This is a genomic window from Flavobacterium zhairuonense, assembly GCF_004352915.1.
Classification (GTDB): Bacteria; Bacteroidota; Bacteroidia; order Flavobacteriales; family Flavobacteriaceae; genus Flavobacterium; species Flavobacterium zhairuonense.
Genome location: NZ_SJSY01000061.1, coordinates 1 through 57,671 on the forward strand (window position 1 = coordinate 1; position 57,671 = coordinate 57,671).

General features: G+C 34.2%; 55 protein-coding genes (1 of these 55 running past the window's edge). 29 read left to right on the top strand and 26 right to left on the bottom strand.

The features are described from left to right. The first annotated feature begins 19 nt into the window (after positions 1-19). From EYY60_RS01875 to EYY60_RS01930, 12 genes are all read left to right on the top strand, one after another. The gene (locus tag EYY60_RS01875) at positions 20-6,367 is read left to right on the top strand and encodes a T9SS type B sorting domain-containing protein (RefSeq protein WP_208749443.1); all 6,348 of its coding nucleotides are present in this window, start codon (positions 20-22) and stop codon (positions 6,365-6,367) included. A 43-nt stretch (positions 6,368-6,410) separates the two neighbouring features. Further along, a complete protein-coding gene (locus tag EYY60_RS01880) occupies positions 6,411-7,385 on the top strand; it encodes a PorP/SprF family type IX secretion system membrane protein (protein WP_235832270.1) in 975 nt (324 codons plus the stop codon). A gap of 158 nt (positions 7,386-7,543) precedes the next feature. Then, positions 7,544-8,635, top strand: a complete 1,092-nt coding sequence (locus EYY60_RS01885) for a sensor histidine kinase (RefSeq protein ID WP_132987712.1) — start codon at positions 7,544-7,546, stop codon at positions 8,633-8,635. Then, entirely contained in the window at positions 8,632-9,321 is a 690-nt protein-coding gene (locus EYY60_RS01890) for a LytR/AlgR family response regulator transcription factor (protein WP_132987713.1), read from the top strand. Before EYY60_RS01885 ends, EYY60_RS01890 begins: the two co-directional genes overlap by 4 nt. A gap of 168 nt (positions 9,322-9,489) precedes the next feature. Then, positions 9,490-10,236: a dioxygenase family protein gene (locus EYY60_RS01895; RefSeq protein WP_132987714.1), complete on the top strand. Its 747-nt coding sequence runs from the start codon at positions 9,490-9,492 to the stop codon at positions 10,234-10,236. Between the two features lie 18 nt (positions 10,237-10,254). After that, positions 10,255-10,950 (top strand): pirin family protein, encoded by a 696-nt coding sequence (locus EYY60_RS01900; RefSeq protein WP_132987715.1) that lies wholly within the window; start codon positions 10,255-10,257, stop codon positions 10,948-10,950. A gap of 10 nt (positions 10,951-10,960) precedes the next feature. Then, positions 10,961-11,464, top strand: coding sequence for a hypothetical protein (locus EYY60_RS01905; RefSeq protein ID WP_132987716.1), 504 nt, complete (start codon positions 10,961-10,963; stop codon positions 11,462-11,464). 270 nt (positions 11,465-11,734) lie between these two features. Then, on the top strand, positions 11,735-12,922 hold the full coding sequence (locus EYY60_RS01910) for a phosphoglycerate kinase (RefSeq protein ID WP_026727362.1): 1,188 nt from the start codon (positions 11,735-11,737) through the stop codon (positions 12,920-12,922). Positions 12,923-13,032: 110 nt separating this feature from the next. Beyond that, positions 13,033-14,859 (top strand): LysM peptidoglycan-binding domain-containing protein, encoded by a 1,827-nt coding sequence (locus tag EYY60_RS01915; protein ID WP_132987717.1) that lies wholly within the window; start codon positions 13,033-13,035, stop codon positions 14,857-14,859. A gap of 45 nt (positions 14,860-14,904) precedes the next feature. After that, positions 14,905-15,870, top strand: coding sequence for a DUF4837 family protein (locus EYY60_RS01920; protein WP_132987718.1), 966 nt, complete (start codon positions 14,905-14,907; stop codon positions 15,868-15,870). 206 nt (positions 15,871-16,076) lie between these two features. Continuing rightward, positions 16,077-16,724 carry a DUF1579 domain-containing protein gene (locus EYY60_RS01925; protein ID WP_132987719.1) on the top strand — a complete coding sequence of 216 codons (648 nt, stop codon included), beginning with the start codon at positions 16,077-16,079 and terminating at the stop codon, positions 16,722-16,724. 193 nt (positions 16,725-16,917) lie between these two features. Further along, positions 16,918-17,364: a GNAT family N-acetyltransferase gene (locus tag EYY60_RS01930; RefSeq protein ID WP_132987720.1), complete on the top strand. Its 447-nt coding sequence runs from the start codon at positions 16,918-16,920 to the stop codon at positions 17,362-17,364. 146 nt (positions 17,365-17,510) lie between these two features. Here EYY60_RS01930 and EYY60_RS01935 read toward each other — a convergent pair whose 3' ends face one another. From EYY60_RS01935 to rnpA, 3 genes are all read right to left on the bottom strand, one after another. Next, positions 17,511-18,314, bottom strand: coding sequence for an OmpA family protein (locus EYY60_RS01935; protein WP_132987721.1), 804 nt, complete (start codon positions 18,312-18,314; stop codon positions 17,511-17,513). Positions 18,315-18,321: 7 nt separating this feature from the next. Further along, a complete protein-coding gene (locus EYY60_RS01940) occupies positions 18,322-19,959 on the bottom strand; it encodes a S41 family peptidase (protein ID WP_132987722.1) in 1,638 nt (545 codons plus the stop codon). A gap of 102 nt (positions 19,960-20,061) precedes the next feature. Beyond that, positions 20,062-20,478, bottom strand: coding sequence for a ribonuclease P protein component (gene rnpA, locus EYY60_RS01945; protein ID WP_132987723.1), 417 nt, complete (start codon positions 20,476-20,478; stop codon positions 20,062-20,064). Positions 20,479-20,603: 125 nt separating this feature from the next. On the opposite strand from rnpA, the gene EYY60_RS01950 reads away from it, so the two are divergent. The 3 genes from EYY60_RS01950 to EYY60_RS01960 all read left to right on the top strand — a co-directional run bounded on the left by EYY60_RS01950 (position 20,604) and on the right by EYY60_RS01960 (position 23,252). Next, a complete protein-coding gene (locus EYY60_RS01950) occupies positions 20,604-21,344 on the top strand; it encodes a lysophospholipid acyltransferase family protein (protein ID WP_132987724.1) in 741 nt (246 codons plus the stop codon). A gap of 54 nt (positions 21,345-21,398) precedes the next feature. Continuing rightward, a complete protein-coding gene (locus EYY60_RS01955; RefSeq protein WP_132987725.1) occupies positions 21,399-22,391 on the top strand; it encodes an acyl-ACP desaturase in 993 nt (330 codons plus the stop codon). Between the two features lie 207 nt (positions 22,392-22,598). Further along, positions 22,599-23,252: an HD domain-containing protein gene (locus tag EYY60_RS01960; RefSeq protein WP_132987726.1), complete on the top strand. Its 654-nt coding sequence runs from the start codon at positions 22,599-22,601 to the stop codon at positions 23,250-23,252. Between the two features lie 86 nt (positions 23,253-23,338). Here the strand turns inward: EYY60_RS01960 and EYY60_RS01965 are convergent, their stop codons facing one another. The 5 genes from EYY60_RS01965 to EYY60_RS01985 all read right to left on the bottom strand — a co-directional run bounded on the left by EYY60_RS01965 (position 23,339) and on the right by EYY60_RS01985 (position 27,835). Beyond that, entirely contained in the window at positions 23,339-24,265 is a 927-nt protein-coding gene (locus tag EYY60_RS01965; protein WP_132987727.1) for an alpha/beta fold hydrolase, read from the bottom strand. A gap of 333 nt (positions 24,266-24,598) precedes the next feature. Continuing rightward, positions 24,599-24,721, bottom strand: coding sequence for a FeoB-associated Cys-rich membrane protein (locus EYY60_RS01970; protein WP_208749444.1), 123 nt, complete (start codon positions 24,719-24,721; stop codon positions 24,599-24,601). A gap of 6 nt (positions 24,722-24,727) precedes the next feature. Next, positions 24,728-26,827, bottom strand: a complete 2,100-nt coding sequence (gene feoB, locus EYY60_RS01975) for a ferrous iron transport protein B (RefSeq protein ID WP_132987729.1) — start codon at positions 26,825-26,827, stop codon at positions 24,728-24,730. Beyond that, positions 26,827-27,066 (bottom strand): FeoA family protein, encoded by a 240-nt coding sequence (locus tag EYY60_RS01980; RefSeq protein ID WP_132987730.1) that lies wholly within the window; start codon positions 27,064-27,066, stop codon positions 26,827-26,829. Before EYY60_RS01980 ends, feoB begins: the two co-directional genes overlap by 1 nt. A gap of 103 nt (positions 27,067-27,169) precedes the next feature. Beyond that, positions 27,170-27,835: an SCO family protein gene (locus EYY60_RS01985; protein ID WP_132987731.1), complete on the bottom strand. Its 666-nt coding sequence runs from the start codon at positions 27,833-27,835 to the stop codon at positions 27,170-27,172. Positions 27,836-28,112: 277 nt separating this feature from the next. On the opposite strand from EYY60_RS01985, the gene EYY60_RS01990 reads away from it, so the two are divergent. Further along, the gene (locus EYY60_RS01990; RefSeq protein ID WP_132987732.1) at positions 28,113-30,173 is read left to right on the top strand and encodes a M13 family metallopeptidase; all 2,061 of its coding nucleotides are present in this window, start codon (positions 28,113-28,115) and stop codon (positions 30,171-30,173) included. A 57-nt stretch (positions 30,174-30,230) separates the two neighbouring features. Here EYY60_RS01990 and EYY60_RS01995 read toward each other — a convergent pair whose 3' ends face one another. From EYY60_RS01995 to hemA, 14 genes are all read right to left on the bottom strand, one after another. Then, on the bottom strand, positions 30,231-30,680 hold the full coding sequence (locus EYY60_RS01995; protein ID WP_132987733.1) for a GyrI-like domain-containing protein: 450 nt from the start codon (positions 30,678-30,680) through the stop codon (positions 30,231-30,233). Positions 30,681-30,827: 147 nt separating this feature from the next. After that, positions 30,828-31,238: a c-type cytochrome gene (locus tag EYY60_RS02000; RefSeq protein ID WP_132987734.1), complete on the bottom strand. Its 411-nt coding sequence runs from the start codon at positions 31,236-31,238 to the stop codon at positions 30,828-30,830. Between the two features lie 2 nt (positions 31,239-31,240). Further along, complete coding sequence (hemB, locus tag EYY60_RS02005) at positions 31,241-32,233, bottom strand: porphobilinogen synthase (RefSeq protein ID WP_132987735.1); 993 nt, start codon at positions 32,231-32,233, stop codon at positions 31,241-31,243. A 116-nt stretch (positions 32,234-32,349) separates the two neighbouring features. Beyond that, positions 32,350-33,237 (bottom strand): fructose bisphosphate aldolase, encoded by an 888-nt coding sequence (locus EYY60_RS02010; protein WP_132987776.1) that lies wholly within the window; start codon positions 33,235-33,237, stop codon positions 32,350-32,352. Positions 33,238-33,497: 260 nt separating this feature from the next. Beyond that, entirely contained in the window at positions 33,498-34,442 is a 945-nt protein-coding gene (locus EYY60_RS02015) for a DUF4421 family protein (RefSeq protein ID WP_132987736.1), read from the bottom strand. 46 nt (positions 34,443-34,488) lie between these two features. Beyond that, positions 34,489-34,947: an IS200/IS605 family transposase gene (tnpA, locus tag EYY60_RS02020; RefSeq protein WP_132987737.1), complete on the bottom strand. Its 459-nt coding sequence runs from the start codon at positions 34,945-34,947 to the stop codon at positions 34,489-34,491. 287 nt (positions 34,948-35,234) lie between these two features. Further along, a complete protein-coding gene (gene hemF, locus EYY60_RS02025; RefSeq protein WP_132987738.1) occupies positions 35,235-36,137 on the bottom strand; it encodes an oxygen-dependent coproporphyrinogen oxidase in 903 nt (300 codons plus the stop codon). Beyond that, positions 36,134-36,679 carry a GNAT family N-acetyltransferase gene (locus EYY60_RS02030; protein ID WP_132987739.1) on the bottom strand — a complete coding sequence of 182 codons (546 nt, stop codon included), beginning with the start codon at positions 36,677-36,679 and terminating at the stop codon, positions 36,134-36,136. Before EYY60_RS02030 ends, hemF begins: the two co-directional genes overlap by 4 nt. A 2-nt stretch (positions 36,680-36,681) precedes the next feature. After that, complete coding sequence (locus tag EYY60_RS02035; RefSeq protein ID WP_132987740.1) at positions 36,682-37,059, bottom strand: hypothetical protein; 378 nt, start codon at positions 37,057-37,059, stop codon at positions 36,682-36,684. A gap of 76 nt (positions 37,060-37,135) precedes the next feature. Beyond that, complete coding sequence (gene hemE / locus EYY60_RS02040) at positions 37,136-38,161, bottom strand: uroporphyrinogen decarboxylase (RefSeq protein ID WP_132987741.1); 1,026 nt, start codon at positions 38,159-38,161, stop codon at positions 37,136-37,138. Between the two features lie 89 nt (positions 38,162-38,250). Beyond that, positions 38,251-38,916 (bottom strand): uroporphyrinogen-III synthase, encoded by a 666-nt coding sequence (locus EYY60_RS02045; protein ID WP_132987742.1) that lies wholly within the window; start codon positions 38,914-38,916, stop codon positions 38,251-38,253. After that, positions 38,916-39,839 (bottom strand): hydroxymethylbilane synthase, encoded by a 924-nt coding sequence (gene hemC, locus EYY60_RS02050; RefSeq protein WP_132987743.1) that lies wholly within the window; start codon positions 39,837-39,839, stop codon positions 38,916-38,918. The genes EYY60_RS02045 and hemC overlap by 1 nt, the downstream gene beginning before the upstream one ends. A gap of 95 nt (positions 39,840-39,934) precedes the next feature. Beyond that, positions 39,935-40,339 carry a GxxExxY protein gene (locus EYY60_RS02055; protein ID WP_132987744.1) on the bottom strand — a complete coding sequence of 135 codons (405 nt, stop codon included), beginning with the start codon at positions 40,337-40,339 and terminating at the stop codon, positions 39,935-39,937. Between the two features lie 128 nt (positions 40,340-40,467). After that, positions 40,468-41,718, bottom strand: coding sequence for a glutamyl-tRNA reductase (gene hemA / locus EYY60_RS02060; RefSeq protein ID WP_132987745.1), 1,251 nt, complete (start codon positions 41,716-41,718; stop codon positions 40,468-40,470). A gap of 228 nt (positions 41,719-41,946) precedes the next feature. Here hemA and EYY60_RS02065 point away from each other — a divergent pair, with 228 nt between their 5' ends. From EYY60_RS02065 to EYY60_RS02100, 8 genes are all read left to right on the top strand, one after another. Next, the gene (locus tag EYY60_RS02065) at positions 41,947-42,822 is read left to right on the top strand and encodes an AraC family transcriptional regulator (RefSeq protein WP_111368228.1); all 876 of its coding nucleotides are present in this window, start codon (positions 41,947-41,949) and stop codon (positions 42,820-42,822) included. Between the two features lie 4 nt (positions 42,823-42,826). Then, positions 42,827-43,207, top strand: a complete 381-nt coding sequence (locus tag EYY60_RS02070) for an FEKKY domain-containing protein (RefSeq protein WP_132987746.1) — start codon at positions 42,827-42,829, stop codon at positions 43,205-43,207. Between the two features lie 159 nt (positions 43,208-43,366). After that, entirely contained in the window at positions 43,367-44,386 is a 1,020-nt protein-coding gene (gene hemH, locus EYY60_RS02075; protein WP_132987747.1) for a ferrochelatase, read from the top strand. A gap of 54 nt (positions 44,387-44,440) precedes the next feature. Beyond that, complete coding sequence (locus EYY60_RS02080) at positions 44,441-44,989, top strand: CopD family protein (protein WP_132987748.1); 549 nt, start codon at positions 44,441-44,443, stop codon at positions 44,987-44,989. A 139-nt stretch (positions 44,990-45,128) separates the two neighbouring features. After that, on the top strand, positions 45,129-46,544 hold the full coding sequence (locus EYY60_RS02085; protein ID WP_132987777.1) for an ATP-binding protein: 1,416 nt from the start codon (positions 45,129-45,131) through the stop codon (positions 46,542-46,544). A gap of 10 nt (positions 46,545-46,554) precedes the next feature. Beyond that, positions 46,555-47,337, top strand: a complete 783-nt coding sequence (locus EYY60_RS02090) for an enoyl-CoA hydratase/isomerase family protein (protein WP_132987749.1) — start codon at positions 46,555-46,557, stop codon at positions 47,335-47,337. 171 nt (positions 47,338-47,508) lie between these two features. Continuing rightward, positions 47,509-47,907 carry a hypothetical protein gene (locus EYY60_RS02095; protein ID WP_132987750.1) on the top strand — a complete coding sequence of 133 codons (399 nt, stop codon included), beginning with the start codon at positions 47,509-47,511 and terminating at the stop codon, positions 47,905-47,907. 24 nt (positions 47,908-47,931) lie between these two features. Then, positions 47,932-48,420 (top strand): DinB family protein, encoded by a 489-nt coding sequence (locus tag EYY60_RS02100; protein WP_132987751.1) that lies wholly within the window; start codon positions 47,932-47,934, stop codon positions 48,418-48,420. Positions 48,421-48,439: 19 nt separating this feature from the next. Here the strand turns inward: EYY60_RS02100 and EYY60_RS02105 are convergent, their stop codons facing one another. The 3 genes from EYY60_RS02105 to EYY60_RS02115 all read right to left on the bottom strand — a co-directional run bounded on the left by EYY60_RS02105 (position 48,440) and on the right by EYY60_RS02115 (position 51,531). Continuing rightward, the gene (locus tag EYY60_RS02105; RefSeq protein WP_132987752.1) at positions 48,440-49,093 is read right to left on the bottom strand and encodes a metal-dependent transcriptional regulator; all 654 of its coding nucleotides are present in this window, start codon (positions 49,091-49,093) and stop codon (positions 48,440-48,442) included. A 102-nt stretch (positions 49,094-49,195) separates the two neighbouring features. Further along, on the bottom strand, positions 49,196-51,064 hold the full coding sequence (locus EYY60_RS02110) for an Nramp family divalent metal transporter (RefSeq protein ID WP_132987753.1): 1,869 nt from the start codon (positions 51,062-51,064) through the stop codon (positions 49,196-49,198). Positions 51,065-51,138: 74 nt separating this feature from the next. Further along, positions 51,139-51,531: a Fur family transcriptional regulator gene (locus EYY60_RS02115; protein WP_132987754.1), complete on the bottom strand. Its 393-nt coding sequence runs from the start codon at positions 51,529-51,531 to the stop codon at positions 51,139-51,141. Positions 51,532-51,624: 93 nt separating this feature from the next. Here EYY60_RS02115 and EYY60_RS02120 point away from each other — a divergent pair, with 93 nt between their 5' ends. From EYY60_RS02120 to EYY60_RS02140, 5 genes are all read left to right on the top strand, one after another. Then, a complete protein-coding gene (locus EYY60_RS02120; protein ID WP_132987755.1) occupies positions 51,625-51,978 on the top strand; it encodes a MerC domain-containing protein in 354 nt (117 codons plus the stop codon). An 11-nt stretch (positions 51,979-51,989) separates the two neighbouring features. Next, positions 51,990-52,895, top strand: a complete 906-nt coding sequence (locus EYY60_RS02125) for an NAD(P)/FAD-dependent oxidoreductase (protein ID WP_132987756.1) — start codon at positions 51,990-51,992, stop codon at positions 52,893-52,895. Between the two features lie 298 nt (positions 52,896-53,193). Beyond that, positions 53,194-55,446: a TonB-dependent receptor gene (locus tag EYY60_RS02130; protein WP_132987757.1), complete on the top strand. Its 2,253-nt coding sequence runs from the start codon at positions 53,194-53,196 to the stop codon at positions 55,444-55,446. 161 nt (positions 55,447-55,607) lie between these two features. Next, positions 55,608-56,072 (top strand): thioredoxin family protein, encoded by a 465-nt coding sequence (locus EYY60_RS02135; RefSeq protein ID WP_132987758.1) that lies wholly within the window; start codon positions 55,608-55,610, stop codon positions 56,070-56,072. A 330-nt stretch (positions 56,073-56,402) separates the two neighbouring features. After that, positions 56,403-57,599 (top strand): glycosyltransferase, encoded by a 1,197-nt coding sequence (locus EYY60_RS02140; RefSeq protein ID WP_132987759.1) that lies wholly within the window; start codon positions 56,403-56,405, stop codon positions 57,597-57,599. Here the strand turns inward: EYY60_RS02140 and EYY60_RS02145 are convergent. Next, positions 57,580-57,671: the final stretch of a glycosyltransferase gene (locus EYY60_RS02145; RefSeq protein ID WP_132987760.1), read on the bottom strand. 1,060 nt of this gene lie beyond the right edge of the window; the window shows 92 of its 1,152 coding nt (coding positions 1,061-1,152); the start codon falls outside the window, past its right edge; it ends in the stop codon at positions 57,580-57,582. The two genes, EYY60_RS02140 and EYY60_RS02145, sit on opposite strands and share 20 nt — an antisense overlap.

Here is a 57,671-nt window from a genome sequence, read left to right on the forward strand (position 1 = left end):
GGACGCAAATGGCTGTTCAGTGACGATCACAAACGGAGTTAATGTTCCGGCATTGAATCCTCCAACGGATTTAACATTCGCAACAACAGTTGCGGTGATCTGCGGTGGTCAAGGAACAGTTGATATTACGAACCATGTTGGTGGTGTATTGCCTCTAGAATATGAGATTTTATCTCCTATAACAAGAGCGAAACAGCCAGGAACTACATTCGGTAATCTTGATCCGGGAACTTATGTATTCCAGGTTACAGATAATAATGGATGTACATATACAGAATCATATACAGTTGATCCAGTAATCAATATTACGGTTGCAGGTGAACTTGTTAAAAATGTTTCTTGTAATAGTGGCTCAGATGGTGTTATCAAGTTTACAGTAGGAAATAAAGCTGGCGGTTATACGGCTTCTTTAAATTCTCCTTTAGGAACTCTTACTCAAGTGGGTGATGTAGTTACTGTTACTAATTTACCAGCTGGTTCTTATACACTTACAGTTACTGACGCTATAACAACTTGTACTAATACAGCAACTGTTGTTGTTGATGCGCCTGCAGTTTTAGGATTAAATATAGTTTCTCAGACAGTAGCAAATTGTTACTTAGGCGCAGTGGTTACTGTTCAAGGAACTGGTGGGACTCCAGCTTATAAATATGCATTTGTTAAAGACGGAGTTACTCCGTTAGCTTCAGATTATTCAAGCAATAACTATGCAGTTTTAGCTTATGATGATTTAGGTTCAAATGATTGGGATGTATATGTTCAAGATGCGAATTTGATTTGTTCTTTTAAACGTGATATAACAATTACAAAAGACGATGCACCAACAATTAATCCTAATGCAACTGTGTATTGTTACACTGGCGGTCCAGTGGCAATTACAATTGATGGACATCAAGATTCAGATATCGTAGCTCCGCCAATGTTCAGTATTGGAAATGGTTATCAAGCTAGTCCTAACTTTACATTAAATGCGCCAGGAACTTACGACTTTTATATAAAAGATGGTAATGGTTGTGTGGCACATGAACAATATGTATTAAGACAAGAACTATTATTACAGGCAACTTTAGTACAAGATTTAAATTGTACTACTAATGATGCTACAATCACATTATTAGCAACTCAAGGAACAGGTGTTTATCCGACTTTCAAAGTTTCTAAAGATGGAGGCGCGTATACAACGGTTACTTCACCGTATCACCCAACTGTAGAAGGAACGTACACTTTCACAGTAAATGATGGTATATGTGAGGCGGTTTCTGTTCCAGTAGTGGTTACGAAGCTTACAGTGCCAATGTTCACGACGACAGCTGTAGATGTTTTATGTAATGGTGATTTAAACGGAAGTATTACGGTTACTGGATTAAATGGTGTTGCTCCTTATAAATATAGTATTGATGGAGGATTGACTTTTGGTAATTCTAATATTTTTGCAGGATTAGGCAAAGGAACTTATTCAATTGCTGTTATAGATGCAAAAGGTTGTCCATCATTGCCAGTAAATGTTGATATCGATGAGCCAGGCGTTTTAACTGCAACTAATGTTGTTACTCAGTTTGGTTGTGATGCTTCAAATAATGCTAAAGATGCAATTGTTACAATCAATGCAACTAACGGTACTTCACCATATAGCTATAGTTTTGATAATGGTGTAACTTTTGGAACTTCACCATCGCATGTAATAAATGCTGCTAGTACGGTTAACTATGTGGTAGTAGATATGAATGGCTGTAGAGTTTCTGGTTCAGCTACTGTTCCAGCTTACAACCCGCCAACGAATTTCAATATGACGGCTTCACCAATTTATTGTAATATTGCAGGTGGAGTTGCGACTTTGACTGTAAATTCAGTAACAGGAGGTGTTGCACCATACAATTATGCTATTATTCAGCCGGCGGCATCGGCAACTTCTAATACAAGTGGAAGTTTTGCTAACCTATTGCCAGGAACTTATGTAGTTAGAGTTACAGACAACAATGGTTGTAGCACTTTAAATACAATTGAAATTAAGAAAGCTAGCGAAATTAATGTTGAAGCTCAATTATTAAGTGATGTTTTATGTAATGGAGGAACAACAGGTTCAATCGCATTTACAGTAAGTAATTACATTACAGCTGGAAATTACGATTTTGCATTGTCTCCAAATAACGGAACATTTACTCAAACAGGAGATGTGATTACTTATACAGGATTAACAGCTGCAAATTATACGTTCACGGTTACAGATAGAACTTCTGGATGTACAGATAATGTGACTAACTTCTTAGTTAATCAGCCAACTACTCCATTAAGTTTTACAATGAGCGCGACAAACATTTCTTGTAATAATAAAAATGCAACTATTACAGTAACAGCTGCAGGCGGAACACCTGCTTACAGTTATGCTGCTGTAGTTAGCGGAAGTGGTACTCCAACAACGTTTACTACTGATAACAAATTAGTAGTTGATACGAATTTTGGAACTGCATGGGATGTTTATGTAAGAGATCTTAACGGATGTAATACTTTGGCACAAACTATAAACATTTTGACTGATGCGCTTCCAAGTGCAATCACTGCAAATGTTACGAGTCAATGTCCAAGCGCAACAGGAACTTATGAGATTGTTGTTTCTGCTACAGGAAAAGCGCCTCTAGAATATAGTATTGGTGGTGGATTCCAGTCAAGCCCATCATTCCAAGTAAATTCTTCAGGATCTTATGATGTAACGGTTAGAGATGGAAATGGATGTACGGTTACCGTTACTGGTGCAGTAAACATTCAAGGCGCTCTTGATTTACAATTAGATGTTCAGCAATTGCCAAGCTGTGATTTCCCTAATAGTGGCCGAATCGTAGCTAAAGCTACTGGAGGCTCTGGAAATTATAGATATACTTCAGGTGCTTATATTCCTGTAGTTGCTGGAACAACTGCATCATTCAACACCATGCCAGCAGGTTCTCATACAATAACTGTTGAGGATTTGACAACTGGATGTAAAGATGTTGTTACTGTTGAATTATCAGCACCAACAATTATTACAGGTCTGAGCTTAGAGAAAACAGATGTGAAATGTGCAGGTGGTTCTGATGGTTTAATCATTGTTAACTTGGCACCAAGTGCTCCAGGCGTAAATGATAACCCAATCTATAAATACACTTTAACAGGAACTACCACTGGTGGAGTTCCGGTGAGTATAGTTGGCCAAGAATCAAATGTTTTTGATAATCTTCAAGCAGGAGATTATACAGTGAGAGTAACTTCAGGAAGAGGTTGTAATGCTCAGGTAGATACAAGAATTAGCCAGCCGAGTGCGCTTGTAGTAAATGCTCCGACGGTTACACCTTTTGGATGTACTGCAGGAACAAACACAACAAATTTTGCAAGAATTACGGTTAATTCAGTTTCTGGTGGAACGGTTCCTTATATTCTTTATGAATTCAGTAAAAACGGAAAAGTGGTTCAAAGCAGCAGTTCAAATGTTTACGATGAAACAGATCTTGCTGGTGGATCTTACTCTGTAAGAGTGGTAGACAGCAATGGTTGTGATGCTACAACAACTGCTCCGATAACAATTGGATCTTTCATTACAATGACTGATTTAAATGTTAATGTGGTTGCTCCAATTACTTGTGTTACAAACGAAACTATTCAGGTTTCTGTAACAACGGCTGGCGGAACTCCTACAGGATTAGTTTATACAATTGCAGGTATAGATGGAACAGTTTTCAATCAGACAAATCCAACGGGATTATTCTCTGGATTGCCAATTGGAGGCTATGCAATTACTGTCTTCAACCCAACAACTGGATGTATAATTAAGGACTACCATTATGTGAATGATGCGAATACTTTTGAAATCAAAGTAACGCCAGTAAATGTTGAGTTATGTTATGGAGCTGCTGACGGAAGCGTTGATTTAACTTTTGTTGACAATATATTGAATCCTGGAAATGAAGCGGGTGCATTTACATATAGTATTGCAGGTCCGGTTCCAAGTTCTGGAACTTCATCAAATGCTGGGCCTGTTAGAATTTCAGGTTTAAGAGCGGGTCAATATACAGTAACCGCTAAGTTGGTTAACAGTCCAGAATGTACAGTTACAAATGTATTTACAATTGTTCAGCCTCAAAGTCAGTTAGTAGTGACTACAACTAAGTCTGAAATTACTTGTATTACTGGTAACAATGATGGCGAGATTTCTGCGTCAGCAACTGGTGGATGGGGTCCAAACTATCAATACGAGTTAGTAGGTCCTACAGTTCATATTGCATACTCTGATAAATTTGAGTTTAATGGTTTAGCAGCTGGAAATTATACGATTAATGTTAAAGATGAAAAAGGATGTATTGCTACAACTAACGTTCAGTTAGTAGTTCCTGCTCCTATAGTGGTTACAGCGAGTGCAAATGCCTCAATGTTATCATGTTTCGGAAGTAAAGATGGTGTAATTACAGTTAATCAGCCAACAGGCGGACAAGGAAGCAACTACATGTACACATTGAACATCGTATCTGCAAATCCAGTTATTGTTTCGGGACCACAATCAGGTAGAGTATTCTCTAACCTAAGCGCTGGAACTTATACAGTAACAGTTACTGATGGATATTCTTGTGAGGCAACTTCTGCAAATATTGTTATAAGTGAGCCTACTGAGGTGAAACCAGTTTTAGTGCTTTCAAGAGCGCAGACATGTCAAACATTATCTCAAATCACATTAAGTGCAGAAGGAGGAAATGCGCCTTACACTTATAGTACTTCTGCTAATTTTGCAACAGTTATTGGATCATTTACATCATCGGTATCATTTGATGTTCCTGTAGGTAAATATCAATACTATGTGAAAGATGCTAATGGATGTGTTGGATATATTTCTAATGAAATCAATATTGAACCATTAGTTCCTCTAACTCTTGATTTAGATGTTACAAACGCAGTAGTTAAATGTCAAGGAGAAACAACAGGAGTAATTGTTGCAAAAGCTATTGGAGGTCTCGGAAACTATAGATATACTTTGTTGAATAATGCAGGAACAGCAATTCGTCCAGCTCAGACGGAAGGAAGATTTGAAAATCTTGCAATTGGAACATACAGCGTGAAAGTTGATAGCCAAGATTGTACATTTACATCAAAAGCTATTATTATTACAGAACCAGCAACGCCGGTAACTGCGCAATTTAATGTAACAAATGTTTCTTGTTTCGGTGAAAACAATGGTAAATTGGAGGTTCTTGCTTCTGGTGGAACAGGAGTTATTAAATATGCGCTTTCTCCAGACTTGAATCAATTTGATGATGTTCACGTATTCGAGAAATTAGCACCTGGTAATTACCAAGTAATTGTTCAGGATGCAAACGGATGTTTCATTTTGCATGATTTCACAATCACGCAACCAGAATTATTAAGAGGAAAAGAAGTTCCAAACTCTATGATTCCAGAAGTTTGCGTTGGCGATAAAGATGGTGCATTTAGTGTTGAAATTTTAGGTGGTACTGCTCCGTACAAAGTAAGTCTTGACGTTGAAAAAGGACCATTTACTGACGGTGCTGCAGGTCAAACAATATTTGACTTTACTAACCTGACTGGCGGTAAACACACAGTTTACTTTACGGATGCGGCTGGATGTATGAACTATGTTGAGATTAACATGCCATTGCCGGTTGTTTTAGATCCAAAAGCAGAGATAAATTATGACTGTGTGGATAATCATGCTGCTAACAGAGTAACAATAACTGTGGATGCAAGTATCACAAACCCAGCTGATGTAGATTATAAACTTGACGGAACTGGTGCTTACCAAGCAAGTAATATTTTCACTAATGTTGCTCCAGGTAATCACTACGTTACAGCTAGACATACTAACGGATGTGAAGTTCCGACAGTGAGTTTCGAAATTAAAGCTGTTCAGCCATTAGCAATCTCTTTAGCTGCAGGCAAACCTGAAATGAACGTAATTTCAGTAACTGCTACAGGTGGAGCTCCAGCTTATGAATATAGTTTCAATGGAGAACCGTTTAGCTCTTCTACTAATTTCAAAATCTACAAATCTGGAGATTATGTGGTAGTCGTGAGAGATCAAAATGGTTGTACGGCGACTATTACGGTACCAGCGATATATGTTGATGTTTGCTTAGACAATTACTTTACGCCTAACGGAGATGGTGTTTATGATACTTGGGGACCTGGTTGTACAAATATTTACAACAATCTTGAATTCTCAATCTTCGACAGATACGGTCGTGTAATTGCTAAATATCACTATGGTCAAAAATGGGACGGAAGATACAATGGAGAAGAATTGCCTTCAGGTGATTACTGGTATGTTCTTAAACTAAATGACGAGAAAGATGCAAGAGAGTTTGTTGGACATTTCACATTATACAGATAACAAAATTTGAGCCCCAATGATGTTATCTAAAAAAATTATTACAATGAAAAAGTTTATTTTATCCCTAGTACTCATGGCTGTAACAACAAGTTACAGCCAAGAGTTAAACCTACCAGTGTTTACACAGTATTTAGCTGATAACCCGTTTGTGCTTTCGCCTGCTTATGCTGGTATTGGAGATAACCTTCGAATTAGAGCCAATGGTTTGACGCAATGGGTTGGTATTAAAGATGCGCCTGAAAACCAATCTTTATATGCCGATTTTAGAATCTTAGATCGTTCTGGGGTTGGAATTTCGCTTTACAATGATAAAAACGGATACACAAGACAAACTGGTGCCAAAGTTTCATTTGCGCATCACTTGATTTTGGATTATTATGCTAAAATGTATCTGTCTTTTGGTATTTCGTATAACTTCAACAGTTTCAGAATTGATATCGATGAGTTTAACAATACTATCGAGCATCCAATTCTTGATCCATCGGTAACAGATAATCGTTATACAGGAAACAATAACTTTGACCTTAGTGCATTGTATCGTTATAAGAACTTTTATTTGAGTTTCAATGCCAACAACGTTTTAAAGAAAAATGTAGATAAATACCGTGGAGTAGAGCCTAACTTGCTTTCAAACTATCAAGTTTACACAGGATATATATTTAACGACGGAGAAAATAGACGAATCGAATACGAACCATCTGTATTCTTTCAATACTTTGCTAGTGATAAACGTTCTACTACCGATTTCAACTTCAAGTACAGACGTTACAATCGTTATGAAGATTACTATTGGGTTGGAGTTTCGTATCGTATGTTGAATGACCAGTTTCCAAAACCATTATCAGTTGGGCCAATGGCAGGTTTCATGAAATCTAGATTTTACTTTGGATATTCGTACCAAGTCATGTTCAACGATCTTGGAAATTACAATACGGGTACTCACGTAGTAACTATAGGTTTTGATTTCTTGCAGGCTATCAGTAACTGTCCTTGTACGCAGAGTCCGGTTCACGATTAAGAAGAACAAAACCATTTCTTAGGCTAAATAAGCCATTATTACAAAGCGAGTCGCAACATTATGTGTTTTTACCGCAATAATTTGAAATAAACTTACAATAACATTAAATTTGAATAGTATCACTTTGCATCGTCAAAATGATAAATCAAATTTGATTTATGAAAGCAAAATTTTCACTTTATGCGAAACACATTGTTTTGTGCCTCGCTTTTCTTTTTTTGCCGTATGCCTTTACATCGACAAATACCATTTTCTCGTTGCCGCATTTATACACAAACGCGCACGATCGTATTTACTTTTTCATCTATTTTACACTGCTTTGCTTTTTCTATTTTAACTATTACTACTTAATTCCGAAATTCTATTTTTCCGAAAAGAAGTTCATATATTATTCCATCATTATTGGATTTCTTTTGTTTTTTCTTTGGATATCAACCACTTTAGATCATCCTGCCCGAAATTTTTTAGATTTTAGAAATCCTCCAGAACATTTTGAACACAATCCCGGAATATTTCCAGAACAATTTCCTCCGCCTCCTTCTTTTTTAAAAGAAGAACCTTTTGATTTTGTAGGCGGTCCGCCAACGCAATATGGACACACCGCTTTGGTTTATTTGATCGGAGTAATATCTAGTTTGCTTTTTGCTATAAGTGGAAGACTGCAGAGTGTGGAAAAAGAAAAAGTAAAATCGGAGTTGGCTTTCTTGAAAGCACAAATCAATCCTCATTTCTTATTCAATACTTTGAACAGCATTTATGCCTTGGCTTTAAAAAAAGATGATAAGACGCCCGATGCCGTTGTGCAGCTTTCAGAATTAATGCGTTACATCATGACCAATTCAAATGATGAAGTTATTGACTTGACCAAAGAAATAAACTACATCAATAACTTTATCTCTTTGCAAAAAACACGATTAGGAAATACCGTTTTAGTAGATTATAAAGTTGATGGAAATACTTTTGGAAAACAAATCACACCGCTTATTTTAATATCTTTTATCGAAAATGCATTCAAATATGGTGTAAATCCAGATCAAACTTCTGAAATTTGTATTCGTATTGATATTATCGAAGAACAGCTGACGTTATTTGTTTCTAATAAAAAGACTTTTTCAGTTCAATCAGAATCTGGAATTGGACTTCAGAATACTATCGAAAGACTAAAATTGGTTTATCCAAACAAACATCAGCTCAAAATAGAAGATACGCTTGAAAAGTATGTTGTCAATTTATCTATTAAACTAGGATGATTAAAGCAATTGCATTAGATGATGAGCCATTGGCATTAGAAATTCTTCAGAGTTTATGCGAGACAATTGATTACATAGAACTGGAAAAGGTTTTTACGAAATCGGACGAAGCGCTTAAATATCTTAAGAAATACCCAGTCGATTTGTTGTTTTTGGATATCAACATGCCGTCGATTTCTGGTTTGGATTTTTACAAAAAGCTCCCAAACAAAACGATGGTTATTTTTACCACTGCTTATTCTGAATTTGCTGTTGAAGGTTTTACGCTCAGTGCGACCGATTATCTTTTAAAACCCATTTCGCTTTCTCGTTTTCAGCAAGCCGCCGAAAAAGCTTTTTCACAATGGAAACAGCAGAATCAAAACATTGAACAACAATATCTTTTTATCCGCGCCGATTACAGTTTGATAAAAATCTTGTTTTCGGATATTTTATATATCGAAGGTTTAGACGATTACGTTAAAATTCATATTCAAAATCAAAAAACCGTTGTGGCTAGAATGACGCTGAAATCGATGCTTCAAAAATTGCCAGAAACTGAATTTATTAGGGTTCATCGCTCGTTTATCATTCCGATTTCTAAAGTTGAAAAGATCAGAAACAAAGTAATTTTTATAGATGTCGCCGAAATTCCTATCAGCGCCAGTTATGAAGAAGCTTTTTTTGCGCTTTTGGACAAGAAATAAAGAAAGCTTATCCGACTTATTTTTACTACAAAAAATAAAAAATTCGCTGTTCACCTCATAAATTTTATCGTTTACCTCAAACTTTTTCCAACGCTTTAATTTCGAATAATTTTACTCGAAAATAACTGTTAATCATTCCATTGGTATAACATTTAAAAAATAAAAGCAATGAAAAGAAAAGAGTTTTTAAGAGGTTTGGGTTTAATGGGAATTTCATCTTTGGCAATTCCTATTATTAACTCATGCAGTAAAGATGATGTTTCGACTGATTCTTCGACCAATACAGATTCATCTTCTGGTTCAGGTTCATCTTCAAGCGATTGTTCGGTAACTCCATCTGAAACTGCTGGACCATTTCCAACTATTACGCCTTCGTCATTAGTAAAATCTAATATTACAATGGATCGAACAGGTGTTGCATTTACAATCAAAATCACGATTAAGAATACAAATGCAAGTTGCGTAGCTTTAAAAAATGCCATTGTAGATATTTGGCATTGTGACAAAGATGGATATTATTCTGAATATGGCGGTACTTCCATGCAGTCTGTAAATTATACTTCGGTTCACTTTTTAAGAGGAAGACAAACCACAGACGAAAACGGATTGGTAACATTTACTTCTATTTTTCCAGGTTGGTATTCTGGTCGAGCAACTCATATTCACGTACATATTTACAATGCCAGCGGAACATCTTTGTTGGTAACTCAAATTGCTTTTCCAGAAGGTTCAAACAGTGCGGTTGCCTTAGTAAACGCATCAACAGCAAATGGCTATACGAAGGGATTGACTGGTTACACCTATAATGCGTCTGATAATGTGTTTTCGGATTCTACTGCAAAAGAAATGTCAACTATAACTGGAAGTGTAAGTGAAGGTTTTGTTTTAACGCACACGATAAACGTTGCAGGTTAATGTTTAAAACGAATAAAAATGATAACGCAAATTCCAGCTCAAATTTATAAGTCAGATGCGCGAGGTGTTTTCAATTCGGCGAAACACAATCGTTACGCAACTTTTAATTTTGAACGTTACCAAGATTTATCCAAAAACGGATTCGGATCTTTAAAAATCTTAAACGAAGTGATATTGGCTCCGCAAGAGCGTATTGCTCGATTTATTACTTCGAATACCAATATGATTATTTTGCCATTATTTGGCGGAATTGAATACAAGGATACCATTGGAAATGAGGAGTTTTTGCGTGTTGATCAAATTAGGGTCATTGCAGCAGATGACGATTTAGAAGTGGAGATTTTCAATCCTTATGAAGAAGAAAATGTCAGCTATCTTGAAATTGATTTTCAAATGGGGCCACAATATTTCAAGAACTATTTCCAGCAATATAAATTTGATTTTAAAGCACATAACAAGCTGAATAATTTATTCGAAATTGAAAGAGCCATTGGTTTCATTGGAATTTATGACGGAAGAAAAGAAGGTTTTTATGCTTTGAAAAATGCAGAAAATGGTGTTTTTGTGTTTGTGATTCATGGTGCTTTCGAAGTTGAAAACCGACTTTTAGAAGCTAAAGATGGATTAGGAATTAAAAAAACTTCAACCATCGAATGGGAAGCTTTGTCTGAAAATGCGATTCTGCTTGTAATTGAGGTGCCTCTGGATCTTTAAAATTGGTAAAATGGAAATTAAAAAGATAAAATTGGCGTACCGAATTGTAATTGACAGTTCTTCGAATTTTTTGTGGGACAAATATGTTTTTGAAGATACTTTCAAAGAATATCAAATGCAGAGCCAGCAATTCAATTCAGATGCAAATCCAAAAAATACCTTTCGAGAATTATTGGCTGAAAATGAAAAAGCAGAGAAATTGCATTTTTTAGTCGGAATTGCTGCGAGCGGTTATGTGGAGCAATTGAAAGGAAAATTTCATCGCGTTGCTGATACTTTGGGCAATAATTATTTTCCGTTTATTAATTATCAGCTTGATATTATAAATACAGATCGTACAGATGTATCAAAACACAAAATCGGAATTACATTTTATTCGCCTTTGTTGTCGTATTTCGGAATTGTCGAAGGAAATTATCTTATATCAATGAATAGTGATGATAGAAATGAATATGAAACGATTATGTTTCCTGTTCAAAAGAATTTATCGATATGTTATATAAAAAATAATTAGTGAGCTTTAGTTTCGAAAAAAACAGAAATTATTCGTTTCATTTTTTGCCTTTTCTGTCGGTCTGCAAGACAGGAAAGGTTTTTTTATGATTAAGAAGATATGAAATTTGTATTTAAAATTGTGTTTAATATTTAATAAACCAATTTATTTGTGAAATTATAACGTTTTCGTTCTTTTAATTATCTATTTTTTGGTTTATCCGAATTTATTAGTACTGTAAAAGTCCTATATTTGTTGTTCTTTCGAAAAAAAACCTAAAAAATAATAAAAATGAAAACTTTAAACGATTTCGATTTTAAAAATAAAAAAGCCATTATTCGTGTTGATTTTAATGTCCCTTTAGATGAAAATTTCAATGTAACTGATGCAACACGTATTGAAGCGGCTAAACCTACAATTGATGCTATTTTGGCACAAGGTGGAAGTGTGATTTTGATGTCGCACTTAGGAAGACCAAAAGGTGCTGAAGAAAAATATTCATTAAAACATATTTTAAAAACAGCTTCGGAAATTTTAGGAGTTCAAGTAAAATTTGCTGAAAACTGTGTTGGAGAAGTGGCTCAAAATGCAGCGGCAGCTTTAAAACCGGGAGAAGTTTTATTATTGGAAAATTTACGTTTTCACGCTGAAGAAGAAGCTGGAGATGTTGCTTTTGCTAAAGAATTGGCTTCACTTGGAGATATTTATGTAAACGATGCTTTTGGAACAGCTCACAGAGCACACGCTTCGACTACAATTATTGCTCAATTTTTCCCAAATGACAAATGTTTCGGAACATTATTAGCAAAAGAAATAGACAGTTTAAATAAAGTATTGAAAAACAGTGAAAAACCTGTTACTGCAGTTCTTGGAGGTTCTAAAGTTTCTTCAAAAATTACAGTTATCGAAAATATCTTAGACAAAGTTGATCATATGATTATTGGTGGAGGTATGACTTTTACTTTCATCAAAGCGCAAGGCGGAAAAATTGGTGAATCGATCTGCGAAGATGATAAATTGCAATTGGCTCTTGATATTTTAAAAGCTGCTAAAGAAAAAGGTGTTCAAGTTCATATTCCAGTTGATGTAGTTGCAGCAGATGATTTCTCAAACAGCGCAAATACACAAGTTGTTGATGTAACTGCAATCCCAGACGGATGGCAAGGTCTTGACGCTGGCCCAAAATCTTTAGAGAATTTCAAAAAAGTAATTTTAGATTCTAAAACAATCTTATGGAATGGTCCATTAGGAGTTTTTGAAATGGAAACTTTCTCAAAAGGAACTATTGCTTTAGGTGATTTTATTGCTGAGTCTACTAAAAATGGTGCATTTTCATTAGTTGGAGGTGGAGATTCAGTTGCGGCGGTAAAACAATTTGGTCTAGAAGACAAAATGAGTTACGTTTCAACTGGAGGAGGAGCTATGTTAGAGATGCTTGAGGGCAAAGTTTTACCTGGAATTGCTGCAATTTTAGACTAAAATATCACAATTAACATTTTTTTGCGTATTTTTAAACACTAAACTTTTTAGTTTTGCAAAAATACATGTCTTATAAATATTTGATTTATAAGATTTTAAAAAAATGTTATATGATTGTAAGGAAAATATCAATAGTAGCTACAGCTCTCTTTTCAATGACGATGTTTGCGCAACAAAGTGCATCTTCAGAAGTTGAAATTAAACCTGAGGTAAAATTATCATACTTAGATTCGGTTAAAAGTACATTCAAGCAAAATGACATGGCTGCAAAAGCAGACAGTCTTTGGATGAAGGAATTAACAAGTTTAGATATTTATGATGATTTGACGAAAGATATTCAAACGATCAATTCAGATGTTACTGTTGATGAAGAGTTGCCTACAGATTTGCTGAAACAGCGACTGCAGGCGATGAATGAAAAATCTCCGTTTCATATTGAATACAATCAAGGTTTAGAAAATTTAATAAAGTCATTTCTCAAGAATCGTAAAAAATCGTTTTCTCGATTAATGGCTTTATCCGAATATTACTTCCCAATTTTTGAGGAATCATTTGCAAAGAACAATGTTCCTTTAGAAATCAAATATTTAGCCGTTGTAGAATCTGCTTTAAATCCTAAAGCAGTTTCTAAAATGGGCGCTACAGGACTTTGGCAGTTCATGTACGGAACTGGAAAACAGTATGCTTTAAAAATCGATTCTTATATTGATGAGCGTAGCGACCCAATGAAAGCAACAGCTGCAGCAAGTGAATATATGACCAAAATGTTTGAAGTCTTTGGTGACTGGGAGCTTGTTTTGGCCTCGTACAATTCAGGACCTGGAAATGTTACAAAAGCGATTCGTCGTTCTGGTGGACAATCAAAATACTGGGACATTCGTAGTAATCTTCCAAAAGAGACTCAAGGTTATGTGCCTGCTTTTTATGCTACAATGTATCTTTTTGAATACCATAAAGAACACGGAATCAACCCAGAAAGAGCTGTTGTCAAAAACTTTGAAACAGATACCTTAAACATTAAAAAAGAAATGACATTCAAACAAATTGCTGATTTGCTTGATATGCCTCAATCTCAAATTCAGCTTTTGAATCCTTCTTATAAACTGAATGTGGTTCCTTATTATCAAGGAGAACAGCATTGTCTGCGTTTGCCGAAAGATAAAATCGCCACTTTTGTTTCAAATGAAAAACAGATTTATGCCTATGTTGATCATATGTCAACAATTCGCACATTACCAGCAAAGTTGGCTGTAAAAGTTGCGCCTAAAGTAAAAGCGCAACCAGAAAAGATCAATTCGGATTTCCAAATGTATGAAGTTCAGAAAGGTGATAATTTAGGTGCGATTGCAGAAAAATACGATGTAAATATTACCGATTTAAAGAAATGGAATAACTTAAAATCAAATAATGTTGCATTAGGCAGAACTTTAAAAATCAAGTCGGATGTTGATCCTTCTAAAATTTCAAAAGATGCAAAAGCGCTTCCAGCTGTAGAGAAAAAATCAGAAGAAGCTATCGCAGCTGCTGATGATAAAGAAAAAACAGCACTTCCTCAAGAATATGTTGTGGCAGCTGGAGATAATTTAGGGAGCGTTGCGAAAAAATTCGGTATGACTATTGCGGAGTTAAAAGAACTTAATGGTCTTACTTCAAACAATATTGGTATAGGAAAAACATTAGTGATTTCTAAAGAAGTTCCAGTAATTGAAGAAACTGCAAACGTAAATACAGCAATTGCTTCGAATGCATCAGTTGATTCGTTCAAGAAAAGCGCTGTGTCTAAAAAAGTTAGCGAAGATTATTACGTGAAAAAAGGAGATTCTCTTTATAGCATTTCTAAAAAATATCCTGGAGTTACGATTTCAGATATTAAAAAATGGAATGGTATTAAAGATGGAGATATTAAACCGGGAATGAAACTCAAAATAAACGGATAATAAAAAAATCATCTAAATTTGGGTTTTATTTCATAAATTAAAAAAATGAATAAAACCCTTTTTTTATTTCTAATAGTTCCGTTTTTATTGGTTTCATGCCTAAAAACAGATAAACAGACTCAACCTGTTTCAGGTAAAGCCAACACGATTTCTGTTATCATCGACGATCAGTTGTGGTACGGTGAAGTTGGTGATACCATCAGAAATAAATTTGCTTCGCCAGTTTGGGGATTGACCCAAGAAGAACCGCTTTTTACAATCAATCAATACCCTGCTCGCTTGCTTGAAGGCTTTGTTACGGACAGCAGAAGCATAATTGTTGTAAAAAAAGCGGCAACTGATAAGTTCGAAATTATCAGAAGTAAAAAACTTCCTCACAATACTTTTCGTATTTATGGAAAATCTGTTGATGATATCATTTGCAGTATTGAACTCAATTCGGCTCAAATGATTAAAATCATTCATGAAGCAGAAATTCAAAAAATTCAAGAGGATAACAGAAAATCCTTAATGAATCAGACAATTATCAAAAACAAGTTTCACGCAACGCTTGAAATTCCTATTGGTTATGAATATATGCTTCATAAAAAGAATTTTATTTGGCTTAAAAAAAATATTATCAGCGGCAATACTAGTTTGCTGATTTACCAGATCCCGCTTCATTCTTTCAAAAAATCAAATGTTGTCGCCGATATTATCAAAATGAGAGATTCTGTTGGCACATACATCAAGGGCAGAGAACCCAAAACCCGAATGATAACAGGAGAAGCATATGCGCCTTATTTTACCACAATGGAATTAGATGGCAAAAAGGCGTATGAAACAAAAGGAACTTGGGAAATGAGAAATGATTTTATGGCCGGACCTTTCATTAATTATGCGATCATAGATGAAAAGTATAGCCGTATTTTAGTGATTGAAGGCTTTTGCTATTCGCCTTCAAATCAAGAGCGTGATTTAATGCTCGATCTTGAAGCAATTATTAAATCAGTGAAGATTGATAAAAAATAGGTTTTTGCCATTTTTTAACCGCAAGGTTCGCAAAGAATTACACCAAGCACACCAATTTTTATAAAAGCGCAGATTAAAAGGCATTTGCGATCCTTACGTAATTCTTTGCGAACTTTGCGGCTAAGGCTCAAACCTGAAACTAAAAACAAGAAACTTCAAAACATTTTTCTTAAATTTGTTTGTAACAAACGTAAAAACAAATACTTATGAAAAATGTAACCGGAATATTAGTAGTATTGTTGTTGAGTTTTATTTCTTGTAAAAAAGAAGTCAAAACCGAAACTGTTGAAGCAAAAGATGTAGATAGTATTAAAACCGAAGAACCAGTTGCCGAAACTGAAGCGCCTGTAGATTCTGCAACTGCAACAAAGGCTTGGCAGGCATATGCAACTCCGGGCGAGCCACATAAAATTATGGCTGATGAAGTTGGAACATGGACTTGCGAGATGACCTTTTGGTATGAACCAAATGGTAAACCAGAAAAAGCAACTTCAATAGCAACCGTAAAAATGCTTTTCGGTGGGCGTTATCAAGAAACAGATTATAAAGGGACTATTATGGGAGCTCCTTTTGAAGGAAAGGGTACGCTAGCATATAATAATGCCACTAAAGAATTTACGAATACTTTTATTGACAATATGGGAACCGGAATGATGGTGGCCTTTGGTAAATATGACGAAAGTACAAAAACAATCGAATTAAAGGGTGAAACTGTAGATCCAGTTAAAGGGAAAAAAACGCCTTATCGTGAAGTTTATACTATTGTTGATCCGACAACTAGAAAATTCGAAATGTACGATATGAAAAATGGTACAGAATATAAAAGCATGGAAATTATTTCGAAAAAGAAATAGTTTTTAAAGAGTTACAAAGATACAGAGTAAGAAAGCAACAAAGTTTTTCCTGACACTCTGAAAAGTTGAAACTGGAGTTTCTATAAACTAAATCGCCCGATTCCAATTTGTAATCGGGCTTTTTATTGAAATCAATATTATTAGCAAAAAATATAAAGTTAACTTTGCGACTTTGTGGCAAAACTTTAGCAGAATGGAACTAAAATGGAAAATAAAGCCTTTTGAGGCGTTAACGGTTAATGAGCTATATGATTTGCTCAAATTAAGAAGCGAGATCTTTGTAGTGGAGCAAAATTGCGTTTATTTGGATCTTGACGGAAAAGATAAAAAAGCGTTGCACCTTATGGGCGAACTTGACGGCAGAATTGTCGCTTATTCTCGTTTATTCGATGCCGGAATCAGTTTTGATAATGCTTCTATCGGAAGAGTAATTGTCGATGCTAATTACAGAGATAAAAAGTTCGGACACGATTTAATGCGAAAAGCCATTGCTGAAATAAAGTCTAATTTCGATAAAGATAAAATTACAATTGGTGCTCAATTGTATTTAAAGAAATTCTACGAAAGCCACGGTTTTGTGCAAACAAGCGAAATGTATCTTGAGGATGATATCGAACATATAGAGATGATTCGCGGGTAAAAAACAAAAACGCAACAATGTTGCATGGTTGAAATTTGGTTTTTCTTATTTTTTATAATTATCTAAAAAACAATTTAATAATAGTTTTTTTTAAAGTATAACTTTAATATTAAAAATATATTTTTAGTTTAGTTGAATAGAATTTTTTAAATCTTAGTAATCAAAAACTCGACTCTGCGGTCATATTTATCTCCTTTTCCTAAAGGATATTTATTGCCACAACCTTGATAAGTCATTCTGTTTTTAGAAACTTTTTTAGAGCTTAGATAATTAAAAACGGTTTTGGCACGATTCCATGAAAGTCTTCTTTCTTTGGTAGCCTTGTCAATTCCGTCGCTGTAGATTTCGGGAGTACAGCAAACGTGGCCTCTTATTTCAAATTGGATATTTCTTTGTTTTTGAAGTTTTTCAGCGATTTTGTCAAGTTCTTTTTGAGAAGATGAGGTTAATTTTGAACTTCCAATTTCAAACAAAATACTTTCTAAATATATTTTGTCGCCTACTTTTAGATTGTCTTTGAAAGAAGTGTAAACTCCTTTTCCAAAACTATTCCGTTTTACTACGATCAAGTCAACCCGCCGATTCCGGGAACGCGTTTCGTGCAGGTTTTCAACAGTGTCAGGCCGGACTATAATTCGGCCTTTTCCTTCTAGAATAACAATTTTGCTTTGATTAAATCCTGTAGCGATCAATAAATTCTGAATCGTATTGGCACGATTGCTCGATAATCTATAATTATATTCGTCGTTACCGCGATCATCGCAGTATCCATAAATTTGAATTGATTCGACTTTTGCCGTATCAATACTTTTGATGAAATTAGTTACAACTTCGGTTTGTAGAGGAGTTAGATCATATTTGTCAAACTCAAAATAAATGGTTTCGATAGGTTTTTGCTGTGCCGATAAATTGTAAATAATAAACAGAAATAGGGCTAAACAAAGTTTCATTTCATTTTTACATTTTTAAAATCGTTTTGTACTCAGTTTGATTATTTAAAACGCTCACTGCTTTTTTAATTTCTGAATTGTTTTTAAGATAAAATTGATATAAACCTTCTTGATATTGGTACCTTTTAATAAGCTCTTCTTGAATCAAACCTCTAATTTCTTTTTGATTTTTGTCCAGCAAAGTCGTTTCGCTTTTTTCTAAAGCGGCTAGTAATTGTTGATATTCTGGTGCAATTGTCTCTTCTATTTTTTCATTTTTGGCTGCAGTCAAAGTGTTTTTAAGAGCAACTTCGGTTTCAGTATCAAAACTAATTTTATTGGTTTTCAAATATTGTTTGAATGCGGTGTAATCAGCATCAGTCAAAACAGGAATTTTATCTCCAAGATTTGGGTTTTTGTAATAATATGTTGTTGCATAATCAAAAATACCATCGTTTTTTAATAAAGCAGTTGTAATCGGGCTCATTTTGGTTTCATCCAATTCAATATCTGGTAAAACGCCACCGCCATCATAAACAGTTCTTCCTTTTCTAGTTTTAAAAGCGTTGAAGTTTTTAGCTTCTGTTTTTTGGGCAACACCGTTTTTGTCTTTATGTGCATAATCTAGAGCCTGAATGCAACGTCCAGATGGAGTGTAATAACGAGAAATGGTAACTTTCAATTGCGTTCCGTAAGTCAAATCGACAGAACGTTGTACCAATCCTTTTCCGAAACTTCTGCTTCCTAAAATAACCGCGCGATCTAAATCCTGCAAAGCACCAGAAACAATTTCTGAAGCAGAGGCACTTCGGCCGTTAACTAAAATTGCCAAAGGAATTTCGGTGTCAACGGGTTCTTTTGTCGTTTTATATGTATTATTGTGTTTTTCGATCCTCGATTTTGTCGTCACAATGACTTCATTTTTCGGAACAAATAAATTACAGATGTCTATCGCTTCATTTAAAAGTCCGCCTGGATTTCCTCTTAAGTCCAATACAATTTGGGTCGCCCCGTCGGCTTTTAATTTTTCAAGAGCGTCTTTAACTTCGGCGGCTGCTTTTCTGCTAAAGTGCGAAAGAACGATATAACCTGTTTTATCGTCAATTTTTCCATAAAATGGAACCGATTTGATATCAACTTCGTCCAAAACTAATTCTGTAGTATTGGTTTTTCCTTGGCGAATGTATTTAATCTGAATTTTGGTGTTTTTTGTTCCCTTCATCAATTGTGAAGCATCATCTTTATAATCAGCAATCAAAACATCGCCAATCTGAATAATTTCGTCACCTGCTTTTAGTCCGGCTTTGTCGGCTGGATAACCTTTGTAAGGTTCACGAACAATTAAGCGATCTTTTTTTCTTGCAATCAAAGCACCAATTCCAGTGTATTCACCTGTATTGTTGATTTTGAAGTTGACAACATCTTGCTCATTGAAGTAAACGGTGTATGGATCCAAACTTCCAAGCATACTTTTAATGGCTTTATCCATCAAATCGCCGGGATTGGTTTCGTCCACATAATTTGTATTTACTGCTTTGAATAAAGTCGTAAAGATTTCGATTTGTTTAGCAATTTCAAAAAAGTCTTCTTTGAAACTGGTTCCAACAAATAAAAGCCCTGCCGCAACGGTCGGTATAATGAATCTCTTTTTGAAATATGGATACATAATCGTGAATTATCTTAATTATAAAGTACTAAAATAAGAATAAATCATCAATTACGATTATTCGGACAGACTAATCTCAATTGGGTATTTCAAACTAATTGATTATAAAGGGTTCTGTGATTCTGGTTTGTTTTCAGAATCTTCAGTTTTATTAACTTGAAGTAAAAATTTCTCAAACAATTGAATCGTTTTGGTATTGATTTCCTGATACGATAGTTTGTCTTTTGTCTGATAAAAAAACATGATAGAATAAGGCTCGTTTAAATTATCCAAAAGCAAATGTTTGTTTAATCGATAAGTTTCTCTAAGAACTCTTTTGAAATAATTTCGGTCAACGGCTTTTTTGAAATATTTCTTGGAAACTGAAACGCCAAGTTTTATTTTTTCTTCTGAATTTTCTTCCGCTTGACGGTAAACCAAACGAAGCGGATATTTTGACACCGATTTTCCTTCAGAAAACAGTAATCCAATCGTCGTTTTGCTTTTTAAGCGTTCATTTTTAGGGTATGTGAAGTTCATTTAGCTCAGAAAAAATTTGCAAATTCTGAGGCAAAGGTACAATTAAACAAGAAAAACAGTTATTGTTTTCAATTTTTATAAGGCTAAAAATATATTTACTACTTTTGGCAATTAATTTTTCAGGCATGCAAAAGATAATTTCGTACCCAATATCTGTTATTTACTACTTATGTTTTGGATTGTGTTTGGTGGTTTTTCATCCAATACAATGGATTTGCTTAAATGTTTTTGGATATCAAGCCCACAAAAAAAGTGTGGATTATTTGAACTTTTTCCTTTTAAGATGCACAAATCTTGTTGGAACAACGTATAAAGTTACAGGAGTAGAGGATATTCCGACTGGAGTTCCAATTATTTTTGTTGCCAATCATCAAAGCATGTACGATATCGTTACAATGATTTGGTACTTTAGACGTTTTCATTGTAAATTTGTAAGTAAGAAAGAGTTAGGAAGCGGAATCCCAAGTGTTTCTTTCAATTTGAAATACGGAGGATCAGTGCTTATTGACCGAAAAGACCCTAAACAAGCAATTCCCGTAATTAAAGGCTTGTCTGAATATATCGAAAAAAATACCAGATCTGCTGTGATTTTTCCAGAAGGAACACGCAGTAAAACAGGAAAACCTAAAGAATTTGCGCAAAGCGGTTTAAAAATTTTATGCAAATATGCGCCATCTGCGTATGTTGTACCGGTTAGCATCAACAATTCTTGGAAAATGGTTCGTTATGGAATGTTTCCTGTTGGTTTAGGAAATCATTTGACTTTTACCGCACACAAAGCAATGGCTGTAAAAGATTATGATTTTGCAGAATTGATGGCTTTAACAGAAAAAGCTGTAGTAGAAGGAGTAAACGAGTATAAATAGATTTTTGTTTTCAGCGAAAATGCTGAAACTTAAATCCCAAATCAAAAATAAGTAATGTCTATAAAAAACATTAGATTAGAAGTAATGCAGTTTTTGGAAAAAAACGTGGATAGCTTCGTTGAACAGTATTTAATTCCAGTGGAAAAAATTTGGCAGCCGTCAGACTTTTTGCCTAATTCTGAAGGAGAAAATTTCTTTGAGGAGGTAAAAGAGTTGCGTGAAATTGCAAAAGAACTTCCATACGATTTTTGGGTTACGCTTGTTGGTGACACGATCACTGAAGAAGCTTTGCCTACATATGAATCTTGGTTAATGGATGTAGAAGGTGTAGATCAGGTAGAAAACGGTGGAAACGGTTGGTCGAAATGGATCAGACAGTGGACTGGAGAAGAAAACCGCCACGGAGATCTTCTAAATAAATACTTGTATTTGTCTGGCCGTGTGAACATGCGTGAAATCGAAATGACAACACAGCATTTGATCAACGACGGTTTTGATATTGGAACTGGAACTGATCCATACAAAAACTTTGTATATACTAGTTTCCAGGAATTAGCAACTTATGTTTCGCACAATAGAGTTTCGCAAATTGCAAAGAAATTTGGAGATAACAAGTTGTCTAAAATGTGTAAAATGATTGCAGGAGACGAAATGCGTCACCACCATGCATACAGCGAATTCGTAACGAGAATTTTTCAAGTGGATCCAAGCGAAATGATGTTGGCTTTTCAATACATGATGAAGCAGAAAATTGTTATGCCAGCTCACTTTTTAAGAGAATCAGGTCAAAAAATCAGTTCTGCTTTTGAGCAATTTTCAGATTCAGCACAACGTATCGGAGTTTATACGGCTAATGATTATGTTGATATCATGCAGAAATTGATGAACAAATGGGAAATTGATAAAATTTCGAATTTAACTGACGAAGCTGAAAAAGCTCGTGATTATTTAATGAAATTGCCAGCGCGTATGGCTAGAATTTCTGAAAGATTAGTGATTCCTGCAGAGTCTCATATTTTTAAATGGGTTGAGCCTGCAAGATTATAATTTTTGAAAATTATAGCTTGAAATTTTGAATACGCAACAAAGTTGCAATTTTAAGTAAAGAAATATTTTTATGTTGATTGTCATGGCTTTAACAGCTTTTTGGCAATCAACATTTTTTATAAAAGCAACTGTTTATCTGCTAAATTTGTTTAATCTCCAAAGTCTGTGTGTTAATTAAATTACTCACAAAATGTATAAAATTCTACTATGAATACTTCTGAATTAATCAACAAAACGATCACTTTTGTAAAAGAAAAACTTAATGATGCCGAAGGCGGTCATGATTGGTTTCATATTGAACGTGTTTATAAAAATGCGCTTTTGATTGCAAAAGATACCAATTGCAATCTTGAAATTGTGCAATTAGGAGCCTTGCTTCATGATATTGCCGACAGCAAGTTTCATAATGGAGATGAAAGTATCGGGCCAAAAACAGCACGAACGTTTTTAGAGGCCGAAAACGTTTCAGAAGACACTATCCAGCATGTAGTCGATATCATTGAAAATATCTCTTATAAAGGCGGAAATTTCGAAAAGAAATTCTCATCTGTCGAATTGGATATTGTACAAGACGCGGATCGTCTGGATGCGATTGGTGCAATTGGCGTTGCAAGAGCATTTAATTATGGCGGATTTAAAAACAGAGCCTTGTATGATCCAGAAATTGCTCCTGTTACAAACATGACGAAAGAAGAATACAAAAAGAACAACGCACCAACGATAAATCATTTCTACGAAAAGCTTTTGCTTTTAAAAGACAAAATGAATACTGAAAGAGGAAAACAAATTGCTTCTGAAAGGCATCATTTTATGGAACAGTTTCTTGCTCAGTTTTATGCAGAATGGGAAGGAGTGAAGTAAGGTTTGCAGTCGCAGTCTCAGTTTTCAGTTTCAGCAAAATCTAAGATTCAGTCTTGATTCTTGATTCTTTAGTCTTTTTTCAATTCTCATTTAACTTTGTGAACAAATTTTTCAATCGTGTTTTTAAACTCTTTATTCTGTTCATAATACAAAATATGTCCGCCATTAATAATCTTAATTTCCTGGTTTGGAAATTTAAAGAGGCGATAATGATTCGGGCCAATGTTATTGTCTTTAGTTCCAGAGATTATAAGCGTTGGCACTTTTATTGAAGCTGTTTCTTTTGTGAAATCACTAAAATATAATGGTCCGCTTAGCGCATATTGCGCAAAAGATGAATTTCTTTTTTCGCTATTATCGATGCTGTCTAATTTTTCGACAATAGTTCTGTCGTCAGAGAGCATTTTATAATCTAAATCAGTTTTTTTGATTTTTGTTTTGGCTTCAAAGAAGGTTTTTAATATCGAATCCTTATTTTTTACTGAAAAATCTTCTCCAAGAATTTTGCTCATAAAAGCAATTTGATTTAGAAGTGAATCATTAATGTCAAGTGTGGCATTCAATAGAATTAGACCTTTTACATGCTGAGGATATTTCTCGGCATATTTTGTAGCCAGAATTCCTCCGAATGAATGACCAATTATAAATATTTTTGAGGTTTTAAGATGCGCGCGAATCTCTTCAATATCATTAATCATTCTGTCCATGCTGTAATTGTTGTCAGATGGAGATCCTGATCGACCGCATCCTCTTTGGTCGTAATAACACATTTTTAGTTTGTCTTCTAGGACATTTCCGCCAAATTCTTCAAATGATTTGCTCCAAGCGCCAGGTCCGCCATGTACAAAAATGCAAATTTCGCCTTTACCTGAAACTTTCAAAAACAGCGGAACTCCATCTGAAGTTATGAAAGTATTATTGGATTCTTGCTTTACATCAGTTTTCGTTTGACTGATTGCTTTATGTAGAAAAAGCAGCATAATTAAAAACAGAAAAGGGATTTTTGATTTCATTTGACATGTTTTAAAAACATAAATGTAATTAAAACTGGCAAAGAAAAAACTAATGATTATTTTTCATTACAAAGTAAATTTTCAAAAAAGAACATAAAAAAACAGCTTCAAGATCCCCTTGAAGCTGTTTTTTATTTTATAAGACTCATTATGGCAAACGCGCATAAAAAACCTAGTGAAAACCATAATAATCTGGCAACTCTATTGTCTCTTATAATTTCTTCTCTTTCATATTTTGTCATTTTCGCTGGATTTAATTCGATAAAATTATCTGAAAACAGCGATTGTTATAGTCTTTGGAAGTTTTTAAAATAACAAAAAAAGACTTTTTATTTAACTGCAGCCACAGTTTCCATCACCACAATCCTTTTTCTTTTTAGATTTCCAAAAGAATTTTTTGATCAAAAATGCAACGGCAAATCCTAGTATAGCAAAAGCGATAATTTCCTGAACCATGATTTTTTATTTTAAGAATTGATAAGCAATTAATGCTGATAGATAAGCAAGCGAGCTCATGAATACAAGTTGCATTGCCGGCCATTTCCAAGAATTGGTTTCTTTTTTTGTAATTGCTAATGTGCTGGCACACTGCATTGCAAAAGCGTAAAAAAGCAATAATGAAACGCCAGTCGCAAAGTTAAATACTTTTTGTCCCGTCTCAGGCCGAATTTCTGCCTGCATTTTGCTTTTTATTGTCGATTCATTATCCGTATCGCCAACACTATAAATAGTTGCAAGTGTTCCAACAAAAACTTCACGTGCTGCAAACGAACTGATTAAGGCAATTCCGATTTTCCAGTCGTAACCTAATGGCTCGATTACTGGTTCAATAGCTCTTCCCATTAATCCGATATAGGAGTTTTCTAATTTTTGAGAGGCTACTTCATTTTCAAATTGAATTTCTGTTAATGTTTTGTCGGCAAATCTTTCTTTAACGATAGTTTCGGCTTCGTTGAAATCTTTTCCTGGACCGTATGAAGCTAGAAACCACAAGATGACAGATATTGCCAAGATGATTTTACCAGCTCCAACAATAAAAGCTTTGGTCTTTTCTACAACATTGATCCCAACATTTTTGAAAAGTGGCATCTTGTAACTTGGCATTTCGACTACGAAATAAGTTTTGGAATCAAATTTCAAAACTTTATTTAAAATATAAGCTGATAAAATAGCGGTTCCAAATCCTAAAATATAAAGGCACATCAATGTTAATCCTTGAAGATTCAGAATTCCAAAAACTCGTGTACTCGGAATAACCAATGAAATGATAATGGCATAAACTGGTAATCTCGCCGAACAAGTCGTCAGTGGTGTTACCAAGATCGTAATAAGGCGTTCTTTCCAGTTTTCAATATTTCGAGTCGCCATAATTGCCGGAATAGCACAAGCAGTTCCCGAAATTAAAGGCACAACGCTTTTTCCCGAAAGACCAAATTTACGCATGATTTTATCCATCAGAAAAACAACTCGGCTCATATAACCGCTTTCTTCCAAGATGGAAATAAAGAGAAATAGAAAGGCAATTTGCGGAATGAAAATGATAACGCCACCAATTCCCGGAATAATTCCCTGCGAAAGCAAATCTGTCAAAATGCCGCTTGGCAATTCTTGTGCAGTCCAAGCGCTTAGCGATGCAAATGTGCTATCGATAAAATCCATTGGAATGGTTGACCAGCTGAAAATGGATTGGAAAATCAAAAATAATATTGCAAAGAAAATAACGTAACCCCAAACTTTATGCGTCAATATACGATCTAGTTTTGCACGAATGTCTTTCGCCATTGTGGTGTCAACGTTTAAACCTTCTTTTAAAACATCATTTATAAACTGATAACGTTTAATGGTTTCTTTTTGCTGCAAGCGTTTTAATTCGGAATGCGATTTTGTAAAAGTGCTTCTTATTTCATTTCGATCCAAATTTGAAAAATTTACGTCTTGCGTAATCACAAGCCATAATTTATACAAAAGTTGATTCGGAAAAGCATGCTGTAGTTTTTTGAAATATTCTTCGTCAATTACTGAAGCGTTTAGACAAGGTTCGTGCGGAATTGTTTTATAAGAAACAATCAATTCTTTTAATTCTTCAATTCCTAATCCTTTTCTTGAACTGACTAACGCAATTTTAGTTTTTAGCTTTTCTTCCAAAAGTGGAATATCAAGCGAGATGCCTTTACGCTCCATACGATCAGACATGTTAATGACTAAAATCGTCGGAATTTGGAGATCTTTTATTTGCGTGTAAATCAGTAAATTTCTTTTCAGATTTTCAACATCAGTTACTACAACTGCGACATCTGGATATAATTTGTCGTTTTTGTTGAGCAAAAGTTCGATTACAACACTTTCATCCATTGAGCTTGCGTTCAAACTGTACGTTCCTGGCAAGTCCAGAATATTAGCTTTGATATTATGGGGAAGTTTGCAAAACCCTATTTTTTTCTCCACTGTAATTCCGGGATAATTTCCAACCTGTTGATTTAAGCCTGTAAGCTGATTAAAAACGGAAGTCTTTCCTGTATTTGGATTCCCAATAAGGGCAACATTGATATTCTGAACACTCATTACAAATTGTTTTTGATAAGTTCAACTTCAATTTCACGAGCAGTTTCAATGCGAATCGCGACATGCGAACCGTTTATGTCTAAATAAAGAGGATCCCCAAAAGGTGCAATTTGAATTAATTCGACCAAGCTGCCCGGCAAACAACCCATTTCTAATAATTTTAGAGGAACAAGATCGATATCAAAATCTTTGATAATGGCTTTTTCGCCTTTTTTCAGAGTGTGAATTGTATTTTGCAAGCTTATTTAGATTGAATTTAGATTGCAAAAGTAGGTAATTATTCTTTATTTCAAGGCATTTAACACTCTTGAATATGCTAAATCTTTCTAAAAATAAGGGATTTTACTCTTTTGACAAGAAATCGATGTCTTCTAAAAGACGTTTGATTTCTTCTTTGTTTGTTCCGTCATAAAAACCACGAACACGTCGTTTTTGATCTACCAAAACAAAATTCTCCGTATGAACCATATCATAAAGTTGATCTGGACGGCCTAATTTCACAGCTAGATAAGATTTTCTTGCCATCGTATAAATTTCTTTTTTGTCGCCAGTAACTAAATTCCATTTGCTGTCCACAACATGATGCTTAATTGCATATGCTTTTAGAACCGGAATACTGTCAACTTCAGGAAAAACGGTGTGCGAAAGCAACATTACTTTTGGATTATTCAAAACCGCTTTTTGAACATCTTCAAGATTCGTTGTCATTTTTGGACAAATGGACCCGCAAGTTGTGAAGAAGAAATCGGCAACATAGATTTTTCCTTCATAATTTTTTTGTGTGATTGTGTCTCCATTTTGGTTTACAAACGAAAAATCGGCAATTGTGTGATATTTGCTTTTGTATTGAATCGTACTATCAACTAATTCTGGATTGACATCAGAAGGATTGTAAATCGGAAGTGTTTTTTGTGGTTTTAAAGCCGAATAAAATAGAGATATAGTAACAACCGAAAATATAATTAAAACGATAAAGAATTTGCGGTATTTATAAAGAAGCGATTTCATAAAAATAATTTGGCGCAAAAATACAAAAACAGCTTTTTAATGTCTTAATTATAACGGCTTTTTAACAGAGTGCAAACGTAAATTGCAATCTGTTTTTTCATTTAGTATTTTTTTTAAAACATTTTTGTAACAAAATGATATTTGTGTAGACAAATGTTTAACTGAAGGCATTTAAAAGGATATCTTCGAAAATAATCTGTTTATTATTGATGAATTTTAACATAATATTCAAAATAATAACAATATGTTTGTATATATACTAAAACAATAAATTATAATGATTAAAAAGCTTACTAAACCTATGTTTTGTGTAGTTTCTGCAATGTTTTCATTAACTGCAGTTCAAGCTCAAGATGCAAAACCAAAAGAACCAGGTATCAATATTGCCAATATGGATACAAAAGTGAGTCCGAGTCAGGACTTTTTTCGTTATGTAAACGGAGCCTGGCTAGACAAAACTGAAATTCCTAGTGATAGAACTTCATGGGGAAGTTTTAACGAATTGCGTCAAAAAACTGACGAAAATGCACTTGCTATTTTGAAAGAAGCTTCGAAAAACCCGAAGTACAAATCAAATACTGACCAAGGAAAAGCGATCGCTTTGTTCAACACTATCATGGATACTGTTGGAAGAAACAAAAGAGGCGTTACGCAGCTTCAACCTTATTTGAAGAAAATCGATGCAATTAAAAATGTTGCCGATCTTCAAAATTATATCACTGAAATGCAACTTTCTGGCGGATCAGGTTTCTTTGGAGTTTATGTTGGTGCTGATGCTAAAAACAGTAACAGAAACACTGTGAGCTTAAGCCCAGGTACTTTAGGATTATCTGATAAAGATTACTACAATGCAGATGATAAAGATTCTAAAGAAAAACGTGAAAAATACGAAGTGCACGTAGCTCGTATGATGCAATTTATCGGAGAGTCTCCTGCTAAAGCAAAAGAAAGCGCAAAACAAATTTTGGCTCTAGAAGTTGAAATGTCTGCGCCAAGATTGGACCGTGTTGAAAGAAGAGACAGAAGAAAACAATACAACCCAACTGCTGTTGCTGATTTGAAAAAGAATACGCCTTCTATTCAATGGGAGAAATATTTTGCAGGAATTGGAATGGCAAAATTAGATACCGTAAATGTGGCGCAACCTCGCTACATGATCGCTCTAGAAAAAACTTTTACTGAAAAGAAAGTAGAGGCTTGGAAAGAGTACTTAAAATGGTCATTATTAAACAGAGCAGCTTCAACTTTGACTACAGAGATTGAAAACGCAAATTTTGATTTCTACGGAAAAACATTGACAGGAGCTTTAAAACAACGTCCGCGTGAAGAAGTTGCTTTGCAAGTAATCAACGGAGTAACGGGAGAAGCTTTAGGAAAATTGTATGTAGAAAAATTATTTCCTGCTGAAGCGAAAGAAAAAGCAAAAGACATGATTGCCAATGTTATGCTTGCTTATGAAAACAGAATCAACGCTTTGCCTTGGATGTCTGCTGAAACTAAAGTTAAGGCGATTGAAAAATTGAAAAAATTAACGGTTAAAATTGGATATCCGGACAAATGGAAAGATTATTCAAAATTAGAGCTTAAAGACGTTAAGGAAGGCGGAACATATTTTGATAATATGAAAAGTATTTCAAAATGGGCTTATGCTGAAAATCTTGCTGATCTTTCAAAACCTGTAGATAAATCAAGATGGGGAATGTCTCCGCAAACGGTTAATGCTTATTTCAATCCATCTTACAACGAGATTGTTTTCCCAGCTGCAATTTTACAGCCACCGTTTTACAATTACCAAGCTGATGCTGCTGTAAATTACGGTGGAATTGGAGCTGTAATTGGTCACGAAATCTCTCACGGTTTTGATGATTCTGGTGCTCGTTATAATGCTGATGGAAATCTTGTTGACTGGTGGACTCCTGAAGATTTAAAACAATTTACTGCCCTTGGAGGAGAACTTGCTGCACAATACAGCGCTTTAGAACCACTTCCTGGAATTCACGTTGATGGTAAATTTACTTTAGGTGAAAACATTGGTGACTTAGGAGGTACAAACGCTGCTTATGATGGTTTGCAATTGTATTTGAAAAAACATGGAAATCCTGGATTAATTGACGGTTTCACACCAGAACAGCGTTTCTTTATTTCTTGGGCTACAGTTTGGAGAACAAAATCTAGAGACGAGGCTATTAAAAGCCAAGTTAAAACGGATCCACACTCTCCAGGAATGTACAGAGCGGTTGTGCCAATCCAAAACTTAGATTCTTTCTACCAAGCTTTTGGAATTAAAAAAGGTGATGCAATGTATGTTGAACCAGACAAAAGAGTTAAAATCTGGTAATCTTTAATTTACTCAATATAAAAACGGCGCTGATTTCAGCGCCGTTTTTTTGTTTTATTATTTTATAGCAATATAAATATCAACCTCGGCATTTTCAGGATTTTGAGCTTTTTCTCCATAGACTTCAAAATCACTTGTAAAAGTTCTTTCGAGATTGGATTCCCAAATTCTCAACCATTCATTATAAACGATTCCTTCAGACAGATTTCCTTTTGGAGCAAAGTTTGCATAATTGGAGTTCTCAATTGTTATTCCGATCATCTTTTCAGGAATAAAATCAAAATTATCAACTATACAACCTAAAATTGTGGTGTACGGTTTCGTGTGGTCTTTTTCATAATCTGTATAGATACAGATGATATCCTTGGAAATCTTATTTGGAATTTTTTCGGCAACAGATTCAGATAAAAAAGTATTCCAAAGCGCCGGAATATCTTTTGAGGATTGCCCATTTTCATTTGTTGTTCGTATCGAAATGCCAATTACGTTGAATTTTTGATTATACATGGTGTCTCATTTTTTTGTTATTGAACCAAAATTAATACAGCAAAATGACAACAGTATGTCAGCAGTGAGCAGTGATTTTTAATTTTAAAAGAAAAATAAAAAACGACGCTTATTTGGCGTCGTTTTCTTTATATCGATAAATGTCTCTTATTTCAAATTGCTGTAAATATAAGCTTCAATTGCTTTTAATTCCTCATCAGACATTTCTTTGGTTATTGCAAAGTTAGTCTGCATTACAGCAAACTGACTTGGGTCAACAATTGGTTCTGCATTTCCTTTTAAGAAAGTCGTAATATCACCTTTTTTGTCTTTGTAGGTTTTAGCGATTTCCTGAATACTTGGCCCAATCACTTTTTCCCCCACTTGATGGCAAGAAGTGCAATTTCCTCTTCCTTCAAAAATTTCTTTTCCTAATGCTTCTGGAGTTGTAGCTTTCGCCGATTCTCCTTCGACAGAAGTTTCTGTTGTTCCTTCAGAGGATTTACCAAAAGGTTCTTGACTTTCTTTTTTACATGCGGCAAACGCTAAAACGGCAGATAAGAATAATACTTTTTTCATTACTATTTATTTAAAATTACAGCTGCTTCTTTTGCAAAATAAGTTGAGATAATACTGGCTCCTGCACGCTTAATGCAATAAAGTTGCTCTATCATGATTTTGTCATGATCAAGCCACCCTTTTTCTGCTGCGGCCTTTACCATTGCGTACTCACCAGATACTTGATAAACCGCAACCGGTACATGAACGGCATTTTTTACCTCACGAACAATGTCTAAATATGCCATTCCTGGTTTTACCATTACGATGTCTGCGCCTTCTTCAACGTCTAATAAAGCTTCGCGAATTCCTTCAATTCTGTTGGCATAATCCATTTGATATGTTTTCTTGTCTTTTGGAATATTTTGAGAATCTACCGGAGCAGAATCTAAAGCATCTCGGAACGGGCCATAAAATGCCGAAGCATATTTGGCACTGTAACTCATTATCCCCACGTTATGGTGACCATTTTCTTCTAATGCTTTTCTGATGGCCAAAACTCTTCCGTCCATCATATCACTTGGCGCTACAAAATCGGCTCCGGCTTCAGCGTGGCTTAAACTCATTCTCGTTAAAGCATCAACAGTTGCGTCATTGATTAATTGGCCGTTTTCTATAATTCCGTCATGACCATAAATTGAATATGGATCTAAGGCAACATCGGGCATTACAATCATTTCTGGAACAGCATCTTTAATGGCGCGGATTGTTTGTTGCATCAAACCGTCTTTATTCCAAGCTTCGGTTCCTTTATTGTCTTTTAAATTATCGCTTACTTTTACGTAAATATTAACCGCTTTGATTCCTAAATCCCAAGCTTCTTTTACTTCTTTGATGGTGTTGTCTAACGAATGGCGGTAAATTCCCGGCATTGACGGAATTGCCGATTTTATGTCTTTTCCTTCGGCAACAAACATTGGAAGCATAAAATCCTGCGGACTTAAGCTGGTTTCACGAACTAAAGAACGAATTGATTCATTGGTTCTTAAACGACGATTTCTTTGTAATGGAAACATTTTTTAAATTTTAGATTTTAGAATGCAGATTTTAGATTTTTCTACAATCTTGATTTTTATTGATTTATGTATATCTTTTTAACTTTACGACTTTTGGCTTTCGACTGTTAACTTATTTATGTAATTGAAGCTTCGTAAATTCCTGTAATTGAATTTTTTAGTTTTGAATTAAATTCTTCATCAGACAGGCTATCGGTAAGCCCATCAGATAAGGCGCGCGAGAAACTTGCGATCAATCCATGATTTTGCGAAAGCTTATCATTGGCTTCATTCTGATCATATCCACCGGATAATGCTACAACTCGCACAACATGTGAATCAGACATTAATTCTTTATAAAAATCATGTGCTGTCGGAATCGAAAGCTTCAGCATCACTTTTACATCTTTATCCAATAAACTCAATTGTTTCAGGATTTCCTTTTTCAGAATTTCTTCTGATTTTGCTTTATCAGAACTGTAAATATCAACTTCCGGTTCTATAATCGGAACAAGGCCTTTTTTGAAGATTTGTAAACCGACTTCAAATTGTTGTTTAACGACTTCGCTAATTCCGTCTCTATTGGCTTCTTTTATTACAGAACGCATCTTGGTGCCAAAAATATTTTTTTCGACTGCACGCGTCAGTAATTCATCTAAATTGGCAATAGGTTTCATTAACTGCACTCCGTCCGAAAGTTCAGCAAGTCCTTTGTCAACTTTTAAAAACGGTACAATTTTTTTTTCTTTCCACAAATAATCTGCTGTCCATTGTCCGTCAATTTTACGATCCATCGTGTTTTCAAACAAAATAGCGCCTAGAATATATTTGCTGTCAAAGGCTGGACTTTTAATAATTCTTGTTCTCATTTCGTGTACCAACGTGTACATTTCTTCGTCATTTTTGTAACGGTCTTCTTTTATACCATATTGCGCCAATGCTTTTGGAGTACTTCCGCCACTTTGATCCAACGCTGCGATAAATCCTTTTCCGGAATGCATTTGGTTTAATTGTTCGATGTTCACATTTTCCATAATAATGAGTTTTAGTTTATTATAAATCCGTGTTATTTGAGCATTTTCCTGATTTTAAAATATGTACTTTAGTGTATTTCGTTTTCGACTAAAAAAGCTTTTTAACCACAAATTGCGCAAATTTTCACAAATTATTTTGCGGGAATTTGTGTAATTTGTGGTTGAATTATAATTCTTAACTACAGACTTTCAGTCTGCTTCTTAAAACCTATGGATTAAAAATTCATAGTGATTTAGTTTTTTTATATTAATTAAAGACCAATCTTTTTGTCTATTTTTTCATAAGCCTCTTGTACTTTCTTCGGAGTGTTAAATCGGTATCCGATTGAAAATTTTAGAGTTGAAATATTGTCATTCAGTTCTGTATGATCTTTTTCCTTTCTTAGATAATTCAATGAATTGAGGCTGGCAAAGGCAAAAAAGCGATCGGTATTATAGGCTAGTTTTAGATTTACATCTAATTCATACAGAACGCTTGTGTTTTTATCCAAATCATTGATTCCAATTCCAAAACCAACTCCGGCACCAATTAAAATTCTGTCACTGATTACAAAATTATAAAAATAAGATGGAGCAAGTGATAATGTGTACATATCTCCATCTGAGGAATCTGGCGAAGTGTTGAGGTTTAAATGCGTGTAATAGTAGGAAAGTATCGGAATAAAACTTCCGGAACTTTTGGTTTGCCATTCGTTTTGGTTAATAAGCGTCTTAAAAGAAAACTTATCGTTGAAAATATAAGCTGTAGTTCCGCCAATTTTTGTCGTTCGCATATCTGGCAAAGGTGCTTTTATACTTTCATCGTCGATATAAAATCCTTTTTGATTGATGAAAGTTAAGGATTGCATCCATTTTTTGTGATAAAAACGAGTATTGAAATTGAAGTTTTTAGATCCGGAACTTTCTACATTACCAGGCAGAAATTCAGGTGAAAAACCTATTGTAATATCAATGAACTTATAATTTAAACTGAAGCCAATTTGATCTTTCCGATTTGGAATAAGATCAACGTAAATTTTTTCGCCATCAGTTAATGGAGCTTGGATTTGAAAACTATTTGATGTGTCTAAATAATAAACACTTGCTATAATTTTATCGCCATATGATTTAAAATACGGATTTTGCAAAGAATCATTTTGGGCATAACACCCAAAAAAGCTGGCAAAAAACGATATGTAAATCAGTTTTAGATCCATTTATTTTATTGTAAAATGCCCCAGCGGAGCGATATTTTCTAGATTATTAAATTTCATCAAAAACATATTCATTTTTAAAATCAACATTGAATAATTTTAAAAATTCAATATACTCTTCTTTAAATGTTTTTGTTTTGTGATGTTCCTCTTGATTTTCAATATATTTTATAACATTTGTTAATTGAGAATGACTATATGAAAATGCTCCAAATCCTCCTTGCCATTCAAATTTACCATTAATCCATCTTTTATCATTTATGAATTTTGAAGAATTTGCTTTTATATCTCTTACTAAATCAGATAAAGATTTATCTGGTTTCATTCCCATTAAAATATGAACGTGGTCTGACATTCCATTAATTGCAATTAATTTTTGCTCTTTGTTGGTTATAATGCCAGTTATATATTTGTAAACCTCATCTTTCCAGCTTTTGGAAATTAAATTTTGTCTGCCTTTGATAGCAAAAACAATATGAACGTACAATTGCGAATAGGTATTTGCCATGCTTTTAATTAAAATTATTGAGAAGTAAATCTAATCAATAAATTAATTTTGTAGGATAAATACCTTTTTTTGTTTATGGATAAATATTTCGCCCCGCTGGGGCTATATATCGTCCTATTTTATATTTTGCTATAAATATTTCGTCCCTCTGGGACTGCTTTAGATTATTTTATATTTCTTGAAAAAGCTCCAGCGGAGCAGAATATTTATAGAAATAATTTTGTGACATTGTTCGAAAGCTCCAGCGGAGCGATATAGATATTTAGATATAAATTTCTAATAGAACATTAAACCCAATCAACCGGATTTTCCAACACATTTACCAATTTCTCTTCTTCACTTCCCGCTTCTGCATGATGATCATAAACCCATTGCACGTGCGGAGGTAAACTCATCAATATACTTTCAATTCTTCCGTTCGTTTTTAATCCGAATAAAGTTCCTTTATCATGAACCAAATTAAATTCAACATAACGACCGCGACGGATTTCCTGCCAGTTTCTGTTTTCTGGCTTGTATTCCAAATTTTTCCTTCTTTCCACAATTGGCACATAAGCTTCAAGGAAACTATTTCCCACTTCTGTTACAAAATCGTACCAGTTTTCCATAGACATTTGTTCATTTGCTTTGCAATAATCAAAGAACAAACCGCCAAGTCCGCGGGCTTCATTTCTATGTGCGTTCCAGAAATACGAATCGCATTGTTTTTTATATTTCGGATAAAACTCCGGATTATGTTTGTCGCAAGCCGTTTTACAAGTTTGATGAAAGTGTTTTGCATCTTCTTCAAACAAATAATAAGGCGTTAAATCTTGTCCGCCACCAAACCACTGTTCGATAACTTTACCCGATTCATCATACATTTCAAAATAACGCCAATTGGCATGAACCGTTGGAGTCATTGGGTTTTTTGGATGAAGAACTAAGCTTAATCCGCAAGCGAAAAAATCAGCTTCGCCAACACCAAACATTTTTTGCATTGTTTCAGGAAGTTTTCCGTGAACGGCTGAAATGTTTACACCGCCTTTTTCAAAAACAGCTCCGTTTTCAATAACGCGCGTTCTTCCGCCTCCGCCTTCTGGGCGTTTCCAAAGATCTTCACGGAATTTTGTCGTTCCGTCAACAGCTTCTAATCCTGCACAGATTTGGTCTTGTAAGTTTTGTATGTATGCGTAAAATTTATCTTTCATTGTAAATTATATTCTGATTTAAGAAGCCCGAAATAAACAGTGTTTTGCAATTCGCCATCACCGTTTCTAAATTCGTCTCTTAAAATTCCTTCTTGTTTAAAATTATGTTTTAATGCAATTTGCTGACTTGCAATATTTATTTCTGATGTACAGATAAAAACCTTATTCATCAGTAATTCATTGAAACAAAAATCGAGTGCATTCGAAACCATTTTTGATGTAATGCCTTTTCCTTGAAAATCTTCGTCAATAAAATAACCCAATTCGCATTTTGAAATGCGGTAATCAATAGTTTTTACACATAAATAACCAATTAGATTATTTGTTTTTATATCTCGGGCGAAGAAATAATATCCTTCACCGTTTCTTTCTTTGTCTTTATTAACGGAGATAAAATTTTCTGCTTTTTCTGGTGAGTCAGAATTAGCTAGTGTTACAGGGAAAGTTTTTCCAATGTGATTTTTATTCTTATCAATCAGTTTATAAAACTCTTTAGGAAGAATATTTTCAATTCGGTCTGTTTTCCAATCTGTAAAACTCATTTTTATTTGTTTTTTAGAGAAGCAATTTTAGTATTGATTCCGAAAGAAAAAACTTTGTTTTCTGCCTGAATATATTGATAAACGGCCAAAGCCTTATTATCTAAATTATAGTTTTCAGTTTTAGAAAATTCGACTAAAATATCGGCAAATTGTTCTAATTGCTCCCAATCAAAGGAAAGACGAATCAAGAAAGTAATTAAATCTTCATTCGAAAAATCAAGTAAATTTTCAAGGTTTAATCCGAATTCTTTGAGTTGATTTTCAATTTCCGTTTTTTGTAAAGCATTCAAAGGATAAGGGACAAAAATGAGAGTTCGTAACGTTTTAAGAACGTTATCAATTCTGATTTTTTCTTCGTCTCTTAAACCTTTGTTGAGCATTTTTTAAGTTGTTGGTTGTCGGTTTATGGTTGATAGTATTTTTATCCAACAACTATCAACCATAAACAATCAACTATTATTGCCCGTATTCTTTCACAGCGTCAATAAACGCTTTTGCGTGATCTACAGGGATATTTGGTAAAATTCCGTGACCTAAATTTACGATATATTTATCTTTTCCAAATTCGTCGATCATTTCGTGAACCATTTTCTTGATAGTCGGAATTGGAGAAAGCAATCTTGACGGATCAAAGTTTCCTTGCAAAGTAATGTTTCCACCAGACAAATAACGGGCATTTCTAGCAGAACAAGTCCAGTCAACTCCTAATGCAGAAGCTTTACTTTTACCCATATCGCCAAGAGCAAACCAACAACCTTTTCCGAAAACAATAACTGGAGTAATTTCAGCTAAAGCGTCAACAATCTGGTTGATGTATTTCCATGAAAATTCCTGATAATCAACAGGAGAAAGCATTCCTCCCCAAGAATCAAAAATCTGAACGGCGTTTACTCCCGATTTTACTTTTTCTTTTAAGTATAAAATAGTTGTATCTGTGATTTTTTGTAATAAAGTATGTGCAGCAACTGGGTTTGAAAAGCAGAATCCTTTTGCAGTATCAAAACTTTTAGAACCTTTTCCCTCCACAGCATAGCAAAAAATTGTCCAAGGCGAACCAGCGAAACCAATTAACGGAACTTCATCATTCAACATTTCTTTAGTCAATTTCACAGCGTCAAAAACGTAACCTAAAGTTTCGTTTACATCTGGAACAAAAACTTGATTCACTTGTTCCATTGTACGAATTGGATCTGGAATAATCGGACCTAAATTGTCTTTTAATTCTACGTGAATTCCCATAGCTCTTGGAACTACTAAGATATCTGAGAATAAAATCGCAGCATCTGGAGCAATTCTACGAATTGGCTGAACTGTAATTTCAGCTGCTAATTCTGGAGTTTCGCAACGCGTAAAAAAATCATATTTGTCACGAAGTTCTCTAAATTCAGGTAAATATCTTCCTGCCTGACGCATCATCCATACCGGCGGACGTTGTACTGTTTCTCCTTTTAATGCTCTTAAAAATAGGTCGTTTTTTAACATTTTTTTTTGCTTTAGGCTTTAAGCTTTAGGCTTTAAGCTTGTTTAACTATGATTTTTTTGCTTACGGCATATGGCCTAAAGCGTATTGCTTACTTATATTCGTGAATTACATCTTCAATCACATCTTCAATTGTTGGCTGATCTGCGACGATGATGTTTTTGGTGATTTTTGATAAAGCTTCTGCGGTTGTGTCACCAATGCAGAAACAGATTTGTTTATTGATGGTATTATGTTTTAAATAACTTTTAACTCCAGACGGACTAAAGAATAAAATTGCTTCAGGATTTGCTTTTATTTTCTGAGGTTGAAGCGTAGTTTCATAAACCTGAATTTCATTGAATTTAATTCCGTTTTCTTTTAAAGCTTCTGGCAAAGTATCTCTTCTAAGGTTTCCGCTGAAAAAAGTATAACTTTCATTCCCATAAATCAAAGTGATAATTTCAGCTAAATCTGAAGCATAACCGGTGTAAGCAATTACATTAAAACCATTTTCTTCTAAAAGAGTTTTGGTTTTAAGTCCAACACAGTACACGTTTTTCTTTTTTAATTCTTCTGATTTGGGATCTGATAAAACACTATGAACAGCATTCTGACTTGTAAAAATCAGACTTTCGTTGAGGTCTTTTAATTCGAAAGATTTGTTTTCGGTTTTAATGAAATCGGCTTCGATCAAGTCAACGCCATATTTCATTAGCTCTTGTTTATGAAGAGGAGATAATATTTTTGTAGAGAGTATTTGAACAGGGTTTGCCATTATTTTTTCAGAGATTCTTTAATCTTTTGCATTAATTCCGTTCCGCCATTGTTCAAGATTTCTTGAGCACAGTTAAAACCTAGTTTTTTCCACTCCGAAATATCAACCGTTTTGTCGATTTCCAATTTTTGTTTTCCATCAATAGAAAGTAAAACACCTTGAAAATGCAAAGTATCTTCGTCTTCGTTATAAGTAACCAAAGATCCAATTGGAGCAGTACATCCGCCTTCAAGCGTTCTCAAGAACTGACGTTCGATGTAGGTACAAATTTCAGTTTCGATATCATTTAACTGCGAAAGTGCGTCTAATGTATAATTGTCATTTTCCATTGCCACAACAAGCATTGCTCCTTGTGCCGGCGCCGGAATCATCCAATCTAAATTGATGAAGTTTTCAGGTTTTAAGTTAATGCGCTCTAAACCTGCGGCTGCAAAAACAGCTCCGTCCCAATCATTATCTTGAAGTTTTTGCATACGAGTGTTTACGTTTCCGCGTAAATCAACAACCGTATGATTTGGGTATTTATTGAACCATTGTGCCTGACGACGCAAACTTCCTGTTGCAATGGTACTTGGATTTGTAAAATCAGGATTTCCTTTATGAACTAAAATATCCAAAACATTGGCTCTTGGTAGAACAGCAGCTTGAACAATTCCTTTTGGTAAAGCCGTTGGAACATCTTTCATAGAATGCACAGCAATGTCACAATCTCCATTGATCATAGCAATGTCTAACGTTTTGGTGAAAATTCCAGTAATTCCTAACTCATAAAGAGGTTTGTCCAGAATAATATCACCCTGAGATTTAACAGCCACAATTGAGGTTTTATAACCTAAATCGTTTAGTTTTTTCTCAACAGTGTGTGCTTGCCAAAGTGCTAATTCGCTATCGCGCGTTCCAATTCTGATTGTTTTTTCAGCCATGATTTGTTTTTTACCATTAAGGACATTAAGAGAATTAAGTTAATCTTTGTCAAGAAAATTAAGCTTAACTTTCTTAATATCTTAATGGTTTAAATTTAATCTATTAATCTTGCAAAATGATCATTCACAAGAGGTTTCATTGATTTTGTAATGTTTGTTGTGTTGAAATTTATCAATAAACCTTGAGGTCTTTTTAATAATTTCATATATGTTAATAATTGTGCTTCATGAATTGGCAATAGGTTTTCTATCGCTTTTAATTCTACAACAACACAATCATTTACAAGTAAATCGATTCTTAAATCAGATTCAAATTCGAGATCGTAATAATCAATTTTTACAACTAATTGTTGTTTTACATCATATCCGTTTAGTTCTAATTCATATTTGAGGCACTTCTCATATATGCTTTCCAAAAGTCCAGGTCCTAAAGCTTTGTGCACTTTTATAGCAAAACCAGTAATTTCATAAGCCAATTGTGTAACCTCTTTTTTTGTCATAGAACTTATATTTTTTACCATTAAGGCATTAAGTTAATTAAGCTTTGTGTTCAAAAATAGCTTGGCTTAATTTTCTTGACAAAGCTTGGTCTTAATTTCCTTAATATCTTAATGGTTTAAATTAAAAACTAAGATGCTTTTATTTTGAAGACTTTTTCGATCCATTCGATGCTTTCATCGACCATGGTATCGTCGTCTTTTAAATGATTTGCAAAATGAGTAGTGATTTTTTGAATGATTCTGTTGCTGATGATTTCAGCTTGCTCTTCATTAAAATCGGCGATTTTTTTACTTTGAAAATCTAGTTCAGAAGCTTTAATAGCGTTTAATTTCTCTTTTAAAGCATTAATTGTCGGAGCAAATTTTCGACCTTTCATCCAAGTAACAAATTCTTCTTTGATTTCTTCGATGATCGCTTCTGCAGCCGGAATGTGTAATTTTCTGTTTTCTAGAGTTTCATCTGTCAATTGAGACAAATAATCCATGTGAATTAAAGTTACACCTTCTAATTCCTCTACGTTTTCATGAACGTTTTTCGGAATCGATAAATCCAAAATCAACAAAGGTTTTTTAAGATTTAAAATCGCTTTGTCAACTGTTGGGTTTTGTGCTCCTGTTGCAACAACTACAACATCGGCTTTTTGAAGTTCTAAATGTAATTCAGAGTAATCTTTAACAATCAAATTTAACTTTCCTGCTAATTTCTCTGCTTTATCTTTAGTACGGTTTATTAAAGTGATATGCTCGTTTTTAGTATGCTTTACTAAATTCTCGCATGTATTTCTTCCGATTTTTCCAGTTCCAAAAAGCAAGATGTTTTTGTTGCTGATATCTTCAACATTCTTTAAAATATATTGTACCGATGCAAAAGAAACCGAAGTAGCACCAGAGCTAATCTCCGTTTCGTTTTTAATTCTTTTACTTGCTTGGATAACCGCATTCACCAATCTTTCCATGAAAGCATTCGCTAAACCTAAAGATTTTGAATGGATAAAAGAAGTTTTGATTTGAGATATAATTTCGAAATCGCCTAAGATCTGACTGTCTAAACCAGTTCCTACGCGAAATAAATGATTGATTGCTTCTTGATTTTTGTAAACAAAACCAACTTTTTGAAACGCGTCAACAGAACCATTACTGTTGTCACAAATCAATTTGATTAATTGAAATGGGTGTTCTGCAAAACCATAAATCTCGGTTCTGTTGCAGGTTGAAGTAACAAGTAAACTTTCTATTCCTTCGTTTTTAGCTTGTTCCAGCAATCGCGTCTTTGCAACTGCATCCAAACTAAATTGACCTCTGACCTCAGCATCAGCTTTTTTATAACTCAGACCAACTGAGTAAAAATAAAGGTGTTTCGGTACATTATTGTTTTCCATAAATTCACTTTCATATAAAGTGCTACAAAATTATTACTATAGCATTGATAAAAGTAACGCTAAAAGTACTTTTTATATCGCTGTATGTTTTTTTGAACCTAAATAGGTGTTTTTGAGTAAAAAGGACTACTTTTGTAGCAAAATCAACTCGTTTGAAGTGATTAGTTTAGAGTCGTTCTAAATAACATTTTGAGTTTGTTTTGATTTTCGTTTCAAAAAAATATCGCTATGAGTTCTCAAGAAGTTATAAAAATTGAAGACGACTTTACGCTGATCCGTTTTCAAAATGATGGTTCTGAACCTTTTTATGCACAGCACGAAATAATAGGTACTGGCCTGATACAGTTTCACTTCGGGATAAAAGGAAACGCAAAATTTTTATTCAATCAGGGCAATTACGCCTTAGAATTGAAAGAAGAGAAATCGTTGCTTTTGTACAATCCACAGAAAGAATTGCCGCTAAATTTAGAGCTGGCTCCAAACTCGTGGGCGATTTCAGTAATTGTCTCCATTAAGAAATTTCACGCCTTATTTTCTGCCGAAGCTGATTATATTACTTTTTTAAGTCCTGACAATAAGGATAAAAAGTATTATAACGAAGGAAATATCAGTCCGTCAATGGCAATTGTTTTGAGTCAGTTGTTTCATTACAATCTTCATCCGTCCATAAAAAATCTTTATTATAAAGGAAAAGGATACGAATTGTTGAGTTTGTATTTCAACAGAACCGAAGATCCAAATGCAGAACAATGTCCATTTTTGATTGACGAAGATAATGTTCTAAAAATCAGAAAAGCAAAAGAAATTGTAATCGCCAATATGGCCGAACCGCCTGGATTACAAGAACTCGCAGATGAAATTGGACTGAATTTGAAAAAACTCAAAATGGGTTTCAAACAGATTTATGGTGATACGGTTTATGGTTTCTTGTTCGATTACAAAATGGATTTCGCCAGAAAACTTTTAGACAGCGGTTCTTATAATGTAAACGAAGTTGGTTTGAAAATCGGTTATAGCACAGGAAGTCATTTTATCGCCGCATTCAAGAAGAAATTCGGAACAACTCCAAAGAAATATTTGATGTCGATTAATGCGAATGTTTAATGGAATGAAAAAATTTGTTTTTATAATATGTACTCTCTTCCTAAGTTGCAAATCAGCAGACAATCCGTTGTTGGTTGAATATAAAAATAAAGCCTTACACGATATTAAAGTAGATAGTGTAAAAACATTTACTTATGGTTTGGTGTTTATTTCTCCAGTTGACGCTGAAAGGAAAAATCAAGATAAAATAACTTATAAAAGAGATAGTATATATAAAAAATATGGTTTATACATTCGAAATCTAGGATGTGTTATTGGGGATAAAAAAATGGATAAAGCGACGAAAGTCTATCATCAAATGACAGATGATTACCTCGAAAATAGAAATGGTAAGCAATGGCGAGAAAGAATGGACGAAGAATTAAATAATATTTATAAGAAATAAGAGAATCTTTTATTAAATCAGTTTTATAAATAAGAACATAATCAAAAAGTAATAAATATCATATTTCGAAAAAGTTTCAAATCATACTTTTGCCGAAATTTTTAAAAACAATAAAAAGCTTAAAGCCTAATGCTTAAAGCCTAAAGCAAAAAACACATAATGAAAGGCGCACTTTTAATAAACTTAGGATCACCAGACAGTCCAACACCAAAAGATGTAAAACCCTATTTAGACGAATTTTTAATGGATAAATACGTGATTGACGTTCCGTATTTATTGAGAGCATTCTTAGTTCGTGGAATTATTTTAAGAAAAAGACCGGAAGAATCGGCGCACGCTTATTCTAAAATCTGGTGGAAAGAAGGTTCGCCGCTAATTGTTCTTTCTGAAAGAATGCACAAAAAAGTACAACCATTATCAAATATTCCAGTTTCGCTTGCCATGCGTTACGGATCTATGACAATCGAAAAAGGTTTACAGGAATTAAGCGATCAAGGTGTTACTGAGGTATTGCTTTTTCCGCTTTATCCTCAATATGCAATGGCTTCTACTTTGACTATTTTGGTTTTGGCAGAAGAAATCCGCAAGAAGAAATTCCCTCACATGAAATTTTCAGATGTTCCAGCGTTTTATAATAAACCGGATTACATCAAAAACGTTGCTGATTCAATCAAAAAACATTTACGTGATTTCGATTATGACCAATTGGTGTTTTCGTACCACGGAATCCCAGAGCGCCATGTTCGTAAAACAGATAAAACAAAATCACATAAAAAATTCGTAACCAACGAAATGTGTTGCGAAGTTGGAACTCCAGAAGCTGAATTCTGCTATAGAACACATTGCTACGAAACAACGCGTTTGGTTGTAGAGCAATTGGGAATTCCAAAAGACAAATATTGCGTTACTTTCCAATCCAGATTGGCGGGCGATAAATGGCTTGAGCCTTATACAGATGTTGAAATCGACAACATGCCTAAAAGAGGAATCAAGAAAATTGCGGTTGTAACTCCAGCTTTCGTTACCGATTGTTTAGAGACTTTAGAGGAAATCGCTATGCGTGCCAAAGAAGATTTTGAAGCAAATGGAGGAGAAGAGTTCTTGGCAATTCCATGTTTGAATGATGATGATGAATGGTGCGAGACTGTTGCAAATTGGATTAATGATTGGGCTAAATAGAGAATAGAATAAAGAACAAAGATTTTAGAAGCAAGAGTAAAGACTATAGACTTTATGGAATATTATAATTATTTAAAATCCCTGCACCTTATTTTTGTAATCACTTGGTTTGCGGGTTTGTTTTATATTGTGCGTTTGTTTGTGTATCAAATTGAAGCCAGTGAAAAACCTTCGCCAGAAAAAGAGATTTTGCAAGCGCAATACAAAATAATGGCCTACCGTTTGTGGTACATTATTACGTGGCCATCGGCAGTTTTGGCGAGTATTTTTGCTTTTTGGATGCTGTTTTTTACTGATGCGGGACACATTTGGCTCACACAGTCCTGGATGCACGTAAAATTATGCTTCGTTTTCCTTTTATATTTATATCACGGAAAATGTCATCAGATTTTTAAGCAATTGCAAAATGATGAGGTAAAATATTCGAATAATTTTATGCGTTTATGGAACGAAGGCGCAACGATTATTTTGTTTGCCGTTGTATTTTTAGTAGTTTTAAAAAGTGCCATCAACTGGATTTTCGGCGTAATCGGAATTATTTTATTCTCGGTTTTAATTATGCTTGGATTCAGGTTTTATAAACGAATACGAGAAAAGAAATAATAGTAAATTGTGAATTGTTAATGGTAAATTATAACGCAAACCGAATAATTCATAATTTACAATTCACAATTTATAATTAAGAAAAATGCTTAACTTCAAAATGTCAATGCTTTCGCTTCGTACCAGGATTTTCCTGTCGATGATTGTATTGATTGTTGTGGCATCTTTTTTATTGGCTTCGATTTCGATTATTCAGTTTAAAACCGAGGCTAAAGAATACCATCAGGAACGTTTAGAACGAAAAGAAAATGCCGTAAAAGAACATATCCAATATGTGCTTTCTACGACTACTTATCCGTTGAAAACCCAAAATCTGGATTTAATTTTTAAAGATAAAATCCATGAACTGGCGCAAATTCACAAAATCGAAATTAATATTTACAGTCTTGACGGAAAACTTCTAAAATCTTCAAAAGAGTCTTTCGCCGTTGATAAAGCGCCGCCGCCAATTCCGGAATATATTTTGAAATTGGTTCGTTCTTCGATTGAAAAACGATTTGTAGACATTAAAACAATCGACGGAGTTAAAAACAGATCTTCATACAGTTTAATAAAAGACGAAAAATTCAAACCACTCGGAATTTTAAATCTTCCCTATTTAGAAGATGACGGTTATTATGACAATGAGTTGAATACTTTCTTGATTCGTTTGAGCCAAGTATATTCTTTCATGTTGATCGTGGCTTTCGGATTGGCATATTTCCTTTCAACGTATATCACTAAGTCATTAAAAACCATTTCAGATCGTTTGGAAGAAACTAACCTGGATCAGAAAAACGAAAAAATCGTTCTTGAAGCAAACAGCAAAGAAGTCAATTTCTTGATAAAAGCGTATAACGGAATGGTGGATAAATTAGAAACCAGTGCCATCAAATTAGCGCAAAGCGAACGTGAAGAAGCTTGGCGCGAAATGGCCAAACAAGTAGCGCACGAAATTAAAAATCCGCTTACGCCAATGCGTCTGACGGTTCAGAGTTTCCAGCGAAAATTTGATCCAAATGATCCGGATGTAAAACAGAAAATGAATGATTACTCCGAAACCTTAATTCAGCAGATTGATACCATGACAGCTGTTGCTTCGGCATTTTCGAACTTTGCATCGATGCCGGCGCAGCAAAACGAAACTTTGAATGTCGTTGAGGTAGTTGAATTGGCTTTAGATATTTTCAATGAAGAGTATATTTCTTTTGAAAAAGAAGAAGAAGAAATCATTTCCAAAATGGATCGTACACAGTTGATACGTGTTATTACCAATTTGGTTAAAAACGCCACTCAAGCAATTTCAGAAAGTCAGTTTCAGAAATCTATCGTTGTGTCAGTAAAAAGACGAAACGATCATGTTGAAATTGATGTTAAGGATAACGGAATTGGAATTCAGAAACAAGATATCGGCCGAATCTTCGAGCCTAAATTTACTACCAAGACCAGTGGTATGGGACTTGGACTGGGAATTATCAAAAACATCATCGAAAATTACAAAGGAACAATTACCTTTGAATCAACATACGGAAAAGGAACCACATTTACAGTTTCGTTGCCAATCACAAATTCTTAAAATTAACATCATGGATTACGAAAATATTTTAATTGCAATAGAGGAGAGAATTGCAACAATTACGATTAATAGACCGGCAAAATTGAATGCTTTAAACAAGGAAACAATTAGCGACTTGAGTAAGGCAATTAAATTATTAAGCAAAAATGATGATGTCCGTGTTATAATTTTGACTGGAAGTGGCGAAAAAGCATTTGTTGCCGGAGCTGATATTTCAGAATTTGCCAATTATACTGTTGTTGAAGGGGCACAGTTAGCTGCTGAAGGACAAGAATCACTTTTTGATTTTATTGAAGGACTTAAAAAACCAGTTATTGCTGCCGTTAACGGATTTGCGTTAGGTGGCGGATTAGAATTGGCAATGGCATGTCATTTCAGAATTGCTTCTGATAATGCTAAAATGGGACTTCCAGAAGTCACTTTAGGATTGATTCCAGGTTATGGAGGAACACAGCGCTTGCCTCAGCTGGTAGGAAAAGGCCGTGCAATGGAATTGATTATGACTGCAGCGATGATTACTGCCGAACAAGCAAAAGAGTATGGTTTGGTAAATCATGTTGTGCCTCAAGAAGAGCTTTTATCATTTACAAATGTAATCGCTCAAAAAATTATTAAGAATGCGCCATTTGCAATCGGGAAAGCGATAAAAGCAATAAATGCGAACTTCAAAGACGGCAAAAATGGTTTCGATACCGAAATAAAATCATTTGGAGAATGTTTCGGAACTCAAGATTTTAAAGAAGGAACAACTGCCTTTTTAGAAAAACGTAAAGCTGAATTTACAGGAAAATAATTTTCTTAACCGCAAAGGTCGCTAAGATTTACGCTAGGCTCGCAAAGTTTTATATTTCCTAGCGTTCTTTGCGAAAAAACTTTGCGACCTTTACGGTTAAATAACAATATAGAGATTAGCAAGGAAAAACTTAGAACCTCAGCATCTCGGAACCTTAGCACCTTTAAAAAAATGTACGAACCAATATTTGCCCTTTTTTGTGAACGAGTTAAAGAAAGCATCCAAAGCGGAACTTTCGCTAAACTTACTTTGGCCAAAACGATGGGCGATACAGAACTTAAAAACGTGTATTTCCGATTGGTTCTCAATGAAGATAATACATTCTCAATTTCGTTGACTTTTCGATACAAAACAGAAGAAATCGAAAGCATTCATACTTTAGATGAAGCTTTGTTGATTTTGGGTTCACACATTAAAAAACCATTCTTAACAGCACTTTTGTTTACAACAAATGACGATGTTACTTTCAAAGTAAATAAAAAGAACGTGGGAAGTATTATAGAGCAACCACCGACTTTTAAAAATGCTTCGCCAGTTATGTTGGAAATGATTGAGAAAGGGATTGTTTAGATCTATAATTTTTAAATTTAAATAATGGAAGAATTAAGGGGAATATTATGGAGACAATTTGGAGCTGTAATAGACATGCTCGAGAGTTCAATCTTAATGTGCCCTGAGAGTTTTTGGGATAAAAAAGATTTTTGGTATTCTGTTTATCACACCATTTTTTGGATTGATTATTATTCATCTGTAAAACCAGACGAATTTTTTCCGCCACAACCATTTTCTTTATCTGAGTTTGATCCAGAAGGAATTTTACCTGAAAGGCTTTATTCAAAACAAGAATTGCTTGAATATCTTGAGCATTCTCGTAAAAAGGTTTTCTTTTTAATCGAAGGATTAAATGAAGAAACTTCAAATGAAAGGTTCATCACAAAGAATAAGAATTATAACAGAATTGAAATGATTTTATATAACATGAGGCATGTTCAGCATCATGTTGGTCAGTTAAATTTATTGTTGAGACAAAATGTTGATATAGCAGGAAAATGGGTTTCTCAAACAGATAAAAAATATTGGTAAAAAATTGTCATTTTATGCTTTAAACCAGTTTCACAAACAAATTAGAAGCAATTTTATTCGAAATAGACAATTCGGCACCGTTGACTTTAATTTTTACCGATAAATCGAAAGATTCTTTAGAAAGGAATTCAATTTTAGAACCCAAAGCAATTCCTTGTTTGTCGAGATATTTCAAAAACTCTGACGAAGTATCTTTTACACCAACACAAACACCAGTTTGATTTTCTTCTAATTCAGATAAAAGCTGTTTTTCAATCTTAATAATTCGGCCGTTAGCATCTGGAATTGGATCGCCATGCGGATCTTCCGTAGGATTTCCAAGAAAATCATCCAAACGGTTAATCAATTGCTCCGATTTGATGTGCTCTAATTGTTCTGCAATATCGTGAACTTCATCCCAGCTGAAGTTTAGTTTCTCCACTAAAAACACTTCCCAAAGGCGATGTTTTCTCACAATCATTTTCGCGGCCAACTTTCCATTTTCAGTCAAAGAAACGCCTTGATATTTTTTATAATTTACTAAATCTTTTTCTGCCAGTTTTTTAAGCATATCTGTGACCGAGGAAGCTTTCGTTTCCATGATTTCAGCAATAGCATTGGTGCTCACTTCAGTTTCCAAAGCAGCAGTTAGGTGATAGATCGATTTTAGGTAATTTTCTTCTGAAAAGGTCATTTTTTTAAGCTTCTAAGTTTCTAAGATGCTGAGGTTCTAAGTTTTCTTTTCTGGCTTTTAATAAAAACCTTAGAATCTTAGTAGCTTAGCATCTTAGTACCTTTATTTAACAATCAACAAAGGTATTGAAATTTTATGTCTCAATTTGTCTACCGTTGTTCCGAAAAGGATATCTTTTAGTCCGGTGTGGCCGTGGGTTCCCATTACCAGAATGTCAAAATTGCCTTCGTTAATGATTTTTGGAATTACTTTGTTTGGTTTTCCGAAACCGAGTTCTGTTTTAATTTTGAAGCCTTTTTCGGACAGCATTTCTTTATATTTCAGTAATAATTTCTCGTCAATCGTAGTTTCATGATCGTGAACGTGAACTCCGTACATTAATGCCCCGACGGTTTCTACAATGTGAATGAGTGTATATTCAGTGTCAATACCGCCCAATTCAAAGGCTTTGTTTAATGCTGCTTCATCGGCTTTTGAGAAATCGACAGAAACCGCTATGTTTTTGATACTCTGGCTTTCTCTTGGTGTGAATTTAAGTTTTAGATGATGTGGTGAATGATTTATGGCTTTAGATTTGGCTTTTGCAATAAAAGGCTTGAAAACGATATACAGCAATAATCCAGCAAATGCAAAAGCAAGAGGAACCACAGTAAGCCAAAGCACAGTTGGGTTGTTTGAGCTTTCAAGCCACGAAGTGATTTCGTCGTAAACTAATTTTGCATTTAATGAAACAATGATTGAAGCAATAATCCATGAAACAATTTGAGTGGTTTTAGAAATATGAAAACCATTCATTTTCGATTTATCGCTCACAAAATGAATTAGCGGAATAATAGCAAATCCCAATTGAAGACTCAGAATAACTTGGCTTAAAATCAATAATTTGCCCGTTACACTTTCGCCATAAATATAAATTACAATTAATGCCGGAACAATTGCAATTAAACGAGTTATGATTCGGCGAACCCATGGTTGAATGCGTAAATGCAAATAACCTTCCATAACAATTTGTCCTGCAAGAGTTCCTGTTACGGTCGAGCTTTGTCCTGCAGCGATTAACGCAACGGCAAATAAAATGGGCGCCCACTTTGTGCCTAACAAAGGCTCGAGAAATTGATGCGCGTCTTGTATTTCTGCAACTTCAAACATTCCGTTTTTATGGAAAGTTGCTGCCGCAAGGATTAAAATGGCTGCATTTACAAAGAAAGCCAGATTAAGTGCGATTGTAGAATCGATCAAATTGTATTTTAAAGCCTGTTTGATTCCGGCTGGTGTTCTGTCGAATTTTCTGGTTTGCACCAAAGAGGAATGCAGATAAAGATTATGAGGCATTACCGTCGCACCTATAATTCCGATGGCAATGTATAAGGCAGCAGAGTTTGGAATAGAAGGAACAAGTCCGCCGATGATTTTATGAATTTCAGGTTCAGCAAAAATCATCTCAAAAATAAAAGAAAACCCAATTATCGCAACTAAAGCGATAATAAACGCTTCCATTTTGCGAATTCCTTTATTGATCAAAAACAAAAGAAGAAAAGTGTCGAGAACGGTAATTAAAACACCTTCAAGCAATGGAATTCCGAATAAAAGATTGATTCCAATAGCCATTCCAAGTACTTCTGCCAAATCACAGGCAGCAATGGCAATTTCTGCTAAAAAGTATAAAATATAGTTGATGTATTTTGAATAGGTTTCGCGAGAAGCTTGTGCGAGGTCGCGTTGTGTGACAATTCCGAGGCGGGCGCTTAAACTCTGTAAAAGCAAAGCCATCAAATTACTCATCAACAAAACCCAAACTAAAGTATAGCCAAACTGACTTCCGCCAGCGATATCTGTTGCCCAGTTTCCCGGATCCATATATCCAACGCTTACTAAATAGGCCGGACCTAAAAATGCTAATATTTTCCTGAACCCTGTTTTTTTATGCTCTGTAGCAACCGATTGGTTTACTTCTTCTAAAGATTTGGTCATTTTAAAAATGTTGTTTAAACAAATATATATAAAAATTATATTCGCTGAACAATATTTTTAGGCAAGTCTAAAACTTAAATGTTAGAATTTAAACAATTTGGGCACAATCCAGATAATGTAAAATTGATTTCTTTTACTTTGTAATTATGAGGCATGATGTAACTCGGTTTTACGTTTTCGAGACACGTAATTTCATGACAGTTTTCACAGCTAAAATGAGCATGATTGTGTATGTGAACTCGTTGGTTAGAATGATTGCATTTTGCATATTTTACTGTTCCGTCAAGGTTCGAAATTTTGTGTACAATATCGTCGTTTACTAAACGGTCAAGGATTCTATAAATAGTGACGCGATCGCAAATGTTGTTCAATTGTTTTTGAATTTCGGTGTGCGATAGTGCGGTTCTGGATTTTTCAAAAACCTCTAAAACGGCCGTCTTTGCTGTGGTGTTACGTGTAGTTTTCATTTTTTAAAATATAAAATTTAATCGCAACAATGTTGCGATTAATAAAATTGTAATATATTTGCAACTAAATTGCATTAAGCAAATCTACAAAATATGAAGAAAACAACAACATTTTTTTACGATATTTTAGGAATTTCAAGCGCGACATTTTGCCTCGTTCATTGTTTGATTTTTCCTGTTCTGACAATCCTTCCTTTAGGGCTAATTCATAACCCAATAATCGATTTGATTTTTGCTTCTTTCGGTTTATTTGCAATAATCAAAATTATGAAAAAATCGTCGCTTTTAGTGTCGACAATTTTGGTTGTTTCAATGAGTTTAATTTGGATCAGTATTTTGAGTGAAATAGTTTTTGAAATACATCTCGATCTAATTTACTTTGGAGGAATCGGAATGATCATTGGGCATTTGCTGAATTACTATTTGCATAAAAAACAAAATCATTAAAAATTGTCATTATGAAGCAGAAGAATTTTGATGTCATTATCATTGGTGGAAGCTACAGCGGACTTTCAGCCGCTATGAGTTTAGGACGTTCGCTTCGTCAGGTTTTGGTTATTGACAGCGGTTTGCCTTGCAACAGACAAACACCATATTCACATAATTTTATAACACAAGACGGTGAAAAGCCTGCTGTTATTTCGGCGAAAGCCAAATTACAAATTGATCTTTATAAAACCGTTCATTTTTATAAGGGACTTGCGGTAAAAGCAATCAAGAAAGAAAATGAATTTGAGGTTTCAACCGAATCCGGCGAAGTTTTCAATTCCAGAAAAATCTTGTTCGCAAGTGGCGTAAAAGATTTGTTTCCAGAAATAAAAGGTTTTGCAGATTGTTGGGGAATTTCGGTTTTGCATTGTCCGTATTGTCATGGTTATGAAGTGAAAAATGAAAAAACAGCGATTATTGCCAATGGCGAAATGGCTTTTGAATACGCAAAACTAATCTCAAACTGGACAAAAGATTTGCAATTATGTACAAATGGAAAATCAACTTTGACTTTGGAACAAACTCAGATTCTGAAGAAAAAAGATATTCAAATTTTTGAAGATGAAATAGACTCGTTTGAACACAATGACGGATATGTTTCAAATATTATTTTCAGAAATAAAGAAAAAATAGAAGTGAAGGCGATTTATAGCAAGCCACCATTTGAACAACATTGCGCGTTGCCAGCGTATTTAGGCTGTGACATAAACGAACAAGGTTTGTTAAAAGTTGATGCAATGCAAAAAACAAATATCCCAGGAATTTATGCGAGTGGGGATTGCACAACGCAAATGCGATCTGTTGCTATTGCGGTTTCTACAGGTTCTTTCGCCGGAGCTGTAATTAATAAAGAACTTATTGATGAAGATTTTTAGCAATGCGCTGAAAATCTCTCGCAAAGTCGCTAAGTCGCAAAGAGAAATTAAACCATGTAAGTCATATAAGATAATTTAAGCGTGGCTTGAAATGAACTTATATGACTTATATGGTTTAGAAAAAAAACTTCGCGTCTCTGCGTCTTTGCGAGATAAAAAACAGAAACTTATTTAATTTTTCTTCAAAGGCAGAACAAAAATCTAACACATTGAATCCAATCCGTTTAAAATTATTGTAATCAGAAACAATATTTGTCAAATTTAATTTTTAGTTTTGTCTAAATTTAATTTTATAATAATGAAATATTTATTTTTGACAATATTAATAATTTCTGCTACGCGCCTTTATTCGCAAAATATCTCGGGAAAAATTGACGGATTAATTCTTGATGGACAAGAAATTAATATCAGTCTATTAAACACAAACTTTAAAACGCAAACCGATTCAGTTGGATTTTATAAATTAGAAAATGTTCCAAAAGGCATTTATAAAATAGTTGTCAAATCAGTTGGATTTAAAACGATAAATCAGAAAATTTCGGTTTTAGAAAATCAAAACTTAATTCTTGATTTTGAATTAACGGAAGATCAAAATGAACTTAATGAAGTTGTAGTTTCAGGAACTTTAAAACCTGTAAAAAGATTAGAAAGTGCTGTTCCGGTTGAGGTTTATTCGCCTGTTTTCTTCAAAAAAAATCCAACGCCAAGCATTTATGATGCTTTGCAAAACATAAACGGTGTTCGTCCGCAGTTGAATTGTGGTGTTTGTAATACGGGCGATATACATATAAACGGATTGGAAGGCCCATATACATTGGTGATGATCGACGGAATGCCAATTGTGAGTAGTCTTTCGACGGTTTATGGTTTATCTGGAATTCCGAATTCTTTGGTGGAAAGAATTGAAATCGTAAAAGGTCCTGCTTCGTCTCTTTACGGAAGTGAAGCTGTTGGAGGTTTGATCAACATTATTACTAAGAACACAACAAATGCGCCGACTTTTTCTGCAGATTATTTTACGACAACATATTTTGAAAACAATCTTGATTTGGGAGTAAAATTCAATATTGGAAGAAAAGCGACTTCTCTTCTCGGAATTAATTATTTCAATTACAATCAAGTTATTGATAAAGACAAAGACAATTTTACGGATGTGACGCTTTCTGATCGAATTTCAGTTTTTAATAAATGGAGTTTTCTGCGAAATAATAATCGGCTTTTTACGGTTGCGGTACGCGGAATGTATGAAGACCGCTGGGGCGGAGATGTGCGTTGGGAGAAGAAATTCCGCGGAGGCGATGAAATTTACGGCGAAAGTATTTATACCAAAAGAGCCGAATTAATAGGAAGTTATCAATTGCCATTTGAAGAAAAACTAATGCTTTCGTTCTCTGGAAATGTGCATTATCAAGACAGCCGTTATGGAACGACTTCGTACATCGCGAATCAGAAAATTGGTTTTCTGCAATTGACTTGGGATAAAAAAATAGGACGAAATGATTTATTGGCCGGAATCGCAAGTCGATATTCGTATTATGACGATAATACAACGGCAACCAAAGAAGCTGAAAGCACTTGGCTTCCGGGGATTTTTGTTCAGGACGAAATAACATTTTCTCCAAAAAGCCAAGTTTTGCTAGGAATGCGTTATGACTATAATTCGATTCACGGTTCTATTTTTACGCCAAGATTTGCGTATCGATTCAAAGCCAATGAAAACACGATTTTCAGATTAAATGCCGGAACTGGGTTTCGAGTTGTGAATTTATTTACCGAAGATCACGCCGCGTTGACTGGTTCAAGAGATGTTGTAATTGCAAACGATTTGAAACCTGAGAAATCGGTAAATGTGAATTTAAATTACATTCAGAAAATCAACTTTGGCAACGGAACGTTTATGGGCATCGAAACAACGGCTTTTTATACTCGTTTTAGCAATAAAATCATTTCTGATTATGAAAGTGACCCAAACAAAATTATTTACGATAATATCGACGGATATGCGTTGAGTCAGGGAATCAGTACGAATGTTGATCTTAATTTTCCATCGGGCTTAAAATTTATTGTTGGGGCAACGGTTTTGGACAATAAAAATGTGCAAAACGGAATTTCTGAAAGACCTTTTTTAACGGAGAATTTTACTGCGACCTGGAGCGTTTCATATAAAATTCAGCCATGGAATTTAGTGCTTGATTATACCGGAAATGTTTACAGTCCGATGAAATTGCCTTTGTTGAGCGAAACAGATCCGCGAAGTCCAAATTCGCCTTGGTATAGCATTCAGAATATTCAGTTTACCTTTACCGGCTGGAAGAATTTTGAGCTTTATGGTGGTATCAAAAATTTGCTGAATTTTACGCCAATGCAAAATAATCCGTTTTTGATTTCGAGAACAAATGATCCTTTTGATAAAAATGTGCAATATGATTCGGCCGGAAAAGTTTTGGTAACGCCTGATAATCCTTATGGTTTGACTTTTGATACGACTTATGTTTATGGACAAAATCAAACAATTCGAGGATTTTTAGGATTGCGATATACTTTGCGATAAATGAAATAATGCATTCATAATTAAACTGGACTGAAGTCCAACTCTACAACATAAATCGAGCCTCTGGCTCTTTAAGTTCCAACGGAACGAACTATTTTGTAGAGCTGGACTTCAGTCCAGTTTACTTCAAACAAAGAAAAATTGACAAAAAACAAATCAAAATGAAAAAGCTATTTCTATTAATCTTCATCTTTGGGATTTCGGCGACAGGTTTCTGTCAGCTGAAAAGCAATTCTTTTGAGGAAATTGATAGCTTGCAGCAGATTCAAAAACGAAAAATAATTGTTTTTATTCATACCGATTGGTGTCAGTTTTGCCAAAGAATGAAAGCGACAACATTCAAAAACAAAGAAATCATCGAAAAACTTAATTCAGAATTTTATTTCATTGATTTTAATGCCGAGGAAAAACGAGATATTACTTTTCATAATCAAACTTTCAAATACAAGCCTTCCGGAAATAATATTGGTGTTCACGAATTGGCTTTACAGCTTGGCACAATTAATAATCAAATTGTTTATCCGGTTTTATGCGTTTTGAATGAAAAAAATGAAATTATACTGCAATACAACAACTATCTGAGTCCGAAGGATTTTAAAATTCTTTTGGAAGAACTTCTTAAATAAAACTTTCGGTAGAAATGCTTGTTCTCTTTTAAGCATTCGTAAATAAAGTTTTTAACATAATCTATTGACAGACAATTCTTTTTAAAATTTATTTGTAAATTAGTGGAAAGCTGTATAAAATCAAACAGTATTGATAATCAGCTGAATAAGTTCTAATTGTTATTGATTTTATATTTTTTCATGTTTTTCGGATAATAAAAAAATTACAAAATGAGTTTTTATTTATAATGGGTTTTGATTTTTACAATCGACATTAACATAATTGCCTAATTAAAGCTTAAGCTGTTTTAAATTTTCAAGCAGTTTTTTAGCAATATACACGGGAAAAATATGGGGATATTTAAAAATATTAAGCGCTTCTGCAAAAGAAAAGAAGTCATTAAAAGCCAAGACGATCAATCTATACCAAATTACGATACTTACAATTCATCAAATAAAACGATTGTTTTTTTTAGTATTTATATGTTGACACCCGAACATGATTCAGGCTCCAACCGACTAAAAGAAATCATTTTGTTTTTTAAGAAGAAAGGATACAACTGCGTAATTTGTTCAAAAAACACTTTTAGAATGAACAATTATGTGAGTTATTTTAGTGATTTGGGCGTTATTGTATATGTTGAAAATAATCAGTTTAATACTTATTTTGATTTTATAAAAACGATTCCAAAAGTTGATTTTGTTTGGTTTTTTGGTGCAAGAAGCTTGGGTTGTAATTTGAGCAAAGTTTCTCAGATACTTCCAAACGCCATCTCAATTTTTGACATGATTGATATTCACTTTTTACGCTATAAAAGAGGAATAAATATTGATCCCAAACGAATTTCTCTCCGAAAAAACTATATGAAATTTTTATACATCGAGACAAAACTAGCTCGAAATGTAGATTTTATAGTCACGATTTCTGATATTGAAAAAGAGATTATGTCAAAATATGTAGAACCTCATAAATTGATTACAATTTCTAATATTCATTATAAAAAAATCAATAAAGAAGAAGCGCTTCCTTTTGAAAAGCGTAAAGACATTCTTTTTATTGGCTCTCAGCATGAACCAAATATTGATGCTGTCAATTATTTGTATCATGAAATAATGCCAATTGTGTGGCGATATGACAATTCGATAAAAGTAAACATCATTGGGAATGTCAATGAAAAGATTAAAAATATCGATGATTCAAGATTTATTTTTCATGGCTACATTTCAGATGTAAAACCGCTTTTTACCAAAAACAAATTAATGGTCGCGCCACTGCGTTACGGAGCTGGAATAAAAGGCAAAATAGGCCAGGCTTTTGAATATTATTTGCCAGTTGTAACATCGTCGATTGGTGCTGAAGGAATGAATTTGGTTAATGAAAAAAATGCTTTGATTTATGATGCCGAAAAGGAGTTTGCGTCTGCAATAATTGATTTATATTTTGATAAAGCAACTTGGTTGGAATTACAGCAAAATTCTGAAGAAAGCCTTGAGCCATATTCAATTAAAGCATTAGAATCGGTATTCATTACATTTGATTCTTTGTAATGTCGAATGCTTTGTCTAGAGCATAATAGTTTGCCTCTAGGCTATGATGATTGTTAAAAAATGCTGTCGCTT

Bases quoted from the DNA above. Each gene is read 5' to 3' on its own strand.
- EYY60_RS01880 (WP_235832270.1), top strand. From the start codon at position 6,411: ATGAAAAAGTTTATTTTATCCCTAGTACTCATGGCTGTAACAACAAGT.
- EYY60_RS01885 (WP_132987712.1), top strand. From the start codon at position 7,544: ATGAAAGCAAAATTTTCACTTTATGCGAAACACATTGTTTTGTGCCTC.
- EYY60_RS01890 (WP_132987713.1), top strand. From the start codon at position 8,632: ATGATTAAAGCAATTGCATTAGATGATGAGCCATTGGCATTAGAAATT.
- EYY60_RS01895 (WP_132987714.1), top strand. From the start codon at position 9,490: ATGAAAAGAAAAGAGTTTTTAAGAGGTTTGGGTTTAATGGGAATTTCA.
- EYY60_RS01900 (WP_132987715.1), top strand. From the start codon at position 10,255: ATGATAACGCAAATTCCAGCTCAAATTTATAAGTCAGATGCGCGAGGT.
- EYY60_RS01905 (WP_132987716.1), top strand. From the start codon at position 10,961: ATGGAAATTAAAAAGATAAAATTGGCGTACCGAATTGTAATTGACAGT.
- EYY60_RS01910 (WP_026727362.1), top strand. From the start codon at position 11,735: ATGAAAACTTTAAACGATTTCGATTTTAAAAATAAAAAAGCCATTATT.
- EYY60_RS01915 (WP_132987717.1), top strand. From the start codon at position 13,033: ATGATTGTAAGGAAAATATCAATAGTAGCTACAGCTCTCTTTTCAATG.
- EYY60_RS01920 (WP_132987718.1), top strand. From the start codon at position 14,905: ATGAATAAAACCCTTTTTTTATTTCTAATAGTTCCGTTTTTATTGGTT.
- EYY60_RS01925 (WP_132987719.1), top strand. From the start codon at position 16,077: ATGAAAAATGTAACCGGAATATTAGTAGTATTGTTGTTGAGTTTTATT.
- EYY60_RS01930 (WP_132987720.1), top strand. From the start codon at position 16,918: ATGGAACTAAAATGGAAAATAAAGCCTTTTGAGGCGTTAACGGTTAAT.
- EYY60_RS01935 (WP_132987721.1), bottom strand. From the start codon at position 18,314: ATGAAACTTTGTTTAGCCCTATTTCTGTTTATTATTTACAATTTATCG.
- EYY60_RS01940 (WP_132987722.1), bottom strand. From the start codon at position 19,959: ATGTATCCATATTTCAAAAAGAGATTCATTATACCGACCGTTGCGGCA.
- rnpA (WP_132987723.1), bottom strand. From the start codon at position 20,478: ATGAACTTCACATACCCTAAAAATGAACGCTTAAAAAGCAAAACGACG.
- EYY60_RS01950 (WP_132987724.1), top strand. From the start codon at position 20,604: ATGCAAAAGATAATTTCGTACCCAATATCTGTTATTTACTACTTATGT.
- EYY60_RS01955 (WP_132987725.1), top strand. From the start codon at position 21,399: ATGTCTATAAAAAACATTAGATTAGAAGTAATGCAGTTTTTGGAAAAA.
- EYY60_RS01960 (WP_132987726.1), top strand. From the start codon at position 22,599: ATGAATACTTCTGAATTAATCAACAAAACGATCACTTTTGTAAAAGAA.
- EYY60_RS01965 (WP_132987727.1), bottom strand. From the start codon at position 24,265: ATGAAATCAAAAATCCCTTTTCTGTTTTTAATTATGCTGCTTTTTCTA.
- EYY60_RS01970 (WP_208749444.1), bottom strand. From the start codon at position 24,721: ATGGTTCAGGAAATTATCGCTTTTGCTATACTAGGATTTGCCGTTGCA.
- feoB (WP_132987729.1), bottom strand. From the start codon at position 26,827: ATGAGTGTTCAGAATATCAATGTTGCCCTTATTGGGAATCCAAATACA.
- EYY60_RS01985 (WP_132987731.1), bottom strand. From the start codon at position 27,835: ATGAAATCGCTTCTTTATAAATACCGCAAATTCTTTATCGTTTTAATT.
- EYY60_RS01990 (WP_132987732.1), top strand. From the start codon at position 28,113: ATGATTAAAAAGCTTACTAAACCTATGTTTTGTGTAGTTTCTGCAATG.
- EYY60_RS01995 (WP_132987733.1), bottom strand. From the start codon at position 30,680: ATGTATAATCAAAAATTCAACGTAATTGGCATTTCGATACGAACAACA.
- EYY60_RS02000 (WP_132987734.1), bottom strand. From the start codon at position 31,238: ATGAAAAAAGTATTATTCTTATCTGCCGTTTTAGCGTTTGCCGCATGT.
- hemB (WP_132987735.1), bottom strand. From the start codon at position 32,233: ATGTTTCCATTACAAAGAAATCGTCGTTTAAGAACCAATGAATCAATT.
- EYY60_RS02015 (WP_132987736.1), bottom strand. From the start codon at position 34,442: ATGGATCTAAAACTGATTTACATATCGTTTTTTGCCAGCTTTTTTGGG.
- tnpA (WP_132987737.1), bottom strand. From the start codon at position 34,947: ATGGCAAATACCTATTCGCAATTGTACGTTCATATTGTTTTTGCTATC.
- hemF (WP_132987738.1), bottom strand. From the start codon at position 36,137: ATGAAAGATAAATTTTACGCATACATACAAAACTTACAAGACCAAATC.
- EYY60_RS02030 (WP_132987739.1), bottom strand. From the start codon at position 36,679: ATGAGTTTTACAGATTGGAAAACAGACCGAATTGAAAATATTCTTCCT.
- EYY60_RS02035 (WP_132987740.1), bottom strand. From the start codon at position 37,059: ATGCTCAACAAAGGTTTAAGAGACGAAGAAAAAATCAGAATTGATAAC.
- hemE (WP_132987741.1), bottom strand. From the start codon at position 38,161: ATGTTAAAAAACGACCTATTTTTAAGAGCATTAAAAGGAGAAACAGTA.
- EYY60_RS02045 (WP_132987742.1), bottom strand. From the start codon at position 38,916: ATGGCAAACCCTGTTCAAATACTCTCTACAAAAATATTATCTCCTCTT.
- hemC (WP_132987743.1), bottom strand. From the start codon at position 39,839: ATGGCTGAAAAAACAATCAGAATTGGAACGCGCGATAGCGAATTAGCA.
- EYY60_RS02055 (WP_132987744.1), bottom strand. From the start codon at position 40,339: ATGACAAAAAAAGAGGTTACACAATTGGCTTATGAAATTACTGGTTTT.
- hemA (WP_132987745.1), bottom strand. From the start codon at position 41,718: ATGGAAAACAATAATGTACCGAAACACCTTTATTTTTACTCAGTTGGT.
- EYY60_RS02065 (WP_111368228.1), top strand. From the start codon at position 41,947: ATGAGTTCTCAAGAAGTTATAAAAATTGAAGACGACTTTACGCTGATC.
- EYY60_RS02070 (WP_132987746.1), top strand. From the start codon at position 42,827: ATGAAAAAATTTGTTTTTATAATATGTACTCTCTTCCTAAGTTGCAAA.
- hemH (WP_132987747.1), top strand. From the start codon at position 43,367: ATGAAAGGCGCACTTTTAATAAACTTAGGATCACCAGACAGTCCAACA.
- EYY60_RS02080 (WP_132987748.1), top strand. From the start codon at position 44,441: ATGGAATATTATAATTATTTAAAATCCCTGCACCTTATTTTTGTAATC.
- EYY60_RS02085 (WP_132987777.1), top strand. From the start codon at position 45,129: ATGATTGTATTGATTGTTGTGGCATCTTTTTTATTGGCTTCGATTTCG.
- EYY60_RS02090 (WP_132987749.1), top strand. From the start codon at position 46,555: ATGGATTACGAAAATATTTTAATTGCAATAGAGGAGAGAATTGCAACA.
- EYY60_RS02095 (WP_132987750.1), top strand. From the start codon at position 47,509: ATGTACGAACCAATATTTGCCCTTTTTTGTGAACGAGTTAAAGAAAGC.
- EYY60_RS02100 (WP_132987751.1), top strand. From the start codon at position 47,932: ATGGAAGAATTAAGGGGAATATTATGGAGACAATTTGGAGCTGTAATA.
- EYY60_RS02105 (WP_132987752.1), bottom strand. From the start codon at position 49,093: ATGACCTTTTCAGAAGAAAATTACCTAAAATCGATCTATCACCTAACT.
- EYY60_RS02110 (WP_132987753.1), bottom strand. From the start codon at position 51,064: ATGACCAAATCTTTAGAAGAAGTAAACCAATCGGTTGCTACAGAGCAT.
- EYY60_RS02115 (WP_132987754.1), bottom strand. From the start codon at position 51,531: ATGAAAACTACACGTAACACCACAGCAAAGACGGCCGTTTTAGAGGTT.
- EYY60_RS02120 (WP_132987755.1), top strand. From the start codon at position 51,625: ATGAAGAAAACAACAACATTTTTTTACGATATTTTAGGAATTTCAAGC.
- EYY60_RS02125 (WP_132987756.1), top strand. From the start codon at position 51,990: ATGAAGCAGAAGAATTTTGATGTCATTATCATTGGTGGAAGCTACAGC.
- EYY60_RS02130 (WP_132987757.1), top strand. From the start codon at position 53,194: ATGAAATATTTATTTTTGACAATATTAATAATTTCTGCTACGCGCCTT.
- EYY60_RS02135 (WP_132987758.1), top strand. From the start codon at position 55,608: ATGAAAAAGCTATTTCTATTAATCTTCATCTTTGGGATTTCGGCGACA.
- EYY60_RS02140 (WP_132987759.1), top strand. From the start codon at position 56,403: ATGGGGATATTTAAAAATATTAAGCGCTTCTGCAAAAGAAAAGAAGTC.